Source organism: Sorangium sp. So ce1504 (assembly GCF_051521635.1).
GTDB lineage: Bacteria > Myxococcota_A > Polyangia > Polyangiales > Polyangiaceae > Sorangium > Sorangium cellulosum_B.
This window is the reverse complement of record NZ_CP150365.1, coordinates 10,680,001-10,737,671: the sequence shown is the minus strand read 5'-3', so window position 1 is coordinate 10,737,671 and position 57,671 is coordinate 10,680,001. Positions and strand designations below refer to the sequence as shown.

39 protein-coding genes (2 of these 39 only partly in view) are annotated in these 57,671 nt (G+C 69.9%); 21 read left to right on the top strand and 18 right to left on the bottom strand.

Translation table 11 applies throughout. The annotated features are described in order from the left end of the window. The 4 genes from WMF39_RS40410 to WMF39_RS40395 form a co-directional block, all read left to right on the top strand. Positions 1–5,303 carry the 3' portion of a neuraminidase-like domain-containing protein gene (locus tag WMF39_RS40410; RefSeq protein ID WP_437741771.1) on the top strand. It extends 3,676 nt beyond the left edge of the window, so the window shows 5,303 of its 8,979 coding nt (coding positions 3,677–8,979); its start codon lies off the left edge, out of view; its stop codon occupies positions 5,301–5,303. Between the two features lie 39 nt (positions 5,304–5,342). Continuing rightward, positions 5,343–5,891 (top strand): hypothetical protein, encoded by a 549-nt coding sequence (locus tag WMF39_RS40405; RefSeq protein ID WP_437741770.1) that lies wholly within the window; start codon positions 5,343–5,345, stop codon positions 5,889–5,891. Positions 5,892–6,083: 192 nt separating this feature from the next. Further along, positions 6,084–13,382, top strand: a complete 7,299-nt coding sequence (locus tag WMF39_RS40400; RefSeq protein WP_437741769.1) for a SpvB/TcaC N-terminal domain-containing protein — start codon at positions 6,084–6,086, stop codon at positions 13,380–13,382. Then, a complete protein-coding gene (locus WMF39_RS40395; protein WP_437741768.1) occupies positions 13,379–13,933 on the top strand; it encodes a hypothetical protein in 555 nt (184 codons plus the stop codon). Before WMF39_RS40400 ends, WMF39_RS40395 begins: the two co-directional genes overlap by 4 nt. A gap of 66 nt (positions 13,934–13,999) precedes the next feature. Here WMF39_RS40395 and WMF39_RS40390 read toward each other — a convergent pair whose 3' ends face one another. Continuing rightward, entirely contained in the window at positions 14,000–14,488 is a 489-nt protein-coding gene (locus WMF39_RS40390; RefSeq protein WP_437741767.1) for a hypothetical protein, read from the bottom strand. A gap of 17 nt (positions 14,489–14,505) precedes the next feature. Beyond that, the gene (locus WMF39_RS40385) at positions 14,506–15,093 is read right to left on the bottom strand and encodes a hypothetical protein (RefSeq protein ID WP_437741766.1); all 588 of its coding nucleotides are present in this window, start codon (positions 15,091–15,093) and stop codon (positions 14,506–14,508) included. A gap of 72 nt (positions 15,094–15,165) precedes the next feature. Between WMF39_RS40385 and WMF39_RS40380 the strand changes: the two genes are divergently transcribed. The 8 genes from WMF39_RS40380 to WMF39_RS40345 all read left to right on the top strand — a co-directional run bounded on the left by WMF39_RS40380 (position 15,166) and on the right by WMF39_RS40345 (position 27,910). Beyond that, complete coding sequence (locus tag WMF39_RS40380; protein ID WP_437741765.1) at positions 15,166–18,579, top strand: RHS repeat domain-containing protein; 3,414 nt, start codon at positions 15,166–15,168, stop codon at positions 18,577–18,579. Positions 18,580–18,582: 3 nt separating this feature from the next. Beyond that, positions 18,583–18,855 carry a hypothetical protein gene (locus WMF39_RS40375; RefSeq protein WP_437741764.1) on the top strand — a complete coding sequence of 91 codons (273 nt, stop codon included), beginning with the start codon at positions 18,583–18,585 and terminating at the stop codon, positions 18,853–18,855. Positions 18,856–18,961: 106 nt separating this feature from the next. Beyond that, on the top strand, positions 18,962–19,552 hold the full coding sequence (locus WMF39_RS40370; protein ID WP_437741763.1) for a hypothetical protein: 591 nt from the start codon (positions 18,962–18,964) through the stop codon (positions 19,550–19,552). 15 nt (positions 19,553–19,567) lie between these two features. Continuing rightward, on the top strand, positions 19,568–19,969 hold the full coding sequence (locus WMF39_RS40365) for a hypothetical protein (RefSeq protein WP_437741762.1): 402 nt from the start codon (positions 19,568–19,570) through the stop codon (positions 19,967–19,969). 653 nt (positions 19,970–20,622) lie between these two features. After that, positions 20,623–21,132, top strand: a complete 510-nt coding sequence (locus WMF39_RS40360) for a hypothetical protein (RefSeq protein WP_437741761.1) — start codon at positions 20,623–20,625, stop codon at positions 21,130–21,132. A gap of 243 nt (positions 21,133–21,375) precedes the next feature. Next, positions 21,376–22,221 (top strand): KPN_02809 family neutral zinc metallopeptidase, encoded by an 846-nt coding sequence (ypfJ, locus tag WMF39_RS40355; RefSeq protein ID WP_437741760.1) that lies wholly within the window; start codon positions 21,376–21,378, stop codon positions 22,219–22,221. Between the two features lie 376 nt (positions 22,222–22,597). Further along, positions 22,598–27,226: a capsule biosynthesis protein CapB gene (locus WMF39_RS40350; protein WP_437741759.1), complete on the top strand. Its 4,629-nt coding sequence runs from the start codon at positions 22,598–22,600 to the stop codon at positions 27,224–27,226. A gap of 78 nt (positions 27,227–27,304) precedes the next feature. Beyond that, positions 27,305–27,910, top strand: coding sequence for a Uma2 family endonuclease (locus WMF39_RS40345; protein WP_437748096.1), 606 nt, complete (start codon positions 27,305–27,307; stop codon positions 27,908–27,910). Between the two features lie 80 nt (positions 27,911–27,990). Here WMF39_RS40345 and WMF39_RS40340 read toward each other — a convergent pair whose 3' ends face one another. The 5 genes from WMF39_RS40340 to WMF39_RS40320 form a co-directional block, all read right to left on the bottom strand. Next, complete coding sequence (locus WMF39_RS40340) at positions 27,991–28,731, bottom strand: 2OG-Fe(II) oxygenase (protein ID WP_437741758.1); 741 nt, start codon at positions 28,729–28,731, stop codon at positions 27,991–27,993. Continuing rightward, positions 28,728–29,801 carry a bifunctional DNA-binding transcriptional regulator/O6-methylguanine-DNA methyltransferase Ada gene (gene ada, locus WMF39_RS40335; RefSeq protein ID WP_437748095.1) on the bottom strand — a complete coding sequence of 358 codons (1,074 nt, stop codon included), beginning with the start codon at positions 29,799–29,801 and terminating at the stop codon, positions 28,728–28,730. The genes WMF39_RS40340 and ada overlap by 4 nt, the downstream gene beginning before the upstream one ends. Positions 29,802–29,943: 142 nt before the next feature. Beyond that, positions 29,944–30,702, bottom strand: coding sequence for an NAD-dependent deacylase (locus WMF39_RS40330; RefSeq protein ID WP_437741757.1), 759 nt, complete (start codon positions 30,700–30,702; stop codon positions 29,944–29,946). 178 nt (positions 30,703–30,880) lie between these two features. Next, a complete protein-coding gene (locus WMF39_RS40325; RefSeq protein ID WP_437295241.1) occupies positions 30,881–31,243 on the bottom strand; it encodes a GFA family protein in 363 nt (120 codons plus the stop codon). Positions 31,244–31,482: 239 nt separating this feature from the next. Continuing rightward, positions 31,483–32,250, bottom strand: coding sequence for an SDR family NAD(P)-dependent oxidoreductase (locus WMF39_RS40320; protein ID WP_437741756.1), 768 nt, complete (start codon positions 32,248–32,250; stop codon positions 31,483–31,485). Positions 32,251–32,341: 91 nt separating this feature from the next. On the opposite strand from WMF39_RS40320, the gene WMF39_RS40315 reads away from it, so the two are divergent. Then, positions 32,342–33,295, top strand: a complete 954-nt coding sequence (locus WMF39_RS40315; protein WP_437741755.1) for an ABC transporter substrate-binding protein — start codon at positions 32,342–32,344, stop codon at positions 33,293–33,295. Between the two features lie 38 nt (positions 33,296–33,333). Here WMF39_RS40315 and WMF39_RS40310 read toward each other — a convergent pair whose 3' ends face one another. Then, positions 33,334–34,152, bottom strand: coding sequence for a hypothetical protein (locus WMF39_RS40310; RefSeq protein ID WP_437741754.1), 819 nt, complete (start codon positions 34,150–34,152; stop codon positions 33,334–33,336). A 176-nt stretch (positions 34,153–34,328) separates the two neighbouring features. Between WMF39_RS40310 and WMF39_RS40305 the strand changes: the two genes are divergently transcribed. Next, positions 34,329–34,706, top strand: coding sequence for a hypothetical protein (locus tag WMF39_RS40305; RefSeq protein WP_437741753.1), 378 nt, complete (start codon positions 34,329–34,331; stop codon positions 34,704–34,706). A gap of 67 nt (positions 34,707–34,773) precedes the next feature. Here the strand turns inward: WMF39_RS40305 and WMF39_RS40300 are convergent, their stop codons facing one another. The 3 genes from WMF39_RS40300 to WMF39_RS40290 form a co-directional block, all read right to left on the bottom strand. Beyond that, complete coding sequence (locus WMF39_RS40300) at positions 34,774–35,958, bottom strand: aldo/keto reductase (protein ID WP_437741752.1); 1,185 nt, start codon at positions 35,956–35,958, stop codon at positions 34,774–34,776. 30 nt (positions 35,959–35,988) lie between these two features. Next, positions 35,989–37,293 (bottom strand): putative metal-binding motif-containing protein, encoded by a 1,305-nt coding sequence (locus tag WMF39_RS40295; RefSeq protein WP_437741751.1) that lies wholly within the window; start codon positions 37,291–37,293, stop codon positions 35,989–35,991. Between the two features lie 232 nt (positions 37,294–37,525). Beyond that, complete coding sequence (locus WMF39_RS40290; protein WP_437741750.1) at positions 37,526–37,987, bottom strand: PIN domain-containing protein; 462 nt, start codon at positions 37,985–37,987, stop codon at positions 37,526–37,528. A 238-nt stretch (positions 37,988–38,225) separates the two neighbouring features. Between WMF39_RS40290 and WMF39_RS40285 the strand changes: the two genes are divergently transcribed. The 3 genes from WMF39_RS40285 to WMF39_RS40275 all read left to right on the top strand — a co-directional run bounded on the left by WMF39_RS40285 (position 38,226) and on the right by WMF39_RS40275 (position 40,771). Then, a complete protein-coding gene (locus tag WMF39_RS40285) occupies positions 38,226–39,620 on the top strand; it encodes a hypothetical protein (protein ID WP_437741749.1) in 1,395 nt (464 codons plus the stop codon). A gap of 162 nt (positions 39,621–39,782) precedes the next feature. Then, positions 39,783–40,340, top strand: coding sequence for a hypothetical protein (locus WMF39_RS40280; RefSeq protein WP_437741748.1), 558 nt, complete (start codon positions 39,783–39,785; stop codon positions 40,338–40,340). 122 nt (positions 40,341–40,462) lie between these two features. Further along, positions 40,463–40,771: a hypothetical protein gene (locus WMF39_RS40275; RefSeq protein WP_437741747.1), complete on the top strand. Its 309-nt coding sequence runs from the start codon at positions 40,463–40,465 to the stop codon at positions 40,769–40,771. Between the two features lie 54 nt (positions 40,772–40,825). Here the strand turns inward: WMF39_RS40275 and WMF39_RS40270 are convergent, their stop codons facing one another. Then, positions 40,826–42,223: a cytochrome-c peroxidase gene (locus WMF39_RS40270; protein WP_437741746.1), complete on the bottom strand. Its 1,398-nt coding sequence runs from the start codon at positions 42,221–42,223 to the stop codon at positions 40,826–40,828. A gap of 450 nt (positions 42,224–42,673) precedes the next feature. On the opposite strand from WMF39_RS40270, the gene WMF39_RS40265 reads away from it, so the two are divergent. Both WMF39_RS40265 and WMF39_RS40260 read left to right on the top strand, forming a co-directional pair. Continuing rightward, on the top strand, positions 42,674–45,499 hold the full coding sequence (locus WMF39_RS40265; RefSeq protein WP_437741745.1) for a protein kinase domain-containing protein: 2,826 nt from the start codon (positions 42,674–42,676) through the stop codon (positions 45,497–45,499). Between the two features lie 5 nt (positions 45,500–45,504). After that, the gene (locus tag WMF39_RS40260) at positions 45,505–47,343 is read left to right on the top strand and encodes a PEGA domain-containing protein (protein ID WP_437741744.1); all 1,839 of its coding nucleotides are present in this window, start codon (positions 45,505–45,507) and stop codon (positions 47,341–47,343) included. 19 nt (positions 47,344–47,362) lie between these two features. On the opposite strand, the gene WMF39_RS40255 is transcribed toward WMF39_RS40260, so the two are convergent. After that, complete coding sequence (locus WMF39_RS40255; protein ID WP_437741743.1) at positions 47,363–47,893, bottom strand: FHA domain-containing protein; 531 nt, start codon at positions 47,891–47,893, stop codon at positions 47,363–47,365. Positions 47,894–48,201: 308 nt separating this feature from the next. Here WMF39_RS40255 and WMF39_RS40250 point away from each other — a divergent pair, with 308 nt between their 5' ends. Further along, positions 48,202–50,148 (top strand): ribonuclease R family protein, encoded by a 1,947-nt coding sequence (locus WMF39_RS40250; RefSeq protein WP_437741742.1) that lies wholly within the window; start codon positions 48,202–48,204, stop codon positions 50,146–50,148. A 19-nt stretch (positions 50,149–50,167) separates the two neighbouring features. On the opposite strand, the gene WMF39_RS40245 is transcribed toward WMF39_RS40250, so the two are convergent. From WMF39_RS40245 to WMF39_RS40230, 4 genes are all read right to left on the bottom strand, one after another. After that, a complete protein-coding gene (locus WMF39_RS40245) occupies positions 50,168–52,051 on the bottom strand; it encodes a hypothetical protein (RefSeq protein ID WP_437741741.1) in 1,884 nt (627 codons plus the stop codon). A 16-nt stretch (positions 52,052–52,067) separates the two neighbouring features. Continuing rightward, positions 52,068–54,173, bottom strand: a complete 2,106-nt coding sequence (locus WMF39_RS40240) for a protein kinase domain-containing protein (protein ID WP_437741740.1) — start codon at positions 54,171–54,173, stop codon at positions 52,068–52,070. A gap of 108 nt (positions 54,174–54,281) precedes the next feature. Next, positions 54,282–55,673: an ABC1 kinase family protein gene (locus WMF39_RS40235; RefSeq protein ID WP_437741739.1), complete on the bottom strand. Its 1,392-nt coding sequence runs from the start codon at positions 55,671–55,673 to the stop codon at positions 54,282–54,284. A gap of 40 nt (positions 55,674–55,713) precedes the next feature. Then, positions 55,714–56,052 carry a DUF3634 family protein gene (locus WMF39_RS40230; RefSeq protein WP_044966758.1) on the bottom strand — a complete coding sequence of 113 codons (339 nt, stop codon included), beginning with the start codon at positions 56,050–56,052 and terminating at the stop codon, positions 55,714–55,716. 221 nt (positions 56,053–56,273) lie between these two features. Here WMF39_RS40230 and nadA point away from each other — a divergent pair, with 221 nt between their 5' ends. Next, positions 56,274–57,233 carry a quinolinate synthase NadA gene (gene nadA / locus WMF39_RS40225; RefSeq protein WP_012240033.1) on the top strand — a complete coding sequence of 320 codons (960 nt, stop codon included), beginning with the start codon at positions 56,274–56,276 and terminating at the stop codon, positions 57,231–57,233. Positions 57,234–57,254: 21 nt separating this feature from the next. Here the strand turns inward: nadA and WMF39_RS40220 are convergent, their stop codons facing one another. Next, positions 57,255–57,671 carry the 3' end of a hypothetical protein gene (locus WMF39_RS40220; protein WP_437741738.1) on the bottom strand. The gene runs 417 nt beyond the window's last position, so the window shows 417 of its 834 coding nt (coding positions 418–834); its start codon lies beyond the right edge, outside the window; the stop codon is at positions 57,255–57,257.

The following is a 57,671-nucleotide window of genomic DNA, read 5'->3' as shown; positions in this document are numbered from 1 at the left end:
TCACGACGGGCGAGCCCGGCGTGTCGCTCGGCAGCGCGTTCTCGCTGAGCACCTCGCCGCCGCCGTCGCTCGACACCGTCAGCCGCGCCGCGCAGCTCGCCGCCTACCGGCACCTGGCCAAGGCCGCGGCCGTCGTGCAGCAGCTCGGGTTGAGCGCCGACGAGATCGAGCGGATGTTCGTCTTGGACGAGGTCGACGGCGCCACGGTGGCCCTCGATCTCGACGCCTTGCCGCGCGTCGAGATCGACGTCACCGACACCGGTTCGCCGCTGCTCGAGGCGTGGGAGAAGCTCGTGGATTTCGTCGAGCTCCGTTCCCAGCTCGTCGGACCGAACCCGTCGCTGGTGAGCCTGTTCGTGGGCGGCACCCCCTTCGAGCTGGCCATCGCGGCGCTGGCCGCCGCCACGGGCTGGCCCGCGGCGGACGTCGAGCATCTGCTCCTCGCCCGCGGCTATGCGTCGAGCAACCCGCTCAACCCGAGCAACGCCGCGGAGCAGGTCTCGGTCCTCGGGCTCGTGCGCCGCGCGATCGTGGTGCTGAAGCGGCTCGGCATTTCGGCCGAGCAGGCGTTCGCGTGGGAGAACGCGATACAGTCGGACGGCGCCGGGCCCGCCGAGAGCATCATCCGGGCCGCAAAGGCGAAGTACTCCGATGCCGAGTGGGCGCGGGTGGCGCCGCCGCTGCGCGACGTGCTGCGCGAGCGGCTCCGGTCGACGCTGGTGGCGTACCTCGTGGCGAAGCGGGGATACGAGGACAGCGACGAACTGTTCGCCAAACTGCTCGTGGACGTCGAGACGAGCCCCGCGGTGATCACCTCGCGCCTGAAGCAGGCCATCGGCTCGGTGCAGACGTTCGTGCAGCGCGCGTTCTTGAACCTGGAGAAGGGCGACGACCTGACGCTCCCGGAGGAGGCGGCGCGCGAGTGGGCGTGGCGCAAGAGCTACCGTGTCTGGGAGGCGAGCCGCAAGGTCCTGCTCCAGCCGGAAATGTACCTCGACCCGTCGCTGCGCGACGACAAGTCGCCGTTCTTCAAGGATCTGGAGGCCGAGCTCCGGCAGAAGGACATCACCGACGACGCCGCGGAGCACGCGTTCGAGCGGTACCTGGACAGGCTCGATGAGGTCGCGAACCTCGAGATCGCGAGCGTGTTCCACCAGAAGGAGGAAGGCGACGACACGCACCTTCCGATCGACGTGCTCCACGTCGTCGGCCGCACCGCGGTCCAGCCGTACAAGTACTTCTACCGCACGCGGGTGGACGGGCTGTCCTGGACTCCCTGGGAGCCCATCGATCTCGACATCGAGGGGGACAGGGTCCTGCTCGCCGTGGTGGATCGTCGGCCACACCTGTACTGGCCGATCATCGAGGAGCGCGCCGAGCCAGAGCAGCCGATTCCGGACGACACGCGCGAGGTGGGCGAAACGGCGGTGACGAGCCATTACATCCGCCTCGCATGGAGCCAGCGCCGCAACGGCGCGTGGAGTGCGCGCCATATGAGCGGCGGCTCGGAGCTGACGCTGGCGTCGGGATCGAATACCGATCGTCTCTCGCTGCTCGTGCAGCGCGAGGAGGAGCAGGATCCGCCCGCGATCGCGGCGATGCTTATCGACAGCTCCGGCGGCGATCGCCTCGGGCACTTCGCGCAGAACGCGTGCGGTGCGCTGGAGGGCACCCCATTCGTCTCCAACTATCCGTACTACATGGATTTCGGTCAGGCAATGCCCCGCAGGACCCGCTGGCGGGGGCAGCACTTGGTGTCGAACAACGCGACCGAGCTGGTCGTTCCGATCAAGATCAACGGCTTCCGGAAGTGGATCCCGCTGCTCGGCAGCGTCACCCCGTTCCGCGTGCTCGTTCCGCGCGAGATCGACAGTGGGCAATTCAAAGACACCGCCTCGGCCGGCGTGTCGTTCTTCTTCAAGGACGCGAAGTCGACGTTCTTCGCCGAGCTCGTCCTGACCGAGTACACCGTGTGGCATGATGTGCCGCAGCCCGGGATGACGGCGTACGGCGACATCGGCAGGACCCTCGGCGTGTTCGCCATGCGCGCGGGGTCGACGGCGGCCGATTGGGCGCAGAGGGCGCCCGAGGTGACGAGCATCGCGAACGTCTACGAAGACGCGAAGCGATACCGCTTCATCTCCTTCTACCACCCCTACGCCTGCCTGTTCCGGAAGGAGCTGCAGCGCTCGGGCGTGGACGGGCTGCTCAAGTGGTCGCTCCACCCGACCGAGCCGATCCAGCGCAGCTCCAGCGACGACTTCGAGGAGACGTACGACCCCGATCCCGCCAACGTGCTCACGCCGTATCCGAAGGAGGAGGTCGACTTCTCGTTCCAGGGCGCTTACTCGAGCTACAACTGGGAGCTGTTCTTCCACGCGCCGTTCCTGATCGCCCTCCGGCTGATGCAGAGCGGCCGGCACGCCGAGGCGCAGCGCTGGTTCCACTTCATCTTCGACCCGACAACGGGTGATCCGGCCCCGTCGCCCGAGCGCTTCTGGAACGTACGGCCGTTCCGCGAAAACAAGGATCTCGCCTCGATCGAGGACGAGGTCCGGGATCAGTCGCCCTCGCAGCAGACCCCGATAGCCAGGCTGCTGGCCTCGCTCCTGACGAACCAAGAGGACGAGCGGGAGAAGCTCGATTTCGCGGCGCAGATCGAGGCATGGCGGAAGGACCCGTTCAATCCGCACATCGTCGCGCGGATGCGGCCGATTGCCTATCAGAAGGCAGTGGTGATGAAATACGTCGAGAACCTGATCGCGTGGGGCGATCAGCTGTTCCGGCGCGAGACCATCGAGTCGATCAACGAGGCGACGCAGCTGTACGTCCTCGCCGGCAACCTCCTCGGCCGGCGCCCGGTGCGCATCGAGCGGCAGGACGCGGTGACGCCGCGGAACTACTGGCAGCTCGAGGCGCTCGGGCTGGGCGATCTCTCCGACCCGGTGATCGCGTCGCGGTCACGCGTCGAGGCCGAGAGCCTCGTGGGCGACCCGCTGAGGGAAATGCTGCTCCGCACGTTCTCCGCGCCGGCGATTGACCTCGGAGAGCTCTACTTCTGCGTGCCCCGTGACGAGGCGCTCTCGGGGCTGTGGGACATGGTCGCCGATCGGCTCTTCAAGATCCGACACTCGATGAGCATCGAGGGGGCGGTCCGGACGCTGCCCCTGTTCGAGCCGCCCATCGATCCGATGCTGCTCGTGCAGGCCAGGGCGCTCGGCGTGGATCTCGCGACGGTGCTCAACGAGGCGAGCTCCCCGCAGCTCCCCTACCGCTTCCAGGTGCTGCACGCGAAGGCGATGGAGCTCTCCGGCGCGGTGGCCGGGCTCGGCGCCGCGCTGCTCGCAGCGATGGAGAAGAAGGACGGCGAGGCGATCGCGCGGCTCCGCTCGGGCCACGAGGTCGAGCTGCTCGCGGCGGTGCGCGAGATCAAGGCGCAGCAGGTCAAGGAGGCGCAGGCGACCGTCGCCTCGCTGGAGCGGTCGCACGAGGCGACGCGGCTCCGCCGCGACCACTACGCGAGCCTGCCGCGGATCAGCGCGGCGGAGCAAGGCGCGCTGGCCATGGGCGTCGCGGGCATGGAGCTCGGGCTCGTGGCGCAGGGGATCGCCCTCGTCGCCTCCAGCGTCGAGGCCGTCCCGCCGACGACGTTCGGCGCCGCGGGCAGCTTCGGGAGCCCGGTGGCCATGACCTCGGTCGGTGGGCACGCGTCGGGCGCGCCGATCGAGGCGGCCTCGCAGGCGCTCTCGATGGCCGCCGGGGCGCTGCGCGAGGGCGCGTCGATCGCGTCGACGCTCGCGGGATACGAGCGGCGCGCCGAGGAGTGGGCGCTGCAAGAGCGGCTCGCGGCCAAGGAGATGCAGGGGCTGGAGAAGCAGATCGTCGCCGCGAAGATCCGCGCCGCGGTGGTCGAGGTGGAGCTCAGGAACCACGATCGGCAGACCGAGCAGGCGCGCGAGGTGCTCGAGTTCCTCCAGGGCAGGAAGCGCACGACCGAGGAGCTGTACGACTGGATGGTGGCGGAGCTGTCGACCGTCCACTACCAGACGTACACGCTGGCCTTCGACATGGCCAGGCGCGCGGAGCGGGCGCTCCGGTTCGAGCTCGGCACGGGTGACGGCACGCACGCCATTGTGCGCTTCGGCGCCTGGGACAGCCTGAAGCAGGGCCTGCTCGCCGGAGAGCGGCTCCAGCACGATCTCCGCCGCCTGGAGGTCGCGTTCCTGGAGCAGACGCCGAGAGAGGCGGAGCTCGTCAAGCACGTCTCGCTCGCCGAGGTCGCGCCCGAGCAGCTCATGCAGCTCCGGGAGACCGGTACCTGCGACGTGGAGTTGAAGGAGGAGCTGTTCGATCTCGATTACCCGGGTCACTACTTCCGTCGCATCAAGTCGGTCGCCATCACGATCCCGACCGTGACCGGCCCGTACGCGGGCGTCAGCTGCACGCTCACGCTGAGCAACACGAAGGTGCGCAGTAACGCGCAGGTGAGCGGCTCCTATGCGGACCCGACGAACTTCCGGACGGATCTCGTGCCGGTCACCAAGGTGATCGCGACGAGCGGAGGGGCCAACGACGCAGGCCTGTTCGAGCCGAACCTGCGCGACGAGCGGTATCTCCCGTTCGAGGGCGCGGGCGTGCTCGGCACCTACAAGATCGAGCTCCCTGCGGCGAACAACCGCTTCGACATCGGGGCGTTGAGCGACGTGATCCTGCACATCCGGTACACGGCGCGCTCGAGCAGCACCCTCGCGGGCGTGGCGAGGATCCATTACGGCGCCAGCGCCAACGTGCCGGTGAGGCGCCGGCTCTTCAGCCTGCGGTCCGAGCTGCCGGCCGAGTGGGCCCGCTTCATGGCGCCTTCGGACTCGAGCGCGGAGCAGGAGCTCTCGATCCCGCTCACGCGGGAGATGTTTCCCTACGCGCCGGCGGACCGGAAGATCGCGCTGACGAAGGTCACGTTCTACGCGCGGTGGAACGGCGAGGTGGCCTATACGAGCGCCCTTGCGCTCGACATCGGGGTGGCGCCGCCAGGCGCCGCGGCGACCCTGGTCGGGCTCCCGGGTTATCCCGACAACAGCGCGCGAAACACGGGCAAGAGCGAAAGCATGAGCCCGTCCGGCGACCCGTGGGATCTCGGCACCTGGACGCTCACCGCGAGCAGCAACGAAGTCGACGACATCGCGAGCGCGCTCAGGACGACGACGACCCCGACGCCGCCGACGACGATCCACCGGCTCAACCACACGCTCCAGGATATCTACCTGCTCTGCGAGTACAGCCTGTTGTCGGCACAGCCATCGTAGAGGACGGACTGAACATCGTTCACCAAGGAGTCAGCACTTATGTCGGACAACATTACGCTTCCTGAGGGCGCGGGCACGATCCTCGCCACCGACGAGATCCTCGGCGTGCACGTCCTGCGCGCCAAGCTGCAGACAGGCGCGGACGGCACCGCCGTCGACGTCTCACAGACCGACCCGCTTCCGGTGAGCCTGGTCGGGTCGCTCCCGGCCGGCACCAACACGATCGGCGCGGTGAACGTGAAGCCGGCCACCTCCGGCGGGCTCTCCATCTACCGCAACACCGGACTGAGCACCACGGGGCAGAACGTGAAGGGCTCCGCCGGCCAGGTGTTCGGCTGGCACCTGGCCAACTGGAGCTCGACCGACGCGTTCGTGAAGCTCTATAACACGGCCGGGGCCCCGACGGTCGGCACGACCACGCCTGCCTTGACGCTCATGGTGCCGGCCGGGCAGGTGGTCTCGGCCGAGCACACGAACGGCATCGCGTTCACGACCGGCATCGGTATCGGCGCGACCGCCACCCCGGCAGACAACAACACCTCTCAGCCCGGGCCGAACACGATCGTCGTGAACGTGTTGTACAAGTAGCGCTGCCCGCAGAGGGGACGAGCCCTCGTCCCGGGGGGACCGGGCGACGAGGACAGGGTCGTGGAGAGTTCGAACCGTCCGTGAGCGGCGCTGGCCCGGCGCCGCTCACGGACTCGGCGGCCGACGCCGTCGCGCCGGAGCGAGTCGCTCCGGGCGCGCGGGCCGCCCATTGCCTTGGAAAGAGGGAGACGGATGAACGCTCGTGAGCCCAAGAAGGAAACCACCGCTGCGCAGGCAGCATCACCGGCCGCGCCGGACGGCGGAGCCCGCGGCAAGAGCCGAGATCCAGCGTCCCTCGCCCGAGAGGGGTCTGGTAAAAACACCGAGGCTCCGAAGGGCCTCCCCGGCGCGCCCAAGGCGCCGGAGCTGCCCGCGCCCGCGCTGCCGAAGGGCGGCGGCGCGATCCGCGGGGTGGATGAGAAATTCTCCGCGAACCCGGTGACGGGCACAGGCTCGTTCTCGATCCCGCTGCCGTTGAGCCCCGGCCGCGCGGGGTTCGGGCCAGCACTGGCGGTGACGTACGACTCCGGGGCTGGCAATGGCCCGTTCGGCGCCGGCTGGCAGCTGTCGATCCCGCGCATCACGCGAAAGACCGACAAGGGCCTTCCCCGTTACGACGACGCGCACGAGAGCGATGTGTTCGTCCTGTCCGGCGCGGAGGATCTGGTGCCGGCCAGGTCGCTCGACGGCGCGGAGCTCGACCGGTACGAGACGGAGAGCGAGCGCGTCATCCGCTATCGTCCCCGCGTCGAGGGCGCGTTCGCGCGGATCGAGCGCCGCGAGGTCAAGGCGAGCGGGAACGTGTACTGGACGGCGACGACGCCCGACAACATAACGAGCGTCTACGGGCGGAGCGAGCCCGCGCGGATCGCCGACCCGGCGAGGCCTGCGCGCATCTTCTCATGGCTGCTGGAGGAGACGCGGGACGACAAGGGTAATGTCGTCGTCTACGACTACAAGGCGGAGGACCTGACCGGCGTGGCGCGCGACGAGGCGGCGGAGAGCCACCGCCACGCGGGCCGCGCGGCCGTCGCGAACCGCTATCTCAAGCGCGTCCGTTACGGGAACACCGTGCCGGGCGACGCGGAGAGCAGCTTGTTCGAGGTCGTCTTCGATTACGGCGAGCACGATGCCGCGGAACCCACGCCTGTGGGGAGCGCCCCGTGGCCAGTCCGCCAGGACCCGTTCTCGGCATACCGCGCCGGCTTCGAGATCCGCACGTACCGGCTCTGCCGTCGCGTGCTGATGTTTCACCATATATCCGAGCTCGGCGAGACGCCGTGTCTCGTGCGGTCGCTCGACCTCACGTATGCGGAGAACGCTTACCTGACGCGGCTCGCCACCGCGACGCAGGCGGGATATGTCCGCGATCCGCAGACCCAGGCGTACAGCCGCGAGGCGCTCCCGTCCATCGCGCTGACGTACAACGAGCCGGTGATTCACCGCGAGGTGAAGTCGCTCGACCCCGAGAGTCTGCGCGACCTGCCCGGCGGCACGATGGGGTCTGGGCGGCGGTGGGTCGATCTCGACGGCGAGGGGCTGCCCGGTCTGCTGATCGAGGAGGGCGAGGCGCTGTATTACAAGCAGAACCTCGGCGGGGGCCTCTTGTCCCCGGCGCGGCCGCTGCCGTCGCGGCCGGCGGTCCTGAACGGCGGGCAGCTGCTCGACGTCGACGGGGACGGGCGCAAGGAGATGGTGGTGTTCGAGTGGCCGGCGGCGGGCTACTTCGACCGCACCGACGCGGGCTGGGCGCCGTTCCGCCCGTTCGCGTCGCAGCCGAACGTCGACTGGAGCGACCCGAACCTCCGCCTCATCGACCTCAACGGCGACGGGCACGAGGACATCCTGATCACGGGGCCCGACACGTTCACGTGGTATCCGTCGCTCGCCAAGGGCGGCTTCGACCGGCCGATCACGATCGCGCGTCCGAGCGACGAGGAGCGCGGGCCGTCGCTCGTCTTCGCCGACGCCGCACAGAGCATCTTCCTGGCCGACATGAGCGGCGACGGGCTGGTGGACCTCGTGCGGATCCGGAACGGCAACGTGTGTTACTGGCCCAACCTCGGCCATTGCCGCTTCGGCGCCAAGGTGCAGATGGGCGGCAGCATGCGGTTCGATCACGAGGGCCGCTTCGATCCGAAGCGCATCCGCCTCGCCGATGTGGACGGCTCGGGGACGACCGACATCCTTTACCTGCACCCGGACGGCGTGCGCTTCTATGCGAACAATGCCGGCAACACGCTGGCTGCGCCGGTGATCCTGCCGCCGCTGCCCGACGTGAGCGAGCTCGCGGCGGTCGACGTGATCGATTTGCTCGGCTCCGGGACGGGGTGCCTCGTGTGGGCCTCGTCGCTGCCCGGGGCGCGCCCCGCGGTGCGCTACATCGATCTGCTCGGGAGCAAGAAACCGCATCTGTTGACGTCGGTCGCCAACAACCTCGGCAGAACCACGACGGTGACGTATGCCCCGTCGACGAAGTTCTACCTCGCCGACCGGGCGGCGGGCCGCCCGTGGGTGACGAAGCTCCCGTTCGTGGTGCACGTCATCGAGCACGTGGAGGTGTTCGATGCCGTCTCGCGGCATCGCTTCGTGACGACGTATGCTTACCACCACGGCGACTACGACGGGGTGGAGCGGGAGATGCGCGGCTTCGGCATGGTGGAGCAGCGGGACACCGAGTCGTTCTCGGCGTTCAGCGGCACCGGCTTCGCGCCGCCCGCGGCCAACGCCGATCCCGAGCTGCACCTGCCGCCGGTGCTCACGAAGACGTGGTTCCATACCGGCGCCTGGATCGAGGGGGCGAGGATCTCGGCGCAGTACGAGAGCGAGTATTACGCCGGCGACGCGGGCGCGGTCCGTCTGGCGGATACGGTGCTTTCCGAGGAGCTGCGCGCCGTCGAGATGCGCGAGGCGTGCCGGGCGCTCAAGGGGCGACCCCTCCGCCAGGAGGTCTATGCGCTCGACGGGTCGGCGGAGGAGCCGCGTCCGTACGTCGTCAAGGAGCACAGCTACGCGATGCGGCGTCTCCAGCCCGCGGTGGGCGGTGCGCACGCCGTGTTCTTCGCCCATGCGCGCGAGGCGCTGGAGTACCATTACGAGCGCAGCGAGAGCGATCCGAGGGTCGCGCACGCGCTCACGCTGGAGGTCGACGATTACGGCGCGGTCAAGCGGACGGCGCAGATCGGGTATCGCCGACGGGCGGCGGGGACGGCGTTCCCCGAGCAGGGGCAGGGGAAGGCGACGCTGACGGAGAATGATGTGGAGCACCTGATCCCGGACGAGGAGGGTGCTTATCGGATCGGGGTCCCGACCGCGACCCGGACCTACGAGCTGCACGGCCTGCCGCTCGGCTCGGAGGGGGTGCTCGGGTTCCAAGCGGTCCTCGACGCGGCGGATGGCGCGACGCACCTCGATTACGACGGCACGCCGAGCGGGTCGTTCCAGAAGCGCCTGTTGCAGCACGCGCGCACGAGGTACTGGAGCGACGATGTCACGGCGCCGCTGCCGTTCGGCGAGGTCGGCAGCAGGGCGCTGCCATATGAGACCTTTGCCAAGATCCTCACCCCTTCGCTGATCACGTCCGTGTTCGGCTCTCGCGTCACGAGCGGCATGCTCGAAGAGGGAGGCTATCTCCAGCTCTCGGGTGATGCGGACTACTGGGTGCCCTCGGGGCGGGCGGTGCCTTCGGCGGCTCACTTCTACTTGCCGACGACGTTCGTCGATCCGTTCGGCAATGCGTCGCAGGTCGTTTATGACGCGTATCGCCTGCTCGTGACCCAGGTGACGGATCCGCTGAGCAATGTCGTGGAAGCCGTCCCCGACTACCGCGTCCTCGCCCCGCGGCAGCTCACGGACGCAAACGGCAACGTGAGCGAGGTGCGCTTCGACGCGCTGGGGAGGGTCACGCTGCTGGCGGTGATGGGCAAGCCGGGGGCTGGCCAGGGCGACACGCCCGCCGACCCGACTGCCACGTTCGCGTATGACCTGGAGCGATTCCAGCTCACCGGCAAACCGAACATGGTGCACGCCCGCGCCCGTGAGCAGCACGGACCGGGCAACCCGCGCTGGCTGGACACGTACATCTACTCGGACGGCTCGGGCAACGAGGTGCTGCGCAAGGTGAAGGCGGAGCCGGGGCTCGCGCCCGAGCGCGACGCGAACGGCGCGCTGGTGCATGACGCGCAGGGCGACCTGGTCTTTTCGCACGCGACGCCGCGCTGGGTCGGCACCGGGCGAACGGTGCTCGACAACAAGGGAAATCCGGTCAAGCAGTACGAGCCGTTCTTCAGCGCGACGAACGAGTACGAGGACGAAGCGGAGCTCGTGGAGTGGGGGGTCACGCCGATCCTGCGGTACGATCCGCTCGGCCGGCTCATCCGGACCGACCTGCCCAATGGCACGTTCTCCAGGGTGGTGTTCGATGCGTGGAAGCAGACGTCGTACGATCCGAACGACACGGTGCTGGAGAGCTCATGGTACGCGGCGCGGCAGGCGCTGCCGACGGGCGATCCGGAGCGCCGCGCGGCGGATCTGGCCGCGGCGCACGCGGGCACGCCGGCGGTGAGCCAGCTGGACGCGCTGGGGCGGGTGTTCCGCGCGGTGGCGAACAACGGGGCCGAGGGGGAGTACATCACCCAGACGACGCTCGATATCGAGGGGCAGCCGCTCGCGATCACCGACGCGCGCGACAACGAGGCGATGCAGCATCGCTTCGGGCTGGGCGGGCAGCTGCTCTATCAGAAGAGCAACGACAGCGGCGAGCGGTGGATGCTGGCGGGCGCGACAGGACAGCGGCTGCGGGCCTGGAACGGGCGTGGGTTCGTCTACCGCTCGTCGTATGATGGGCTGCGCCGGCCGACGCACGAGCACGTGCAGCTGGGCTCGGGCAGCGAGCGGCTGGCGCGCCGTTACGTCTACGGCGAAGCGCATCCGCAGGCGATTGCGCTAAACCTGCGCGGGCGGGCGTACCAGGTGTATGATGGCGCGGGCGTGGTGACGAGCCAGGCGTACGACTTCAAGGGCAACCTGCTGCAGGCTTCGCGCCGGCTGCGCAGCGATGTGCACGCGGACGCCGACTGGTCGGTGCTGTCGGCGCTGACGGATGTGGCTGCCATCGCGACGGCGGCTGACCCGCTGCTGGAGACCGAGAGCTTCGGCACGCAGACGGCGTACGATGCGCTGAACCGCCCAACCAGCCTGACCGCCCCGGATGGCCTGACCGCCTCGGATGCGAGCGAGGTCAAGCCGACGTACAACGAGGCGGGGCTGCTGGAGCGGGTGGAGGCGCGGATTCGAGGCGCGGTGGCGTGGACGACGTTCGTTGAGAACATCGACTACGACGCGAAGGGCCAGCGAGAGCGGATCGACTACGGCAACGGCACGTTCACGGTGTACACGTACGATCCGCTGACCTTCCGGCTCGCGCGCCTGAAGACGACGCGGAGCTCGGACAGCGCGGTGCTGCAGAACCTCACGTATGTGTACGACCCGGTCGGGAACATCGTGGAGATCGGGGACAGCGCGCAGCAGACGGTGTTCTTCAACAACGCGGTTGTATCGCCGAGCGCGCAGTACGTGTACGACGCGGTCTACCGGCTGATCGAGGCGACGGGGCGGGAGCATGCGGGCGGGCTGTCGGACGCACCGCGCGACCAGAACGACCTTCCGATCCAGTCGCTACCGCACGCGAACGACGCGCAGGCGCTGAGGAACTATACGGAGCAATACGTCTACGATGCGGTGGGCAACCTGCGGAGGATGGTGCACCAGGCGGGCACGGGAAGCTGGACGCGGTGGTATGCGTACGAGGAGACGGCGAACAACCGGCTGACGAGCACGACCGGGGACCCGGCGAACGGGCCGTTCCGCAACTATGCGTATGACGCGCACGGCAACATGACGTCGATGCCGCACATCATGGCGCTGACCTGGGACGAGAACGACCAGGTGCGGAGCGCGGACCTCGACGGCGGCGGCGATGTCTATTACGACTACGATGCTGCGGGGCAGCGCGTGCGCAAGGTGTGGGAGCACAACGGGCTCGTGGACGAGCGCATTTACCTCGGCGGCTACGAGGTGTACCGCAGGCGCAACAGCTCCGGGCTGGTGCTGGAGCGGCAGACGCTGCACGTGATGGATGGCGCGCGGCGGGTGGCGATGGTGGAGACCAAGACGGTCGACACCTCGGGGCCGTTCACGGTGACGCCGCGGATGCGCTATCAGCTGGACAACCACCTCGGGTCGGCGTCGCTGGAGGTCGACGGGGCGGGACTCGTGATCGGCTACGAGGAGTATCACCCGTATGGGACGACGGCGTACTGGTCGACCAGCAGCGCGGTGGAGGTGAGCCGGAAGCGGTATCGCTACACGGGCAAGGAGAAGGACGAGGAGACGGGGCTCTATTACCACGGGGCGCGGTACTACGCGCCGTGGCTCGGGAGGTGGACGAGCGCGGATCCGGCGGGGGTGGTGGATGGCCCGAATCTATACGCGTACGTGATAGGGAATCCCGTTCGGTTGCATGATCCCGGTGGCCAGGAGAGCGCGACCGACAGGCAGATCGGTCAGATGACTGACGTACAGTTGCATCGGCATCTTAAAGCTCTCACCGAAGAAGGGCGCGCGGAGTTTCGTGCGTCGGCCACAGGAAAGTTCAATGAACGAGTCGTGGCTTCGTTGTCGCGGGGCAAGCTCGAAGCCATCCGCACTGGCGTCACTACAGTGGAGCATGTGCGGCCCGAACCTAAGGAGGCGACGCCATCGACGTACTCGGCGCCCGGTCGCATACATTCTCCGGACGCGACCTTTGAGGCGCATGGGACGAGTAGCGGCAACGGGGCCGATCGAATGCCCGACCCGGTGACAAAGGCCGTCTACGAGTACCTAACGGAGGAGAATCCGACCGCAGGAGCGGTCGTGGAGGGAATTCAGTCGGTTGGTGGCCTCGCACTGCTCACCATGGACGTTCGCGCACTCCTGAGCGGTAGATCTCCTGGTCAGCGACTCAGCTTAAGAGGTGCTGGAGAAGGCGCAGCGAATGGAGGAGGAACTGCCGCTGGAGCGCTGTCAACGTCAGGTCCTCGCTTGCTACCTCCGCCGCGACCGCTCGCCATGGGGGAAGGTGATGTCATAAGTCACTTCACCGATGCCAAGGGCGTTGAAGGAGTCACGGGTATAGTAGGCAATCGTCTCAGTGTGGGACAGCAGGTAATTGTCAGAGAATTGCGGTTTGGAGTAGGATCGAACGAGTTTCTGGCGGGAGAAAAAGGAAGGATCTTCGTCACCAAGCTCGGGGACGAAGCGACCGTGGGGGAGCTCAACCAGATCGGTGTTTTTGGTGAGAAGCAGTCCTTCGTGGTACAGTTTTCTGGTGAGGCCGCATTCACGCAGGGGGCTCGGGTCACTCCTGAGCTTGCCGCAAGAAACATTTACAGTATTCCCGGTAATTCTACTCTGAAAGAGTATGATTTTATCATCAAGAGGTTGCGATGAACTGCGGTATAGATCTGAATACTCCTCTGAGTAAGGTTGTTAGCGAGCGCATCGATGAGCAGATAGATGCGCTCGGTGCGTTGGCTGTGGGCTTGGATGACGCCGGTAGGCTCATTGTCGAAGGATTCGTGCGCAGTTCCAACCGTTTCTTGATTGCAGAGAGGTTGGTGCGCTTTGGTCATATTGTTGTTGGGCCGCTGCAGGAGGTCGTGGAATCTGCCACGTGCAAGGAGGTGCGCGTGCTGGGATCCGTTGTGCTGCTTAATCTGAAGGTGTACTCGGTGGTGCCGTATTTGCTTGATGTGATTCGTGATGATGATGATTATCTGAGTCTTGTTGCCAGCAATCTTGCTGCCGCCGGCGTCGTGCAGGCTGGTGATCTTATGGTGGAGCGACTTCGGACGCTGACGGAGGCCAGGAAATACGAGATCGTTGGCCTGTTGACGGCACTTGAGAAGCTGGGAGTTCCCTTGCCCGATGACGTTCGTGAGCGTTTTAGCGCACCTGATACGCCTTTTGAAATACGTCTGTCGTTGCCAGCAAAGCGATGAGCTTGCGACCCGTCGATGTTGGTAGCTGGTAAGCAATTTTATGCCCCTTGATGCATGGGCGATCGGTTAAGAATCCGCGGCAATTCCCGCGCGTTTTGCCTTGCGGGAGCGCTCTCGGCGCTGCCGGCGGGACTTGCCCAGTACTTTGGCGAGCAGCAGCATCCGTCGCTCCATCTCGGCCAGATCGACGTTCTGGCCGCGCATGCGCAGTGCGAGGATCATGGGAACGGCGCGGTTGAGCGTCAGGTAATAGCGGTCCTCGCCGCCGTCGGTGGGCGCGATCCCGACGACGCGAAAGGTTCCCTCGACGCGCTTCCCGTCGACGCGCGCGGCGAGGACGACATCCACGTCCAGACGCCCCTTCTCGAAGTCGAGCGCCCCCGTCGCGAGCGCCTCATCGAGTTTCATTCCGCGGCAGAAACGCTTGTCGCCTCGACCGACACGAACACGCGCGATGCGCGGGTCCTGACTGGCCTTGAGCCGCATGAGGATGTGCACGCAACGTGCCTTGAGGCGCAGAAGCCGCTCGTGATCGACGTAGCCGAGGTCCGCCAAGAACAGGGCGCCCGGCGTCAGGACCGACTCGTCCAGGTGCGGATTGTCGTGCTCGCGCTGGGGTGAGATGTGGTGCTCGATCGGAGGTGGTCCTTGAGCGAGATGACCGCATGAATCTTGAACGAAGCCGGGCGCTTGGGGCTTGTCGAAGGCGACCAACACGCCGCGAGCTTGCGGAGCACCTGACAGCTCGAGTCGGCCACCTGGACGTCGGAGAAGTGCTCGAGCAGACGCTTCATCTCCGCCACATCGCGCAACGAGGGGTCGACCGCCCGCACCGCGGCCATCGCGCGGCGAGTCACGTCCGCCATCAGGTTCGCGAACGGCACCGTGAAGCGGTCGAAGGCCGAGGGCGCCAAGTCCTGGCCGGTCAGATGGATGTAGTTGGCGAAGATCGTCGTCTGCGTGCCGGGTAGACCCGACATCGCCAAGACGAATGCCTCCACCAAGGCGCTCACATCGACCTTTCGGTCGCGCGTGACCGCCCCCATCTGCCGCGCCGCCGCCCACAGGGCCTCCGCGTCGAACAGCTCGTGGTACTTCGCGAGAAAGGGGACCGGCACCGCGGGCGGCGCCGATGTGGGCTTATCGGAGGGCTTCGCCATGGCCGCACGATCGCCGACTGTGATCGAAATGTCGATCGTCCTCGGGCCGCTGCGGTCAACCGATCGATTTTATTGGCAGAATCGTCCGCTCTGCTAACCGGACGCCCATGCCTGCGCTGGCTGGACACGTACATCTACTCGGACGGCTCGGGCAACGAGGTGCTGCGCAAGGTGAAGGCGGAGCCGGGGCTCGCGCCCGAGCGCGACGCGAACGGCGCGCTGGTGCATGACGCGCAGGGCGACCTGGTCTTTTCGCACGCGACGCCGCGCTGGGTCGGCACCGGGCGAACGGTGCTCGACAACAAGGGAAATCCGGTCAAGCAGTACGAGCCGTTCTTCAGCGCGACGAACGAGTACGAGGATGAAACGGAGCTCGTGGAGTGGGGGGTCACGCCGATCCTGCGGTACGATCCGCTCGGCCGGCTCATCCGGACCGACCTGCCCAATGGCACGTTCTCCAGGGTGGTGTTCGATGCGTGGAAGCAGACGTCGTACGATCCGAACGACACGGTGCTGGAGAGCTCATGGTACGCGGCGCGGCAGGCGCTGCCCCAGGGCGACCCGGAGCGCCGTGCGGCGGATCTGGCCGCGGCGCACGCGGGTACGCCGGCGGTGAGCCACCTGGACGCGCTGGGGCGGGTGTTCCGCACGGTGGCGGACAACGCGACCGAGGGGGAGTACATCACCCAGACGACGCTCGATATCGAGGGGCAGCCGCTCCAGATCACGGACGCGCGTGACAACCAGGCGATGCAGCATCGCTTCGGGCTGGGCGGGCAGTTGCTGTATCAGAAGAGCAACGACAGCGGCGAGCGGTGGATGCTGGCGGGCGCGACAGGACAGCGGCTGCGGGCCTGGAACGGGCGAGGGTTCGTCTACCGCTCGTCGTACGATGCGCTGCGCCGGCCGACGCACGAGCACGTGCGGCTGGGCTCGGGCAGCGAGCGGCTGGCGCGCCGTTACGTCTACGGCGAAGCTCATCCGCAGGCGACGGCGCTGAACCTGCGCGGCAGGCCGTACCAGGTGTATGATGGCGCGGGCGTGGTGACGAGCCTGGAGTACGACTTCAAGGGAAATTTGCTGCAGGCGTCGCGCCGGCTGCGCAGCGACGTGCACGCGGACGTCGACTGGTCGGTGCTGGCCGCGCTGACGGATGTGGCCGCCATCGCGACGGCGGCCGGGCCGCTGCTGGAGACCGAGAGCTTCGGCACGGAGACGGCGTACGACGCGCTGAACCGGCCGACGAGCGTGACGGCGCCGGATGGTCTGACGGCCTTGGATGCGAGCGAGATCAAGCCCACGTACAACGACGCGGGCCTGCTCGAGCGCATCGAGGCGCGGATTCGAGGCGCGGCGACGTGGACGACGTTCGTCGACAACATCGATTACGACGCGAAGGGGCAGCGCGAGCGGATCGCGTACGGCAACGGCACATTCACGGTGTACACGTATGACCCGCTGACGTTCCGGCTCTCGCGCCTGAAGACGACGCGGAGCTCGGACAGCGCGGTGCTGCAGAACCTCACGTATGTGTACGACCCGGTCGGGAACATCGTGGAGATCGGGGACAGCGCGCAGCAGACGGTGTTCTTCAACAACGCGGTGGTATCGCCGAGCGCGCAGTACGTGTACGACGCGGTCTACCGGCTGATCGAGGCGACGGGGCGGGAGCATGCGGGCGGGATTGCCGACGTGCAGCGGGACCAGAACGACCTTCCGATCCAGTCGCTACCGCACGCGAACGACGCGCAGGCGCTGAGGAACTATACGGAGCAATACGTCTACGATGCGGTGGGCAACCTGGTGAGGATGGTGCACCAGGCGGGCGCGGGAAGCTGGACGCGGTGGTATGCGTACGACGAGGAGACGGCGAACAACCGGCTGACGAGCACGACCGGGGATCCGGCGAACGGGCCGTTCCGCACCTATGCGCATGACGCGCACGGCAACATGACGTCGATGCCGCACATCACGGCGCTGACCTGGGACGAGAACGACCAGGTGCGGAGCACGGATCTCGACGGCGGCGGCGATGTCTATTACGACTACGACGCTGCGGGCCAGCGCGTGCGCAAGGTCTGGGAGCACAACGGGCTCGTGGACGAGCGCATCTACCTCGGCGGTTACGAGGTGTACCGGAGGCGCAACAGCTCGGGGCTGGTGCTGGAGCGGCAGACGCTGCACGTGATGGATGGCGCGCGGCGGGTGGCCATGGTGGAGACGAAGACGGTCGACACGTCGGGGCCGTTCACGGTGACGCCGCGGGTGCGGTATCAGCTCGATAACCACCTCGGGTCGGCGTCGCTGGAGGTCGACGGGGCGGGGCTTGTGATCGGCTACGAGGAGTACCACCCGTATGGGACGACGGCGTACTGGTCGGCGGCATCGGGAATCGAGGTCTCGCAGCGGAGATATAGGTACACGGGCAGGGAGAAGGACGAGGAGACGGGACTGTACTACCACGGGGCGAGGTACTTCGCGCCGTGGTTGGGGAGGTGGACGAGCGCAGATCCGGCGGGGATGGTGGATGGGCCAAACCTCTACGAGTACGTGCGGGGGAACCCGATACAGTTGGTGGACCCCAACGGGACCGATTCGAAGGAGGCCGATGACTTCAAGGCCAGCCTGAGGCTTCAGCTGAAGACCGTATCCGCTGACGATGACACGGTGAAGCCTGTCCAGCATAGGACGAGAAGCATCTTCGGGGACAGGAAGGGCATCAAGCAGATCGGTGAGCTACAGGTTGCGCCGCCTCCCGAGACGAGCACATCGTCTCCGGGAGCGACTCACTCGACCCCGCCCGGACGAGGAGCAGGCCCGGCCGGAGCTACCTATGTGTCGCCTGGCAGGAGCAGCGGTGGCCCGGCGGACAGGATGTCCCCGGAGACCGCCGCCGTCTATCGTTATCTGACGGAGGAGAACCCTCTCCTCGGGGCGGTTGTGGGGACCATCCAGACACTCGGAGCGGTTCTCCTGCTACGCGCCGAAGCGCGGTCTGCCTGGACGGCGGCAAAGATGAGTCTCCCATTGACCCAGGGAGGTGCTGCTCCAGGAAAAGATGTCCCCGCGACCGGCGCTGCCACGGGCAAATTGACCGCGAAAGGCTCGGGAGATGTCCCATTCGACAAAGAGAAGCTTGCGAGAATCGAAGCGAACCTCTCAAAGGAAGGGGTCTACTTTCTCTACAGCGAGGAATTGCTCGCGGACAACAACGCACGTGGGATGTACATTCCCGGGCCTGGCGGGAAGCCCGGGACCGTCGTCTTGCTGCCAAACCCTGCGCGTACGACTGTCATAGAGGAGCTGACGCACCTGGGGCAGCATCGCAAGACCGGATGGTCGCCGGATTTCTTGCCAACTTATGAGTCAATCCGACAAAATGAGATGGAGACGCAGGTTAGATTGCTGAGGATTCGATCGGTTCGATGGACACTTGCCGAGGTGAACCACTACCTGGACGCGTGGAATCATTGGAGGACGCATTAGGTTATGAAGGAGATTAAATGGACCGTGGCGTCTCGAAGCAATGTTAGCAATTTGATAATATTGCTCGTAAATGTCGATGCTGGTTTGCCGAGTCGAGGTGATCTGGTGGTCTGTGTTGAAACAGGACGGCGATACAAAGTTATTAGCCTGGCCGTTGGATTGGGCCACGAGGCCGCAAAGGAAGGAATTCACGGCCTCTCTGTCGAGGCGATTGATGGTCGGCCAGAGGACGACCTGACAACGGGGATGCACTTCGTGCAGGCAAGTGAAGACTGACAGGGGATCTCCAAAGGCCCCGCTGCGGCGCCGATACACGACAGCGCCTGGCGGGACAACATCTCACCAGCGGCCACGGAACTGAAGAAGCTATCACGCCGGCACAGTGACCGGGATCCGCCGGTATGCCTACGAGGCGGCGAGCAACCGACTGACAAGCATCAGCAAGCCGGGGGATCTGCCGGACGGGCCGTTCAGCGCGACGTATGCGCATGATGCGCACGGCAACATGACGGCCATGCGGCACATCGCCGCGCTGACCTGGGACGAGAACGACCAGGTGCGGAGCACCAATCTCGGCGGCCGCGGCGTGGTTTATTACGACTACGACGCGGCCGGTCAGCGCGTGCGCAAGATCTGGGAGCACTGCGGGCTTGTGGACGAGCGCATCTACGCCGGCGGCTGCGAGGTGTACCAGAGGCGCATGATCTCGGGGCTGGTGCTGGAGCGGCAGATGCTGCACGTGATGGATGGCGCGCGGCGGGTGGCGATGGTGGAGACGAAGACGGTGGACACCTCGGGGCCGTTCACGGTGACGCCGCGGGTGCGCTACCAGCTCGACAACCACCTCGGGTCGGCGTCGCTGGAGGTCGACGGGGCTGGGCTCGTGATCGGCTACGAGGAGCATCACCCCTACGGGACGACGGCATACTGGTCGGCCAGCAGCGCGGCGCCGTATACCGAGGTCCTGAAGTAAGCTGCGGAGGTTTGGATGGGTCGATCGGCATCCATTGTTGCTGTTGTTTCGAAGCTCAGATTGAATGTTTATGGTGTCGTGAGCTCGTTGCTTGCTGCTGGGTGGTCCTATGATGATCATGGGCATATAAACTATTTGCCAGTGGGAGATCGTGGTGAGTTTGATTGGCAGTGGGCGGAGCTTGATCGGTGGCCAGAGGTGGTCGCCGTAATCAAGAGCAAGGAGGGTGAGGGGGAGCTGGTTGGCGTTTCCTTGGTGTATGAGGATACGGGGTCCGGTGGGGAATTTCTTTTGAATCCAAGTGATGATAGTTTGTTGGTCAGTCTTACTATCAATACGCGCGATGTGCAGGGGGTTTCTGGTGTCGTTGATTTTACATGGTATCTCGAGCGTCTTATCCCTGCTATTTGCGTGTAGGGCTCTCTATTGAGTATTTGGAGTGCAGTCAGCTCTGATATAGAGGTATACGTGTGCCGCCGGAGGTTCCTACCGAAGGCGGTGCGCGGTCAACTCCTGGGCCGCGCGGCGAGCCCGGCGGCCGCGCACGACCGTCCGGGGGGGGCTACGAGCCGCGCTTCTTAAGACGCGAGCTGAGGGGTGGGAGAGCAAGGATGAGTGAAAGCTCTACGGCGGCCTGGCTGCTCTTCTCGGTTGCCGACGAACGAGCTCATTGACGGTATTGCGCTCAAGCTCGTTGATGGTCCCGACGGCGATCTTTCTATGCGAGCTCTTGGAGCTCCGGGACTCCGGTCAGGCGGAGCTCCAAAACCGAATCGGACCCATGTTACTGTTCTCCCCCTCCCTGTATTACTGCTCTCTCTCCCTGCCAGAAGGTGAGGGAGCCCGTCGCGGTGGTCGTGCAGCCCGGCGCGCGCGTCGCTGGTCCACGTCGAGTGGATAATCCTCACCATGTCCATGCGCCACATAAAGATGCCGAGGCCGGTGAGGTGGGTGAGCCGATCGTGCCGTTCATGCGCCATCGACACCGCGCAAGCTCCTGTCCGCGCAGGCTGAATCCCTCGCAGAGTTTCACGCGCGTGCGAAGCGATTCTTGACGTCAAGGTAATCAAATGAGAAAGAACCAATCGGGCGCGCAGGACGGGCGGCTAATTTACGATGAGCGCGCAGCTGCAACGGATCGAGCCTCTGCTGTTTCGAGAATTGGCTCAGAGCGTCTGTACCAACACGAAAAGGCCATCGCTATGCTATTGCAGCATGGGGAGCCAGCGCTCCGCGAGAGGGCGGCGGCCGTCCTGGTCGCGCTCTGGGGAAGGCGAAGTTACGTGGATGCTGTGATCCACATGCTGCATCAAGATGCCGATCTATACTGTCGCCTGAAGGCGTCGAGTATTCTCTGGAATTTTGCAACATTCTCCGCGTCGAGTCGCGAAGACCGGGACATTGTGCTACGCGCGTTGGCTCAGTCCGTCGCGCGGGATGAGGATCCGATGGTGCAGGCAGCGAGCTACAAACATTTCCTGGAGCTGGTTTCGCCGGAGCGCGCGGCCGGAGTCCCTGACGAGCTTGAACGCGGTAGCGATGTTGATTGGGAGCTCATGATGCCATATTTGGCACATTGATGTCTGATGATGCTGGGGTGGATGATGGTAACCGCCCAGCCATCGCCATGGGAATGGCCCCTTACGGGTCTCACCTGGGTCGACGATGCTCGACGCGGGCCGGCTTCGGTGCTCGGCCCGTAGCGGGCACGGGCGGGCCTGGGTGACCACGCCGGCGCCACGACCAGGTGAGCGATGCCCCACGTCCTGACCGAAAGCTAAGGTTTCACCCGATGCGCGGTCCACGCTATACATGCGCTGGCCATGCGCTGGACACCTGGGAAACGCAGTGCGAACCTCCGAGACCTCCGCGGCGCATCCGGCGGCGCATCCGGCGGAGCGAAGCTCGGTATCGGCGGGACGGTGATCCTGCTCGTGCTCTCGCTCGTCTTCGGGAAGGATCTCCTGTCGGGGCTCGGTCAGGGGTCCGCGACCCCCGGCGCGCAGAGCGGGCGCTCGAGCTCGCCCGAGGAGGAGCGGCTCGTCGACTTCGTCTCCTTCGTCCTCGATGACACCGAGGCCGTGTGGACGCAGGTGTTCAGCCGGACGGGGCAGCGCTATCCGGCGCCCGTGCTGACGGTCTTCACCGACTCCGTGAGGTCGGGCTGCGGTATCGGCGAGTCGGCGATGGGCCCGTTCTACTGCCCGGCGGACCGGACGGCGTATATCGACCTCGGCTTCTACCGCGAGCTCAAGGCGCGGTTCGGCGCGCCGGGCGACTTCGCCCAGGCGTACGTGCTCGCCCACGAGATCGGCCACCACGTGCAGAACGTGCTCGGGACCGAGCGCCGCCTGCGCCAGCTGCAGGCCGCGCGCCCGGGCGAGAAGAACGCGCTCTCCGTGAAGATGGAGCTCCAGGCGGACTGCTTCGCCGGCGTGTGGGCCCACTCCACGGCGAAGCGCGACCTGCTCGAGGCGGGCGACGTCGAGGAGGCCCTCAAGGCCGCGTCCGCGATCGGCGACGACCGGCTGCAGAAGGCCGCGACCGGCAGGGTCAACCCGGAGACGTGGACACACGGCTCGTCGGCGCAGCGGGTCGCCTGGTTCAAGCGCGGCATGCAGGGCGGCCGCGTCGAGGACTGCGATACGTTCGCCGAGGGCTCGCCCTAGAGCGACGGTCACCCGCTTCGGAGACGGGCCCAGATCGGCGTTTTCGGTGCTCAGCGCACCGGAGTGCGCTTGCGCGCCGAAAACGCCGATCTGGGCCCGTCTCCTGTGCGGGAGACCGCCGCTCTGCTCTGCACGTGGCAGAGGTGGGCGGAAAACGCTCTCGTTCCGAACCCCGGCAGGCTGAGCCGTCCGCCCGCGCGCGGGAAGGCGAGGGGCGCGCAGATCGCACGAGCGGCGGCTCACGACAGCTCCGCGCGACGGTGTACGCTGCTCGCCCGCCGATGGTCTCGCCGCACGGTGCCCCTCGCTCCCCCACGCAAGGCCGCCTCCGCCCTCGTGCGCGTCCCCTTCGCCCTCGCGCGCTCGCGGAGGCGCCGTGAGCTCGCGCGAGTCGCCTGACTCCTGGACCGCCGCGCCGCGGTCGATCCTGGAGGTCATCGAGGACAGCCTCCCCCAGATCGAGGTGCGCCTGCGCCCGCGCGCCATCGCCACGGTCGTCGCGCGCGTCACGGCCGATCTGGGCGACGAGGAGCACCCGAGGCCCGCGCTGCTCGCCGCGCTCGCCCGGTGCGCCGACGGCGCGGCCGCCGAGGTCGACCGGCTGCGCAGCGCCGAGTCCGCGCTCGTGCTGGCCTACCAGTCGGCCGCCACCCCCGCCGAGCGGCGCGAGCTCCTCGCCCGGCAGCTCCGCGTCTGGGCGCGAGAGCGCGAGCAACGCGAGAGGGGCGGCGCCGCCTCCCTGCTCGGCTGGGTCGCCGCGCGCGTCGAGCGAGCCGGCGACCTCTCGGCGCTCGGCCGCAACCTCGACCTCGAGGCGGCCCAGGAGCGCTTCGCCACCGCCATCGCCGACCGCCTCGACGAGATCGAGGTCGCCTACCACGCCCTCACCCACCTCGCGAAGCACCTCGACGACCCGTCCGACGCGGTGCACGTCGCCCGCGACGGCGGCGTCCTCCGGCTCGCCATGGCGCACGCCGAGCCGAGCCGCCCCGCGCCCGTCCGCCGGGCCGCGCTGCTCGCCGCCGTCGCCCTCCTGCACCGCCTCCCGGCGCGCGAGCGCCTCGGCCACCTCGGGCTCGACGCGGCCCGCTCCGTGCTGGCGTGGTCGCGCGGGGTCAACGCGTCCCGCTGGGTGCAGATCGCCGCCCTCGAGATCGGCGTCCTCCTGTTCCCCGACGAGGCGTTCTCCCTGCTGGCCGAGCGCCTCCGCGCGCGCGACGCCGCCGACAAGGACGGCCCCATCCTCCGCCGCAACGCCCTGCGCCTCCTCGGCGCGGCGGCGCGCCCGTCCGCCCCGGTGATCCCGCTCGACCGCGCGGCGCGCCTCGCCGGCGCCCCGCGGGATCCGCGCCGCTGGAACGGCGCGCAGGCCAGCCGCGCCAGCCGGTCGAGCATCGCGCCCGAGGCCGCCGCCGCCTCCGGAGGCGCCCGCGAGGGCGAAGGGCCGCCCGACACGCCCGCGCCCGACTCGGCGCCCCGGCTCAGCGCCGATCCCGCCGCCGGCGCGCCGCCCGCCCGCGTGGCGCCCGCGGGCGCGGACCCGCTCGCCATCGCGCTGCTCGCCCGCGACGACCCGAGCGAGCACGTCCGCCAGGAGCTCGTGCGCCAGCTCGTCGAGCTCGGCGGCGCGGAGGCCCTCACGGCGCTCGTCGAGATCGCCGAGGGCGACGGGTCGCCTCGCGTCCGCGGGTACGCGCTGCGGGAGCTCTCGCGGCGCGCGACCGACCACGCGGACGCCGCCCCGTTCGCCGAGCGCGCCGTCCGGTTCGCCCTCGCGAAGCCAGGCCCGCCGCTCGCGTCCCGCGCGGCCCTCGAGGCGGTGCGCACGCTCTGCGCCGGGCCCTACGCCCCGCTGCCTCCGGGGACCTTCGTCGAGCTGCTCGCCGAGTTCGCGAGCCGCCCGGCGATCTCGCCGGACCTGTCGGACGAGGCCGCCGCCGCGCTGCGGCTGCTCGAGGTCGAGAGCCGCCCGGTCGCCGAGCACATCCGCCAGACGCTCCTCGCCGCCGCGTCGGAGCTCCTGGAGGGCGAGAGCGCGCCGGTCGAGCTCCCGGACGACGCCGAGCCCAGGGACGTCGAGCGCGCGCTCGTTGTCGCGTCGCGCGGCGACATGACGTACACGCTGCGGCGCCGCGGCCGGGGACGGTACGTGCTCACGCGCGGCGAGCCGCGCGGCTTCCGCCTCTGGCGGCTCATCCACGAGATGCGCACGCCGATGCCGGACAAGCGCAAGGGGTGGATCCACACGAACGGCCGCCTGTTCGCGGGCGAGCTCGTCGCGCCGCCGGTCGGCATGGCGGAGGTCACGCCGACGCGCGTGCCGGGCGAGCGCCACGTCTACCCGCCCGTCGGCGGCTGGGGGCCGTTCGTCCCCCGCATCGACGACCTGCTCGCCGCCGCCAGCCTGAGCCAGCGCGAGATCCGCCTCATCACGGCGCGCGGCACGGTCACGGTGCGCGGCCCGGCCAAGCTCGCGCACCGGCTGCGCGCCCGCGCCCTGCTCACGCTGCGCTACGACCGCTACGCCCAGGCCCGCATGCGCGCGCTCGTGGCGCAGGAGCCGGCCGAGCAGAAGAAGTTCACGCTGATGACGGGCGAGCTCGGCTTCACGGTCGCGCTCGGCGACACCGAGGGCGAGGTCGAGGGCCGCGCGTACGCGATCGAGCCGCACCTGCCGGGCAAGTACCTCGCGGTCGCGCTGCCGCCTTTGCTCCAGAGCGGCCGCGACTGGCTCGCCGGCCCGTCGGTGCCGGTCTGGATCGACGGCTTCTTCTCGTACCTCGTCTCGCCGGCGGGCAACGTCCCGACGCAGCTCGCGTGGATCGTGTTCCTCGTCCTCGCGTACATGGTGCTGCGGGCCGCGTGGATCGCGGCGCAGATCGAGCGCGCCCGCCGGGGCATCCCGCTCACGATCGGCGGCTGGGGCACGCGCGGCAAGAGCGGCTCGGAGCGGCTCAAGGCCGCGCTGTTCCACGCGCTCCGCTACGACGTCGTCGTGAAGACGACCGGCTGCGAGGCGATGTTCATCCACGCCATGCGCGACCTGCCGGCGCAGGAGATCTTCATCTACCGCCCGTACGACAAGGCGACGATCTGGGAGCAGCGGAACATCCTCACGGCCGGGCGGAACCTCCGCGCCCAGGTGTTCCTGTGGGAGTGCATGGCGCTCCAGCCGCTCTTCGTGGACACGCTCTGCTCCGAGTGGATGCGCGACGAGATCACGACGCTGACGAACGCCTACCCGGATCACGAGGACATCCAGGGCCCCGGGGGCGAGGACGTCGCCCGGGTGATCGCGCGCTTCATGCCCACGGACGGGCTGTCGTTCACGACGGAGGAGCAGATGCTCCCGCTGCTCAAGGACCAGGCGCAGCGGAAGGGGACGAACCTCGTCGCGATCCCGCCGATCGACGCGGACCTCCTGCCGGTCGACCTCCTGGATCGGCTCCCGTACCAGGAGCACCCGCGCAACGTGGCGCTGGTGCTGGCGCTCGCGGACCATTTCGGCGTCGATCGCGAGTTCGCGCTGGTCGAGATCGCGGATCACGTGATCCTCGACCTCGGCGTCCTGAAGACGTACCCGACGGTGCAGTACCGGGGGCGGAAGCTGACGTTCTCGAACGGGATGAGCGCGAACGAGCGCGCCGGGTTCATGTCGAACTGGACGCGGCTCGCGTTCGACAAGCACGACATGGACGCGACGCCCGGCAAGGCGACGGTGATGGTGGTGAACAACCGCGCGGACCGGGTCGCGCGGTCGCGCGTGTTCGCGCAGATCATCGTGGAGGACATCGGGGTCGATCACGTGGTGCTGATCAACTCGAACCTCGGCGGGATGATGCAGTTCATCACGGAGGGGCTCGACGCGCGGCTCCGGGACATGGTGATCACGGGCGACGGGGGCAAGGAGCGCGCGCTCGAGCGCTTCGACGAGCAGATGAAGAAGCTGGGCGTCCCGGCGCGGGCGGGCGCCTTCGAGGAGGATCTCACCCGGATGCTGCGCGCGCTGCCGGCGATCGACGAGGCGGCGGCGGCGGCGATCGTGGGCGGCCCCGGGGTTCTGGGGAAGAAGGGGGAGCCCGAGGCGATCGAGGCGGCGGTGAAGCAGGCGCTGGAGGCGCACGCGCCGCCGGCGGGGGAGGACGACATCCGCCCGGACATCGTCCACCACGCGGCGCGGCTGGCGCGCCGTCTCGCCCGCCGCGACAAGGCGCGCGCGGAGGTGGAGGCGGCGCTGTCGCGGGGCGCGGACGCCGAGGCCAACCAGGCGTTCCGCGCGGCGTTCCGCGAGCTGTGCCTCGAGCGCATCGCGGTCCTGTGGAACGCCGACGCGAAGGGGGACAAGGTGATCGACTTCATCACGCGCGAGATCCCGCCGGGGTTCGACGCGCGGCTGATGGGGTCGCAGAACATCAAGGGGACCGGGCTCGACTTCGTCTACCGGTGGCTCTCGATGGATCGCGTGAGGACCGCGATCGAGCGGATGCAGAGCAACGCGTCGGCGCGGCGCGAGGTGCTGACGTTCTTCCTGTCGTACTCGGATTTCGGCCTGATCGATCTGCGCGAGGCGCTCGCCGCGACGCGCGCGGCGAAGGAGCAGGGCGGCGCCGGGTGGGCGGAGCACGCGAACCTGATCGACGGGGCGATCCGCAGGCTCGAGGCGCTCGACAAGGAGAAGACGGCGGCGCTCGTGGTGACGGGCAAGACGGGGGTCGGGACGAAGGTGCTGCTCCGGGTAGAGCAGTTCGTCGATCACATGGACTCGGTGCGCCGGACGCGGTGGGCGAAGATCGTGATGGACGACCTGTTCGCGATGCGCATCGGCCACGGCCAGGCCGCGCTGCTGCTGCGGGAGATCGTGGGGCGGCAGAAGGGCGGCTGGCTTGCGAAGGATCTCGCCAAGTGGGTGGAGAAGCGCAGGGCGTGGCTGGAGAGCCGCCGGAAGAAGCAGCCGAAGAAGGCCGAACCGGCCGCGCCGCCGGGGGCGGCGGCGGAGCCGGGGTGACGGGATGGAAGCGGGCAGCCGGGGAGGGGAGCGCTGCCGCCGCCGGGGGGCGCAAGCGTGCTATCCTCACAAGCCGTGATGGCTGGCGCCGCCGTTGCTCTGGACAGCTCGGACCGCCTCAGCGATGAGGCCTGGCTGGAGCTCGCCGAGGACGAGCCGGGCGAGCTCGTCAGCGGCGTGCTCGTGGAGGAAGAGGTGCCGGACTGGATCCACGAGACCGCCGTCATGTGGCTCATCCGGGTGCTCGGCGCGTGGGCTGCGGCCCGCGGGGGCTTCGTGGCCGGCTCGGAGCTCAAGTACCTCCTCCGCGAGGGCAGCGGGCGCAAGCCGGACGTCTCCATGGTGCTACCCGGGCATAGGCCCCCGCCACGGCGCGGGCCCATGCGGCGCCCGCCGGACGTGATGATCGAGGTGGTCTCGCCGCGGCCGCGCGACGTCCACCGCGACCGCATCGAGAAGCTGCGCGAGTACGCGGCGTTCGGCGTGCGCTGGTACTGGCTGCTCGATCCGGCGACGAGGATGCTGGAGATCTACGAGCTCGGGCCGGACGGGCGCTACGTGTGGGCGCAGGCAGCCGCGGGCGGGCGCGTCGAGGCGGTGCCAGGGTGTGATGGGCTGGTGGTCGACCTGGACGAGCTCTGGGGCGAGCTCGACCGGCTGGGGGAAGAGGAGCCGGCCGAGTAACAAGCCGGACGAGGCGACCGGCAAGCAATAGCAACGAGGTTGCCGCACGACGGACTCGCCTGCGGACCCCTCGCGTGCCATCAAGCGGCGTCGTGGAAGATGATGCCCACCGTGTGGCGATGCCCCGAGCGCACGCGGCTGACGCCGTGCCGGACGTTGACCCGGTACACTCCCCGCGTGCCCTGCACGGGTCGATGACGGACCGCGAACACCGCCGCATCACCCTGGCGCAGCGGCACCACCATCGGTCGAGACTGCATGCGCGGGCGCTGCTCCGTCATCACGAGCTCGCCGCCCGCGAAGTCGCGCTCGGGCTCGGAGAGAAGCACCGCGACCTGGAGCGGAAATACGTGCTCGCCATAGAGGTCCTGGTGCAAGCAGTTGTAGTCACCCTCGCCATACTGCAGCAGGAGCGGTGTCGGCTGGACCTGGCCCGCGGCGTGGCAGCGCTCCACGAAGCGCGCGTGCTCTTCCGGATACTGGACCTCGAGGCCCATCGCGGCGCTCCAGCGGTTGGCGACGGGCACGAGGCGCGGGTAGATGCTGGTCCGCAACGAGGCGATCAGCGCGGGCAGCGGGTGCGCGAAGTATTTGTACTCCCCGCGCCCGAACCCGTGCCGCTCCATCACCACCCGGCTGCGAAAGAGCTCATTGCACGCGTACAATGCAGCCAGATCGTCGCACTCGGTCCGGGCGAGCAAGCCCTCGATCACGGCGCAGCCCTGCGCGTCGAGATCCCGCGACACGCGCGCCCAGTCCCCCGCCGCCACCCGCTCGTCCACGCGGCTCGCGATCGGGACGTCGTCGCGGCGCGCGCTCAAGCGCCCGCCTCCCGGTCGAGCAGCGCGCGCTTGCGCTCGACACCCCAGCGATAGCCCGACAGGCCGCCATCGTTCCGCACCACACGATGGCACGGGATCGCCACGGCCAGCGCGTTGGCCGCGCACGCCTGCGCCACGGCCCTGACCGCCCTCGGAGCGCCGATGGAGCAGGCGATCTGCGCATAACTCGCGGTCGTACCGCCAGGGATGTCCCGCAACGCCTGCCAGACGCGCTGCTGGAACGCCGTGCCGCGGATGTCGAGCGGCAGCTCGACCGAGGCGCGGGGGCGCTCCACGAGGCCCACCACCTTTGCGACGAGCTGCTCGAACCCGGCATCGGCGCCGAGCAGGTGGGCCCGAGGGAACCGGCGCTCGAGATCGTGCGCCAGCTCCGCCGGGTCGTCGCCGAGCAGGATGGCGCAGACGCCTCGCGCCGTGGCGGCGACCAGGATGGAGCCGAGCGAGCACTCCCCGATCGCAAACCGGATCTCCATCTGCGCGCCTCCGGCGCGGTACCTCGTGGGCGTCATGCCCAGCACCTGGTTCGACTGCTCGTAGAAGCGCCCGCCCGAGCTGTACCCGGCTGCGTAGATCGCCTGGGTCACGGTGCCGTTCTTGCCGAGCTCGGCCCTCATCCGCCTGGCGCGGTGCGCTGCTGCATAGGCTTTCGGCGTCACCCCCGTCACGGCCTTGAAGACACGATGCGTGTGGAAGACGCTCAGCCCGGCATGGCACGCCAGCTCCTCGAGGCTCGGCACCTGCTCGCTGCTCTCGATGAACCGGCACAGCTCGGCGATCTGGGCCGCCTGGCGCTCGGCCAGAGGGGGCCGGTCGGGTTTGCAGCGCAGACACGGCCGGAAGCCCGCCCGCTCGGCGGCGGCCGCGGTCGGATGAAAGCCGACGTTCTCGGGTCTTGCTGGGCGGGCGCCGCAGGAAGGGCGGCAGTACACGCCTGTCGTCTTGACCGAGTAGAAGAACTTGCCATCGGCGCTCGCGTCGCGGGCGATCACGGCTGCCCAGCGAGGGTCGCTCTTTACCCCGACGGCGAGCGCATGGGCCTTTCCCGACATGTCGTCTGCCTCCTTCCGGCGCTTCTTGCGGGTCACGAGGCGAGCTTAACGCGCGCGAAGATCGCCGCACTCCGGGTCTTGCTCTCGAATCCGTCGGTGCCGGCGAGGGGTCGGAGCTCGGCCGAGCGGACCCGGCGAGCGGTCAGCTGCCGGGCTCGATGCGGGAGAGGATCCCCTCCAGCGCCTCGACAGCGCGCATCGGGAGCCGCACCGAAACGGCGGTGGAGATCGCGGTGAGCGCCGGGTTGATCTCGATGGTCGGGACCCCGGAGTGCGCGGCCTCCAGGACCGGCCTCGTGATGTAGGGGAACAGGCTCGACGTCCCGATCGAGACGACCACGTCGAACCCCCGCGCGAGCTCCCGCCGGAGGATCTCGACCTTCTCCAGGGGGAGCATCTCCCCGAAGAGGACGACATCGGGCCTGAGCACGGCGGCGCACGCCGGGCAGCGCGGGCACGGGGCGAGCTCCGCGTAATCGTCGACGTGCGCCTCGTAAGGGCAGCGCGTGCAGAGGATGCGGTGGAGATCTCCGTGGATGTCGATGACGTTCGTGGAGCCTGCGCCGCGGTGAAACCCGTCGACGTTCTGGGTGAGCACCCAGCAGCGCGCGAGGCGGCGCTCGATCCGGGCGATCGCCGCGTGCGCTGCGTTGAGCCGCGCGCCGCGGCACGCGCGCTCGATCTGGTGGACGTACTTCCACGTGACCTCCGGGCGCCGCTGGAACATCTCGCCCGAGAGCGCCTCCTCGATGGCGAGCCCCTCGTCGGTCGCCTTCTCGCTGTAGAGCCCTCCGATCCCGCGGTAGGTGGGGATGCCAGAGGCCGCGGAGACCCCCGCGCCGGTGATGAAGAGGGCTGAGCGGGCCGAGGCCAGGAGCGCGCTTGCTCGTTCGATCGACATCGGGCGCCAGTCTACCTGTGTCGCCCGGGCTCGCGCCTGCGGATTGGCCAGGGGCGCGAGCGGGAGGTGCGCTGGCGCAGGGCCGGCGATGGTCGGCCGCGGCCGCGCCGTCCGGGCCCGTGGCCCGGTGCGCTGGCCGCGGCCGCGTTCGGCGCGGACCCGGCCAGCCCGGGCGCGACTACAGGCTCTTCCCGTCGAATTTCATCGTCTTGAGCGTGTCGATATCGACGTCGTCCAGACAGCGGACGTTGATGGCGCACATCTCCTGTCCGTTGGGACCGACTCCCCGCGCGAACGACTCGACGCCGCAGACCGAGCAGAACACATGGTGAATGACCTTCTTGTTGAACTGGTAGTCGGTGAGAACGTCGCCACCCTCCTTGAGCGTGAGCTGGTCCACCGGCGCGAAGGCCAGCATCGCGCCCAGCTTCGAACAGCGCGAGCAGTTGCACATGACCACGGGACTGCTCAGGTCCACCTTGACCTCGTAGCGAACCTTCCCGCAGTGACAGCCGCCTGTATAGGTCTTGATCTCCGTCATGCGCGCATGGTGCCACAACGAGCTGGCTGCGTGACGCAAAAATGCGATGTGTCGTGGCGGGCTACGCGGGTTACGCGGGTTACGCGGGTTACGCTTGCGCAAAAGATGTTCCGCGCCCAGGCATCGCAGCGGCAGGTCGCCGGCGCCGGTCTCGGCCGCGCTGCATTGCATTCTGTCGGAAACTTTTCTCGGCTCAGGCTGTCGAACGACGCCGCTTCTCGGCGAGGGGCCGTGCCCGCCTATTGCTCCTCGTAGTTCCAGGTCAGCCCGCCATCGACGAAGTAGGTCGAGCCGGTCACGTAATCGGCGTCCGCCGAGGCGAGGAACACGGCGAGCCCGGCCACGTCCTCTGGCTTTCCCAGGCGGCCCAGCGGGATCTGGTCGAGCAACGCGCTCAGCTTGTCGCGATCCTTGAGCAGCGTGGCATTGATCTCCGTCTCGATCGCGCCCGGCGCGATGGCGTTCACGGTGATCCCGGTGCCGCGCAGCTCCACGGCGAGCGTGCGCGTGAGCATGCGGACGCCCCCCTTGCTGGCGCAGTACGACGCGAAGTGGGGAAACGGGAGATCCTCGTGAACCGAGCTGATGTTGATGATCTTGCCGGGCCGCCCCGCCTCGTGCAGGTGACGGACCATTGCCTGGCTCCCGAAGAACACCGCTTTGAGGTTGGTGTTCATCACCTGATCGTAGTCCTCCTCGGTCACCTCCCAGAACGGCGCCCGCTTCTCCAACCCGGCATTGTTGACCAGCACGTCCAGCCGGCCGAAGCGCGCGACGGCCTCCTGGAAGAGCCCCCGCACGCTCTGGACGGAGGCGACGTCGACGGCGAACAGATGACCTCGCCTTCCTGCGGCCTCGACCTCTGCCAGGGCTTCCTCGGCGCCCTCTTTGCTCTTGTGGTACGTGAGCGCCACGTCGGCGCCTTCCCGGGCGAACCGGACAGCGATGCTGCGGCCGATGCCCCGGCTGCTCCCTGTGACCAGCGCGATCTTGCCTTGCAGTCTCATGGGGACCTCCTGTCTTCACGAGCATTGTGCCCACCACGAGCATCGTGCGCACCGCCCCCCGCGGGGATCGCCAGGAGATAGAATACCGCGCATGCGCATCGCCTCCCTGCTGCCGTCCGCGACCGAGATCGTCTGCGCGCTGGGCGCCCAGAGCGAGCTCGTCGGTGTCTCGCACGAGTGCGACTTCCCCGAGGGGCTGACCGGCCTCCCGGTGCTCACGCGCCCGCGGCTCAGGCCGGCGCGCTCCAGCCGGGAGATCGACGCCGCGGTCCGCGACGTCCTCCGGGACGCGCTCGCGGTCTACGACATCGAGCTGGACGCCCTCCGGGAGGCGCGGCCGGACGTGATCGTGACGCAGGACCTCTGCGACGTCTGCGCGGTGTCGTTCGATGACGTCCGCGCGGCCGTCGCCCGCCTTGCGCGGCAGGACGTGCGCATCATCAACCTGCACCCGACGCGGCTCGACGACATCTGGGCCGACATTCGCCGCGTCGCCGAGGGGATCGGCCGCCCGGCAGGCGGCGAGGCGCTCGTCGAGCGGCTGCGCGCGCGCGTCGCCGCCGTCGCCGCGCGCGCGGCCGCGGCGCCGGGCAGGCCGCGCGTGCTCGCGGTCGAGTGGATCGACCCTGTCATGATCGGCGGCACGTGGATGCCGGAGCTCATCACCCTCGCGGGCGGGGAACCCCTCGTGACGCGACCCGGCGAGCACGCGCCCACGCTCTCGCCGGCCGCGCTCGCCGCGCTCGATCCCGACGTGGTGATGATCAAGCCGTGCGGCTTCACCCTCGAGCGCACGCTCGATGAGCTCGATCTCCTCCCCCGTGTGCTGCCCTGGGCGACGTATCGGGCCGTGGCGCAAGGCCGCGTGTACATTGCTGACGGCAACGCCTTCTTCAATCGCCCCGGTCCCCGCATCGTGGAGTCGCTCGAGATCCTCGCGGCCTGCGCTCACCCGGCCCTGTTTGCCGATGCGCGCCGCGCGCATGCCCGGTCGGTGGTGCGGATCGACGCGGAGCTCCGGCGGCACGCCTTCGAAGACGAGTGACGCCGGCGCTCGACGCTTGCGGCTGTTCTATCGTGTTTCTATCGTGTGGCTCGACCGGCCGCTCTGGGCGCCGGTGGGCGCGCCGCCTGCCGCGCCGAGTCGAGCTCCTTGCGGAGCGCCGCGAGCTCACGCTCGAGGGCCGCGATCTGCTTCTGCTGCATCTGGATCGCTGCCACGGCCATGCTCGTGTACCCGTACAGGTCGACGTGGTCGCCGTCGCTCGCGACCGCCGGGCTCGCCGGATTGTCGTCGATGATGAACCCGAGACGCTCGCGGCCGTGCCCGCCCTCGTGGTTATAACGCCAGGTCGCGAGCGGCGTGGCGACGAGCTCGTCGCGCACGCGCGCGAGCTCGGTCTCCTGCAGGTACCGGATATCGTGCTTGTACCGGGCGCGGGATCTGGGGCAACCCTCCGGCCGCTGCCTCGGATCGTCGCTCGTGCAGAGCAGCTGCGCGTTGCAGTCGTTCGCGGGATCGCATGTCGCGTCCGGTGCGGCGCACGGCTCCCCCTCCTTCTCGTCGGTGCATGGCTTCACCCCGTCGCGGGGCCGGTGCCCGCTGCATACCGGATCGCCGCACGTGAGATACCATCTCAGCTCCTCCGCCCCGCCGCCGGTGCCAGCGCCTGCGCCGCCGCCGCCGTCCCCCGTGCCGCCGGCGCCGGCGCCCGCTCCGCCGCTGCCATCCCCCGCGCCGCCGGTGCCGGAGCTCGCTCCGCCGCTGCCAGCGCCCGCGCCGCCGCTGCCCGCGTTCGCTCCGCCGCTTCCGCTATCCCCTCCGCCCGAATTGCAGCCTGCCGCTGCGGCGAACGCGAGCGCGCAGAGGAGCGCCATCGTCCCTGTACCGTGAATGCGCATGAGAGACCTCCTTGGAACGACTGTCCCTGACCCACGAGGGCAGGATGTCGAACAAGGGCAGGAGGCGGCAAGAACCGTGCGCTGTCGGCCGTCTCCGCTTTTGCAACGCGGATGCTCGCTCCTCGGGTATCCTGGGCGGCATGTCTCCACGTCCCGCGCTGGCGTCTTTCGCCCTCGTGACGGGCATCGTGCTGCTCCTGGGCGGCACTGCGCACGCGGCCTGCGTCCTTGCTGGCGTCGCGAAGAAGGGCGTTATTCCGCACGCGGATCGGGCTGCTCATCTCGCCTTCATCAGCCTCGCCCAGTGGACCGCGGGCGCGCTCGATGTGCTCGCCGCCCGTGGGCTGCAGCGAGGCGAGCCGTGGACGCGCGGGCCGCTGACGATCTCGGGGCTCCTCGTGATCGGCTGGGCAGGCGTCGGGCTTCCGCTGCTCCTCGACGCCTCGCTGACATTGCGGGCGATGCTCGCCCTCTACGCGGCCGCGCACCTCGGCATGCTGGTGGCCCTGTGGGGCTGGCGAGGAGCTCGCCTGGAAGTCGGCGCGCCTCCGTGACCGACAGCGGCGCGCGCCCGGCTCACCCGCCGAGGCGCCGCTCGCCGGGCCGGCGCGAGGCCCAGACTCAGTGTTTGCCGAGGCGCCTCACCTCTTGCCCTGCGAGCAGCGCGTGCGCTTCCGCCAGCACCTCGGGGATGCGGTGCCGCTGCGGCGCGCCCGCGAGGGCCTGCGCGAGGTCGAGCTCCCGCACGCGATCGGCGCGGTTCCCCGGGAACCAGTGGTCGCCGCTGCCGAGGAGGTTGTACCGCATCTTGCCGTAGGCCGTCATGTCGAGCGCGCGGGCGAAGTTGTACAGCCGCAGGATCTCGCGGATGTTGACGTGCCCGGGGACGGCTTCCCAGTCGGGGAGGCCGACGTGCCATGTGTCGCACCACGCGCGGCCGAGCACCCGCTCGAGCTCTTCGTCGAGCCTGCGCAGGATCGGCGCCAGCGCGGCCTGCGGGGCGCCCTCGCCGTCGAGCAGCGGCAAGGCCTTCATGTGCTCGTCGAAGTCGGACGGGCGCGCCGCCCCGACGCTGATCGTGTGGACCTCGGGGCGAGCGAGGCAGAAGAGGTCGTTGAACACGATCGGCGAGAGCGGGTCGCAGAGCCGCACGAGCTTGTCGCTCGGCTCGTACAGCTTGCCCCCCTTGTCGGTGGGGCTGATGATGAAGACCCCCATGTCCTGCTCGGCCGCAGCCTGGATGGCCGGCCAGGCGAGCTGATTCACGTAGTACCAGTGCAGGTTGACGTAATCGCAGCGGCCGTCCTGCACCATGGCGGTGATCACGCGCGGCGCCGCGTGCGTCGAGAACCCCACCGCGCGCACGCGGCCTTGCCGCTTCAGCTCGAGCGCAGCGTCCAGGCAGCCACCTTTGCGCAGCGACCACGAGAGGCGCGTCTCGTCGTTGACGCCGTGGAGGGCGAACAGGTCGACGTGATCGAGGCGGAGGAGCTTCATCGACCGCTCGAACGTCGCAAGGAACTTCGCTGGATCCGCCTCGGGGCTGACCTTCGTCTGGACGATGAGCCGCTCGCGCGGCAGCGTCGGCAGGATCTTCCCGAGCTGCTCCTCGCTCGTGCCGTACCCTCGCGCGGTCTCGATATGATAGATGCCAAGCTCGAGCGCCCGCTCGATGCACGCCTCGAGGTTGCGCTGGCTCGCGGGCGAGATGGGGTCCTTGTCGTTCCAGGATTGCTGGTACCGCATCCCTCCGCACGAAAGGACAGGCATCTTGATCTCGGTGCGACCGAAGCGGCGGTAGAGCATGCGTGTTGACCTCAGGCTCGGAAGGAAGGCTTACCGTAGGGTGCCACTCTTCCGCAGCCGCCGCAACGCGAGGAGGGCGAACGGCGAGGCGAGCGTCAGCAGCCGCCACGGAGACCCGCCGCGGGGGTCGCCGGCGTCGATGGCGCAACCGCCGCTGTCCGCTCCTCCCTCGTCCGGCGCGCCGCCGCCCGCGGAGCCCGCGGAGGCAACGCCGCCGCCGGCGCTTCCCGCGCTTCCCGCGCTGCCGGCGCTGCCAGCGCTCACGGCCGTGCCGGCGCCGGTCCCGCTGCTGCACGTGCCGCTCGGGCAGCCCTCGCCGGGCGCGCAGAGGCCTGGGTCCTCGTCGACCTCGCCGTCGCAGTCGTCGTCGAGCGCGTTGCACACCTCGGCGCTCGGTTCGCCGGGCGTGCATGACCCGGGGGCGCACGCGGTCGCTTCCCGCGCGCACATCCCGACGCCGCACACCTCGCGCACGCCCTCGTCGATGCGGCCATCGCAGTCGTCGTCGGCGAGATTGCATGTCTCGGTCGCGTCCGGGTGGACGTCAGGGGACCTGTCGTTGCAGTCGTTGGAGCTCGGCGCGTACCCCTCGGGGGGGCACTTCGCCGTGACCGTCGCGCCGAAGAACGAGCCATAGCCGTCGCCGTCGGCGTCTTCATACTGCGTGGTGACCTCGAGCTCCTCGTCGACCTCTCCATCGCAGTCGTCGTCGATCTCGTTGCAGGCTTCTTCCTGATCGGGATGGATGTTGACGCTGTAGTCGTCGCAATCGCCGCCGCGCTCGGCGTGATCGGCCGGCCGGGTGCAATCGACCCTGGGCACGCTGGAGTCGCCGTAGCCGTCGGCGTCGCGATCGAGGTAATACGTCGTCCCGGTGCATCCGTAGGCAAACGCGGTGTCGGCGGACGAAGCGCCGTCTCCGCGCGGGCCGTTGTCGCCGTTGGCCGCGAGGGCCCACACCTGGACGACGACCCCGCCCGGCGCGCCCGGCGCGATCCACTGCGCGTCGAAGCGGACGGCCCCGCCGCTCGCCCGCTTCGGCGCGTCGTGGACGAGCTGGTGCTCGTCGATGAGCTTGGTGCCTTGGCCGTTGATGGGGGAGAGCCGACCTGTCTCGGTGAGGAGATAGATGCCCCCGGCGTTGATGTTGGCAGACCGGATCTGCACCTGCAGAGTCACCGTCTCGCCGGCCGCCGGGTTCTTGGGGCTATAGTCGATGGTGATATCTGGCTCCGCGCCGCCGGTGTGGCAGCCGTTGCACCCCTCCACCGCAAGCCCGGCGCGGCGGGCGTGGGCCTGCGGCGCAGCCAGGGTGGTCAAAAGGGCCAAGCTCACCGGGAGGACCGGTGAAATAAGCGATGTACTTCGCATGCGCCTCGCCGCGCAGCCCAGGCTCGCGAGCTCCGCGCGCTCCGCTGCGACGCTCAGGGATAGCTGCCCTCGCCGGGTGCGACAAGTGCATTTGCACGGAGTGTAAACTTGCGCCGTGACCATCCAGAGATGCTGTTTTTCGACGTTCCTCGGACGGCGGTTGTCGCGACGTGCATTCGCCGCTCGCTGCGACGCGTTATCCGGATTCGAGCCGAACGTGCTGCGGCCTTGTCACATCGCAGACGACACCGTGGTACTTGAGGAGCCCTTCGTCGAGCGTCACCACGGTGGCATTCGCGCGGCGGGCGGCCCACAGATACACGAGGTCAGTCGCGTTGGCGAAGGGCCTGCGGCCGCGCATGCGCCTCGTCAGCTGGTCGAGGAACTCCGTGATGGCGCCTGCGTCCACGGGCGCGACCAGCTCGATCGCGAGGCCTCCCAGCGGGCTCGTTGCCGCGGGCGCGGCCCGCCGCGACACCGCGAGCCGTTGCTCGGCGACGTACACCTCCAGCCATAGCTCGGGCGGCGCGAGCACGCGCGCCGCGCCCGCGGCCACGGCGGCGCGGGCGCGCTCGAGAAAGGCGAGCGCGTCCGCGTGCCCGGGCTCTCTGGGCTTCATCGAGGCGATGGCGACGGAGCTATCGAGAACGATCCGCATGAGGCCTCCTCGGGACGGACGCACCCTCGCGCCGCTCCAGATCTGCCCGGCGGTCCGGGTGGGTTGGTGACATCGAGACCCGGTATCCAGGGCCGCGGCCGGATGGAAGGTCCACCGGCAGCAGGGGCCGAGGCTGCGTGGAGGGGACAGGGCGATGGCACATGCTGGCACGGCGGTGCTCTCCCGGCGCCCAGAGACACGTGTGTTCGCCCGGTACATGCCTTGCTTGTCGCCGTCCATGCGAAACTTCCTGCTTCGAATCCTGGTCGCATCCCAGTGGGGCGCGAGCCTTGCGCTGGTGTCGGGCTGCGGCACGCACATCGAGTCCGGCTCCAGCTCGAGCTCGCCTGGAGGCGCGACGTCGGGGGTGAGCTCCGGCTCGAGCTCGCCTGAAGGCGCGACATCCAGCTCCAGCTCGAGCTCGACGGCTGGCGCGACATCGGGGGCCGGCGGAGGCGGCGAGGTCGATCCCCCTGACGCCTCGGCGCCGCTCGATCCCTATCCGGATCCGACCTGCATCGGGCCGTTTCATGACGGTGGCTATTACGGCCAGTGTTGCTACGAGGTGCACTGCACGGCGCCGGTCGGCGGCGCCTGCCCTGCGGCCGCCGAGGCTGCGCCGCACCTCGACGACCTGCCGCCCGGCTCGGGGACGTGTACGTGCAGCGCCGAGGGCGAGGGCGCGGCCGGGTGGATCCAGGGCCCCTACGCGAACCGAACGGCGTCGGATCCGGCGAGCTGCTGCTACCTCGTCGGTTCCATCTCCTGTGAAGGGCGCCCTCTCCTGGTCCGGGGCGAGCCCCGCGTCGCGCCGCTCGCGCACGCCCCGAGCGCGTGGTCGCAGACCGACTTGCGGCGCTTCGAGCGCGCGCTCGCCGACACCGACCTGAGCGCGCTCGCGCCCGCGGCGCGCCGTGAGCTCGCCCGGCGCTGGGCCGAGCGTGGCCAGAACGAGCACGCCTCGGTCGCCTCCTTCGGCCGCTTCGCGCTCGCGCTGATGGCCCAGGGCGCGCCTCCCCAGCTGCTCGAAGCGGCGCACCGCGCGGCGCTCGACGAGGTGCGGCACGCGCGCGTCGCGCTCGCGATCGCCTCGGCGTACGCGGGGGAGCCGGTGGGCGTCGGCCCGCTGCCCCTGCAGGGCGCGCTCGACGACCTCGGCTCGCTCGAGGCCATCACCCTGGCGACCGTCGTGGAGGGCTGCGTCGGAGAGACCCTCTCGGCCATCGAGGCGGAGGTCGCGGCGCAGGCGGCGGAGCCGCCGGCGGTGCGCATGGCGCTCCAGGCGATCGCGCGCGACGAGGCCCGCCACGCGGAGCTCGCCTGGGCGTTCGTCCGATGGGCCGTCACGACGGGCGGCGCGCGCCTGCGAGAGCGCGTCGCCGCGGCCTTCGCGCGCGCGCTCGACCAGGTGGGCACCGGAGCGCCGGGCATGGCAGACGGCGATCTCCCGCCCTCCCACGGGTTCCTCGCCGAAGGCGAGCTCTACCGGCTGCGGCGGCAGGCCGTGGCCGACGTGCTCCGCCCCGCCGCCGCCGCGCTCGTCGACGAGCGTGGTTCATCCGCCGGACGAGAGTTCAGCGGCGCTCGCGGGAATGCCGTGCTGCGCGGCGGCGCGACGTACCTGTCGACGTGACCTGGCGCCGGGCAAGCGCCGTTCTCGTCGGGGCCGCGCCGGGCCCGATCTCGCGGACGCCGGCGCGCTGCCGAGACGGCGCGCCTGCGACGGCCAGGATCCTGGCGCGCAGTCAAGCCCTGGGCACGATCTTGCTTGTGCGTCGCGGCGAGGTGGAACGACATGGCTACACTCTCGACGTCCGCATGGGTGCTGCATGAGCTCGGTCTGGCCGCGGGATTCGGTGGTCCCCTCTTCGGCCGGCTGGCGTTGCGCCAGGCGGTCAAGGACATCCATTCCGAGGCCGAGCGGGGCAAGGTGCTCTCTGACGCATGGCAGCGGTACAACCTCGTCAGTGCGATCTCGCTCGGCACCGCCGCGGCCACCTGGTTCATCGGGCGGACGGTGATCTCGGGGCGATCGATCGACCGTGAGACCCGCGATCTGGTGCGCTTGAAGGACATCCTCCTGGGCGCGACGCTCGCCACGAGCGTCGCCAGCATGCTGGGCGGACAGCAGATGCGCGAAGAGGCGCCCGACGGCGGGGTGCCCCTCCTCAAGGAGGGTGAAGCGCCGGCGCCGCGCCCGCCCGCGAAGGCCGCGGCGCTGCAGCGGCTCCTCGGCGTCATGGGGCCGCTCAACATCGCCCTCACGGCGGGGGTGATCGGCGTGACCACGGTCCTCGCCATGAAGTCCGGTCGTTCGGCGAAGTGGAGCCTCCTCTCCCGGCTGCTGCCTTGAGCTGCGCCCTCCCGGGAGCGGTCGCCGGAGAGAGCCGGCGCGCCGCCCTGGCTGCTGCTGCGCACTGGCGCCGACCTGGGCCGCGCCAGCGCGCGGCGTCGCGCTCGTGATACGGTGGGCCGATGAAGGTAATGACCATGTTGGTGCTCGCCCTCGTCGCCGTGGGCTGCAGCGACGAGCACGGCGAGGAGGGTTGCCCCGAGCTCTGTGAGCAAGCCGTGGAGTGCCCGGGGGACGCCATGACGGAGCAGAGCTGCCTCGCGATGTGCAGCGCCGATACGGAGGCCGCCGAGGAGGCAGGCTGTCACGACGCCTGGGAGTCGTATCTCGAGTGTCGGAACCACGCCGAGGACCACTGCGATTCTGCGAAGTACGACGAGGAGTGCAGCATCCAGAAGGAATCGCTGAGCAGCTGCCTGGACCGCAGCTGAGCCGGGGCGCCGGCGGGCGCTCGATCGCGTGAGCGCCGCCCGCCCGGCCCGCGGCTACTCGAAGCGATGGACCTCGCGCCCGCTCGGGAGCTCCTCCGGGATGAGCGCCTCGAGCCGCTTCGGCGTCGCGCGCGGGTCGAGCAGCGCCTCTCCCACGAAGGCGCAGAGCCAGCTGATCTCCTCCTCCGTGAGGTCGATCGGCTCCTGCAGCAGCGGGTCGACGGCGGCGAGGACCGGCGCGAGCGGGCCCATCTCACCCCGCAGATCGCGATCGAGGTGCTTGTTCGTGTACTCCGTGGCCGACGTGTAGACGTCGAGGTGGTGGCGGATGGCGCCTTCCAGCGACGTGAACGAGCCGTTGTGGAAGAACGTGGGCTGGAGGGCGACGTTGCGCAGCGGCGAGGTCCTGAACTTGTACCGATCGGCCGGATCCCCCGTGACCTGCTCCAGGCCGAAGTCCTCATCGGCGTTCGGGCCGTCGAAGACCACGTTCGAGTGCGCCGGATCGTCGGTCGGCGCGATCTGCGGCACGCCGATCGCGTGCTGCTGGAAGTCGCTGAACATCTCGTTCGACTCCCCCGACACCGCGTGGCACCTGACGCACCCCGCCTCGCCGAAGAAGAGCAGCGCGCCGCGCTTCTGCTCCAGCGTCATCGCGTGCCGGCGGCCGCGGGCGAACCTGTCGATGGGCGCGTCGGCGAACGTGAGCGACATCTCGAACTCGGCGATGGCGGCCGCGATCATCTGGTAGGTGATGTCGTCCCCTCGCTTCACCGCCCGGAAGCTCTTGGCGAACCGCTTCCGGTACGCCTTCACGTCGTTCACGCGCGCCGTGACCTCCTCGCGCACGACATCGTGCGATTGCGGCGCCTCGTACCCGGTCATCTCGGTAACCTCGGTCGGCGGGATGAACGCCTGGGCGTTGAGCAGGTGCGGCAGGGAAGAGAGCGACATCCCCTCCGGCGCGGTGAACGAGAACCCCTGGCTGTTGTCGAAGGGGTCGCCGGACACGGCGAAGAACCGCGAGTTCCACATCAGCGTGGGGTAGAAGGCCGTGTTGATGATGGTGGGCGAGCGGCGCTGGTTGCGCGGCCCTGTGCGGTGCGGCCCGACGACGCCGTTGTTGTCGATGCCGATGGCGATCGACTGCGTGTCGGCGAAGCCCGCGGTCGGCGCGTGGCAGCCTGAGCACGAGTTGTCGTCGTTCAGGCCGAGGACGCTGTCGAAGAAGAGGTCACGCCCGAGCTTCGCGAGCTTCTTGTCGAGCTTCCGCCCGAGCCGCGACTCCAGCGTCGACTCGATCTCTCCGGTGAACCCGTGTCGGGCGAGCACCTTGGCGAGCCGCTCATCGACGGAAGAGCCCTTGGCGCGCGCCGGCCGCGCCAGGACGAGCGTGAGGACGAGAAAGGCCGTCAGGGCGGCGAGCGCGCGCCCGAGGGATCGCAGGGTCATGGTGCCTCCAGGTCCCCCGGCGGGGGAGGCGCACATCGGGGTGCGCGCTTGAGATCAACCAGTCCTGCCCAGATCCTGACCGAGCGGCGGTGAATGGGATGTTGGGAATCTAAACTCGTGAGCTGTCTATCGGCAAGACAAATTAGACAAATATTCCATGATTCAAAGGGCTTACTGCGTGTCCTTGAGTGTCCATGCGTATCCCTCCGTACTCTTGCGTGTCCCCGCGTATCCCCTCGTGTTCTTGCGTATACGACGGTCTGTTCACCGCGTTATCTGCGGTTGTCGCGCCTACATTTGGCGGGGGCGCCGCGGTGCGGCGGGCGTGGCGTCGTTGTAGGTGCGTGGCCGGCGCTCCGCGTCGGTGCGGCGCCCGCGCGCAGCGCGCCTCCGAGGTCGCGTGACACTCATGCTTTGTGGGGCGCGATGGGCCGTCGTATGCTTGAGGACATGGGCCGGACAGCACCTCTGGCGGATCCGACGGCGCTCGTGGGGGGCGCGCTCACCGGCGGATATCGGATCGTCCGCGTCCTCTCCGCGCAGGGCTTCGGTGTCGTGTTCGAGGCCCGGGGCCCCTCGGGTCGCCGCGTCGCGCTCAAGGTCTTGCGGCCCGAGGTCGTCACCGAGGACACGCTGTCACGGCTCACCCGCGAGGCGAGCGTCACCGCGAAGCTCGACAACGCGCATGTCGTCCCGATCGTCGATGCCGGCCACGACCTCGAGCGCGATCTCGCCTACCTCGTGATGCCGCTGCTCGACGGGACCGACGTCGCCGCCCTGCTCGCCGAGACGGGGCCGCTCGGGCCCGAGGTCGCCGTGCGGATCGCGCTCCAGGCCGCTGCGGGGCTCTCGGCGGTGCACGCCGCGGGCCTCGTCTACCGCGACGTGCGGCCGCCGCGCATCTTCCTGGAGCACCTCCCGAGCGGAGAGATCCTCGTCCGCGTCTTTGGCTTCGGGCTCTCGAAGGGCTGCGACACGGCCACCTCCGCCCCTGGCAAGGCGGCGAGGAGCACCGGTCCTCTGCGCGACGAGTCGGGGCCGCGGGACCGCACCGCGGACGTGCGGGGTGACGTGTTCGGCCTGGCGGCGACGCTCTACGAGATGCTCTGCGGCGTCTCGCCGTGGGCCGAGCTCGACGTCACGGCGGACACGGCCGAGCTCGGCCCCGCGGACACGGCGGCGGAAGCGCCGGCGTCGTCCCTTTCGCGGTTCCCGTCGATCCAGGATCGCGCCCCGTGGATCGAGGCGCGCCTCGCGACCGCGCTCTCGCTCGCGCTGCACAGCGACGTGGACCGGCGCTATCCGTCGATCGAGGCGTTCGCCGAGGCGCTGCGCGCCGCGTCGCACAGCGAGGAGCGCGTCACCATCGACATGCTGAGGCCGCTCGATCCCGAGCTGCGCGAGGCCATCGCCGAGCGCGCCGGCGCCGAGACCGATCCGCTGGTCGGCCGCGAGCTCGGCGGCCGGTACGCGGTGCGCCGGCTGATCGGGCGCGGCGGGATGGGCGCCGTCTACGAGGCGGAGTCGCCCGAAGGGCGGCGGGTGGCGGCCAAGGTCATCTTCAAGAGCGCCGTCGGGCAGGACGACCACGCCGTGCGCCGCTTCATCCGCGAGGCGCGCGCGGTGACCGCGATCCAGAGCCCGCACGTGGTCAAGACGTTCGAGCTAGGCACGGATCTCACGCTCGCGACGCCGTTCATCATCATGGAGCTCCTGCACGGCGTCGACCTCGCCAAGCTCCTCAGGATGCGCGGGCCGCTGGAGCCGGAGCCCGTCGTGCGCGTGTTCATCCAGGCGGCGCGCGGGCTCGCGGCGGCGCACGCCGAGGGGATCGTGCACCGCGACATCAAGCCGGCGAACCTCTTCCTGCACGCGCCGTTCGAGGGCACGGCCCAGAGGCCGTCGACCTCGATGGCGCCGCCGTCCACCCGGCGCGGCCCGCTCGCTTCGGCGCCGCCGTCCACCCGGCGCGGCCCGCTCGCTTCGGCGCCGCCGTCCACCCAGCGCGGCCCGCTCGCTTCGGCGCCGCCGTCCACCCAGCGCGGCTCGCTCGCGGCGGGGCCGCCGTCGGTTCGGCGCTCGTCCGGCTCGGTCCGCCCGCCGCCTTCAGGGCGGCGCCCGTCCGGCTCCATCCGCCCGCCGTCGTCGAGCGATCGCAGGATCGTGGTCAAGGTGTGCGATTTCGGCATCGCCAAGCGCACGGGGGATGGCGTCTCGCACGAGCTCACGCGCGCCGGCGGCGTGCTCGGGTCGCCCATCTACATGTCTCCCGAGCAGGCGAAGATGGCGAAGGACGTCGACCACCGCTCCGACATCTGGAGCCTCTCGGTCTCGCTCTACCAGGCGCTCTGCGGGAGCTGCCCCTGGGATCCCAACGCCTCGCTCGCCGAGCTCCTGCTCGCGATCTGCACCGAGCGCGTGCCGCCGCTCTCCGGGGCCGCGCCGTGGGTCTCCCCGGCGCTCGCGGCCGTCGTGCACCGCGGCCTCCTGCGGGATCCTGCGGAGCGCTGGCAGAGCATGGAGGAGCTCATCGCCGCGCTCGAGCCGCACGCGGAGGGCACCGGCGTCGTCACGCTGGATCAGCTGCGGGGCATCGACCCCGAGCGGCGCGCCGGCGCCACCCCGATCTCCGCGCTGCGCGAGTCCAGGCTCTCGCGATCGGCCGAGGGGGAGGAGCGATCCATCGGCGGCAGCTCCTTCACCGCGGTGAAGGAGCCTTCCGGCGCGGCACGGCGGCGCTTCGTCGGGGCGGCGGTCACGGTGGTCGCCCTGGCCGCGATCGGCGGCGGTCTCGCGCTGCGCGCCTCGACGGGCAACGAGCCGCTCGCGTCGCCCGCCGCGCCGAGCGAGCCCGCGCTGCCCGTCGCGCCCGCGCCTGCACCTGCGCCTGCGTCCTTCACCGCCGTCGTGACGCTCCCGAAGGAGGCGACGGCGCGGGTCAACGGCGCGGCGCGTCCGGTGAGCGACGGCCGGCTCGACCTGACGGGCAAGGCCGGCGACACGTTCGAGATCGAGGTGACCCGCGGCGGCGCGACCACGAAGGAGACGGTGTTCATGCTGAGCGACGGTACGATCCGCCCTGATCGCATCGATCTCCAGCCGCCCGCGCCGGCCTCTGCGTCGGTCGCGGCCTCCGAGCCTGCCCCGCGCCGTGACAGGAAGAGCCGCGCCCCGCGCGGCGCTCTTCCCGTGGCCGAGCCTGCCACGCCCTCCGCCGCGGGGGCGCCTGCGGCTCCGTCGGCTCCGACCGCGGTGGTGCCGGTCGACCGGTGGTGAGACCGATGCCGCGCGCCCGTCGCGCCCTGCGGCGCTGCTTTGCGGCCTGCGCGCTCGCCGTGGCGAGCGCGGCGCCTGCGCCTCCGGCCCGCGCGCAGCCCCCGCCGGCGGCGGCTGTCCCGGGCGTGCCACCCGAGCCGCCTGCCGCGTCGCCCGCGTCGACGGACGAGGCGCTCGCCCGGGCCAAGGCGCTCTTTCAGGAAGGAAACGAGCTGCGCAAGATCGGCGACTTCCAGCGCGCGCTCGAGCTCTACCTGAGGTCGCGTCAGGTCGTCGCGTCGGTGCCCAACACCCTCAACGCCGCGTTCTGCCTCGATCAGCTCGGGCGTTACGACGAGGCGCTCGAGCTCTACGAGGCGCTGCTCACGGAGCTCCGCGCGGAACTCGGCGAGCCGGAGCGCCGGAGCGTCGCGTCCGCGATCGCCACGCTGCGAGCGCGGATCGGCAGCGTCGTCGTCTCGTCGAACGTCGATGGCCTGGTGCTCATCGACGGGAAACAGCGCGGCCGGCTCCCCCTCGCCGGCCCGATCCGGCTGCTCCCCGGGGATCACACGCTCCGTGTGGTCAAGGACGGCTGGCACACGTTCGAGCGGATCGTGACCGTCGGGGTCGCCGAGACCAGGTCGGTGGACGCGAAGCTCGATCCGCTCGCCAGCACGGGCCGGCTGAAGGTCGAGGACGAGCGGCTCGTCGGCGCCGATCTCATCATCGACGGCGCGCTGATCGGCCAGCTGCCGTGGGAGGGCGCGCTCGCGCCTGGTCCGCATTTCTACTCGGTGCGCAAGGGCAATTTCGGCTCTGCGCCCCGCGAGGCGAACGTCATTGCGGGGCAGCTCGCCGTCGCCACGGTCGAGGCGGGGCCGCTCGGCGAGGAGGTCCGCGTCGTCGCCCAGCCGCTGAGCGCGGATCTGACCATCAACAGCGTCCCGGTCGGCAAGGGGCAGTGGCGCGGGGCGCTGCCGCTCGGGCGCCACACCTTCGAGGCGCACGAGCCGGGCTATTTCTCGCGCACGCTGCGCGCGACCGTCGACAAGACGACGAGGGGCGACATCGTCCTGCCGCTCGCCGTCGACGACGCGCACCCGCGCTGGGGTCGGAGGGTCGGCGTCTTCCGGCTGGAGGCGACCGGCGGCTATGCCTTCGCCTCGTCGCTCGAGAGCGACGCCGAGCGGAGCTGCGGCAGCTACAGCTGCTCGGGCATCTCGCGCCCGTCCGGCGTTCTGGCCGGCGTGCGCGGCAGCTACGAGTTCCCGATCGGCGCCGCCATCGAGCTCACGGCCGGGTACCTGAGCCTCCACACGACGCTCGATCGCTCGCTCGACGCGACGTACGCCGCGCCGCGCGGGGGCGACGAGAGGCTCCCCATCCGCTACAGCTTTCACGACGACATCGGCATGGCCGGCGTGACGGTGATCGTCGGCGGCAGCTATCATTACGGGCTGTCGTCATGGCTCGACGTCGGCGGCGCGCTCGGGCTCGGCGTGGTGCTGGCCGAGATGAGCGACGAGGTGACCGGCACGGCGTCCGACGCGGAGAGGACCATCAGCGTGGCCGTGCAGAACGCGGGCAGGGCCGTCCGCGCCGCCGCCCCGTTCGCGATGCCCGAGCTGAGGCTACGGCTGAAGCTCGGGCGCCTCAGCGCCAGCGCGGGCCTCGGCGTCGGCTTCTTCCTCGTCGACGGCCCGCCGCTCGAGACGGGCAACACCTACGTGGTCGGGGCCGAGTGCGACGAGGCGCACCCCACGGTCGACTGCGCGCCGGGCAAGAAGGTCGTGTTCGAGGAGCTCGCCCACGGCACGTTCACGATGTTCTTTCCGAACGTCTCCGCGGGATACCGGTTCTGAGCGCCGCCGCGCGCGGCGCTCACCGGTTCGCCTGGTCCCTCGCGACGCGCGCCTGCTCGCGCACGAGGTCGAAGAGGGCCGCTGCATCGAGCAGCGACGTCGTGAGCCGGCCGAACTGGATCACGTCGCCCACCGAGATCTCCTGCGGCTCGCTCTCGGAGAGCAGCTTGCCGTTCACGCGGGTCCCGTTCTGCGAGCCGTTGTCGATGAGCACGAGCTGCCCCTGCTCATTCCGCCGGAAGTGCGCGTGCAGCTTGGACACCGAGGGGTGGCGCAGCACCACGTCGCAATTGCGCGTGCGGCCCACCGAGATCTGGTCGAGATAGGGATTGCCCTTCGCCTTGACGAGCTGGAACACCTCGCTCGCTGGGCCGGGCGGAGGCGGCGGTTTCCGGTGCGCCGCCGGCGATGCGGCGACCGTCCGGAATGCGATCTGCTGGTTGTCCGGACCAGCCTCGGACACCACGAGGAGCAGGTTCGTCACCTGGCGGACGAAGCGGTCCCGAGGCATCACACGCGCTAGTTCGATGATGTCCCCTGAGTCTTCCACGATGTGTCGAGTATAAGCGATCCGGCGCCGCGAACCGTCCAGGGAGGCACTTTTGCCGTGGCGTCCCGCCCACGCACGGGGTCCCGCGCACGTGGAACCGCGATGCCGCCCGCACGTCATCGCAGCGCAGCGCGAGGCACCCGGGCCCCCCGAGCGCATCTCGGCATGCAGCGCGCGATGCCGCGACGTCACGCGCTGCTCTGTTTACCGTGTTGCTTACCGTGTTGCAGTAATTATCTGGCGTTGATGCGAGCTCAACGGGCAGCTTGTGCTCGAACGTGCCGGGATCTGGCGTACCTTCCGCGCCTATGCACGCACCCGTTCGTGGACGCATCTCGGTCAACCCCCGTGGCTTCGGGTTCCTGAACATCGAGGCCTCTCCGGAGAAGGCGGGGGGGCCGGGCAGGCCGGGCTGGGCTGCCCTCGGCTCGGCGACCGCCTTCATCGCGCCGCCCGATCTGAACCCGTTCCTTGACGGCGACGTCGTCGATGCGGTGGTCGTCGAGGCGGAGCCGGGCCGCTTCAGCGCGTCGCAGCTCGCCCTCGTCCAGCGCGATCGCTCCGAGCTCTTCGGGACGGTCGTATCGCACGCGAAGCGGCCGCACCTCCGGGTCGATCGCCTCGTCTCCAACACGGACTGGCCGTTCAAGCCGGGCAGCGCCGACGACCTCCCCGAGGGCGCCGCGGTGGTCGCCACCATCGAGGGCGCGGCGGTCGTCCCGGCGCGCGTCGTCGCGTCGGGCGCCGACCTCGGCATCGAGCGGTGCCTCGCCCGCAACGGCGTGCGCGCCGTGTTCTCGGGCGAGGTCCTCGAGGCGTCGCGCGCGGCGGTCGCCGCGGTGTCGGTCGAGCGCGAGCTCGCGCGCGGCCGCCGCGACCTGCGCGACGTCATCACCGTCACGATCGACGCGCCCGTCACCACGGACATCGACGACGCCGTCGCCGTGCTGCCCGCCGGGCCCGACGGGGCGCTCCGCGTCCTCGTCTCGATCGCCGACGTGGACGCGTTCGTCCCCGAGGGCTCGCCGCTCGATCTCGAGGCCCGCGCCCGAGGCACGAGCGTCTACCTGGCTGGCCGCGTCATCCCGATGCTCCCCGACGCCATCTCCAGCGAGGCGGCGAGCCTGCTCCCGGGGGTCGATCGGCTCGCGGTCACGGTCGAGCTGCGCATCGACCCCGAGGGGGGCATCACGTCGATCGACCTGCACGAGAGCGTGATCCGCTCGCACGCCCGCCTCTCGTACGACGCCGTCGAGGAGTTCCTGACGACAGGCCGCGCCGCCGGCATCCCCGAGGCGGCCCGGCCGGTCGTGCGCTGGCTCCGCACCGCGGCCGCGCGGCTGTCGACGGTCCGCGCGGCGCGCGGCGGCGTCGAGCTCGATCGCGAGGAGGCGTACGTGACGCTGGACGCCGAGACGCGCGAGCCGACCGCAGTCTCGCCGCGCTCCGACACGGGCGCGCACCGCCTCATCGAGCGGCTGATGGTGGCGGCGAACGAGGCGGTGGCCAGCTGGCTCGTGGCGCGCGGGCTCCCCTGCGTCTTTCGTGTCCATGACGAGCCGACCGAGGAGCGCGTCCGGGCGCTCGAGCAGTTCGCGCACAACTTCGGCGTCGAGGCCGGCTTTGGCGCGCGCCTGAGCCCCCTCGGCCTCGCGGCGTTCGAGGCGCAGTACAGGGGCTCCGAGCTCGCGCCGGCCATCCGCACCGTGCTCGGCAAGGCGCTCGGCCCTGCCCGGTACACGGGCGCCGGAGGCCTGCATTTCGGCCTGGGCGCCCCGCTGTACCTGCACTTCACGTCCCCGATCCGCCGCTACGCCGACCTCGCGGTGCACCGCGTGGTCAAGCGCTATCTCCAGGGCCGCCGCGACCAGCGCGTCGAGTGCGAGGCGCTCGCGTCGCTCGCCCACCACCTGAACGCGCGCGCGCGCAGCGCCGCCAAGGCCGAGACGGAGCGGCACCGCATGCTCGTGGCGCGCCTCTTCGCCTCCCGCGTCGGCGAGGAGATCGAGGGCTACATCGTATCCATCAAGCCGTTCGGCCTCGTCGTCCAGATGGTCGAGTCCGGCGCGACGGGCACGATCGCGCTGGAGGCGCTGCCGGGCGGCCCGTATCGGATCGACGCCGCCGCCCAGGCGCTGGTCGGCGCGAGCCGTCGCTACGGCGTCGGCGAGCCGATCCGCGCCGCCATCGCGGCGACCAACGAGGAGCTCGGCCGCGTCGACCTCGTCCCTGCGGGCGCTCGCGGCGCCCCGTGACCGGGGCCGCGGCTCCGGTCTACGGCGACAGGAGCACGACGAACGCGTCGGTCCCGTTCGCCCCGTGCTCGCCGAGGCCGAAGTCGATCTTCCCCTCGGCGGTGCCGCAGAGCGCGATGACCCCCGTGCTCGGCGCGATGGCCGCCGCGTTCGACTTCTGGTTGCCGGCGGCGCCGAGCACCTTCCCCCAGAGGTGGTTGCCATCGGCGTCGAGCTTCGCCACGAAGGCGTCGAAGCCGCCGCCGCCGGGCAGCGGCCCGCCGCCGAGGTCGACCACGCCCTGGACCGAGCCGGTCACCACCACGCCGTTCTCCGCGTCCGCGACGATCGACGTGCTCTCCTGGGCGCCGTCTCCGGCGAACCACCGCGCCCACACGGGCACGCCGTCGGGGGCGAGCGACGCTACGAACGCCGTCTGCACATCGTTGGCGGGGAGCGTACCGGCCGCTCCGAAGTTGAGCGCGCCCATGTACGTCCCGGTCACGAGCACCGCGCCCGAGGGAGCGACGGCGATCCCGGTGCCCGCCTGCGACGCCGTGTCTCCATAGTCCGAGAGCCAGACGCCGTTCCCGCTGCTGTCGAGCTTCAGGACGAACAGGTTCGGCCCGAGCCCGGTGTTCTTCACCTGCCGGGGGCCGACGGTCAGGGTGCCGTTGTACCGGCCCGTGACGAGCACGCTGCCGTCGTTGCCGACGGCGGCGCCGGTGGCGAACTGGTTCTTGTCGTCTCCGTAGATCCTCGTCCACAGGACGGCGCCGAGCGGATCGTACTTCCGCACGAAGATGTCGGTGCCGCCTGCGCTCTCGGCGCAGGCTGGGACGGGCGACGACGAGCAGAGCAGCTTTCCGCTGAAGTAGCCGGCGATCGCGATGTTTCCGGCGGGGTCCACCGCGATCGAGCGCAGCGTCTGATCGGCCGCGTCGCCGAGCTGGCGTGCCCAGCCTTGCTCGCCCTTCTCTCCGGTCATCGTGACCACGAAGGTGTCGAGCGCGTTGACGCTGCTCAGCGTCGTGCCGCCGAACGTGAACGAGCCGTAGAACGTCCCGCCGAGCACGAGGTTGCCTTCAGGCGTCACCGCGAGCCCGTTGAGCGTCTCGGCGCCGCTGCCGCCGAACCTCACGCTCCAGCGGTGCTGTCCGGAGGGGTCGAAGCTCGCGACGTACACGTCGGAGGTGCCGATGCTGACGAGGGCGCCCGCCTCCTTGCCGGTCAGGTTGATGGTCCCCGAGAAGGTGCCGCCGATATAGATGTTTCCCAGCGTGTCGACGCCGACGCTGGTCGCGCTCTGGGTGTTCTGATCACCGTAGAGGGCGGCCCAGAGCGGCGTGCTGCAGGCGAAGCCGTCGCAGTCCTCGTCGGTGTCGTCCGTGCACGTCTCTCGTTGCGGGGTGACCTGGCCGCCGCACGGCCGCCACGACGTGCCCGAGAGATCGCACATCTGCAGCCCCACCGCGCAGAGCCCCACGCCGCTCGTCCCCTCGGGGCCGCTGTAGCAAGTCTTGATCTGGCCCGGGGTACACACGCACCCCGCGTCGGGCTCGTTCGTTGCGCCGTCGCAGTCGTCGTCCACGGTGGTGCCGCAGTCCTCGGGCCTCGGGACCACGGCGCCTTCGCACGCGCCGAAGCTCTGGCCGTCTGGCTGGCACCTCCGCACGCCCGCCGCGCACACGCCGACACCCTCGGTGTCTGCCGGGCCGGGATAGCAGGGTTGCACGTCGCCGGAGCTGCAGAGCGGCGGCGCGCCTCCGCTGCCGCCTCCACCGTCGCCGCCGGCGTCGGGACGTGGGCCGATCGGCACCGGGTCCGAGCACGCTCCCGAGAGCGTGAGCGCCAGCGCAGACCCGACGAGCATCGATCGAGCGCGCGGGGTTGTCCTCGTCACCATGAGGGGGCGGAGCTCCATGTTCGGCGATCTGGCTTCAGTCCTGGCGTGATTTTCTCGTCCGCTGCTTCTTCTTGGTCAAGTCGATGATGAACGTGCTCGCGGGCGGCGCGCTCGCCGGAGCGTTCGGCGCTTCCGGGCGCATCGTCTCTGGCTCGTTCACGTTGCTCCGCGATCCTGGCTCGTTCACGTTGCTCCGCGATCCTGGCTCGTTCACGTTGCTCCGCGATTCGTCGGTGCTCTCCGAGGACGGGGAGAGCTGGGTCGGCCCGGCGCTCGCGCTCTGGGCTGGCAGCAGATCGTGCTGGACCGCGTCGCTCTGGGGTTCGTCGCGGAGCGCCATCCAGACCGCGAGCACGCTCACGATCATGAGCGCCACGCCGCCGAGCGCGAGCGGGATCACGAGCTTCGGCGGCAGCCTCGGCTGAGCGTGGCGCGGCGCCCACGCGGCGGCCGGCTGCTCGCCGTAGGGCGCGCTGGCGCTGTGCTGCGGCGCGGGCGCGCCGTAGGCCGAGCCGGTGGTGTGCAGCGACGAGCCGGTGTTGTGGAGCGAGGCGGGCGCGCCGTGCGGTACGCCGGCGCTGTGCCGCGGGGCAGGCGCGCCGTAGGCCGGGCCGGCGTTGTGCAGGCCGGAGCCTGTGTTGTGGAGCGAGACGGGCGGGCCGTGGGGCGCGCTGGCGCCGTGCGCCGGGACGAGCGCGCCGTAGGCCGGGCCGGCGTTGTGCAGGCCGGAGCCTGTGTTGTGGAGCGAGACGGGGGCGCTGTGGGGCGCGCTGGCGCCGTGCGCCGGGGCAGGCGGGCCGTAGGCCGGACCGGTGTTGTGCAGGCCCGAGCCTGTGTTGTGGAGCGAGACGGGGGCGCTGTGGGGCGCGCTGGCGCCCTGCCAAGATGGGGGCGCGCCGTGCGCTCCGGCGTGGCCGGCGCCGGTGTTGTGCAGGGACGACGGCGGTCCATTCGGAGCGCCGGGGACGGCCTGCGCCATGCCGGGGTGGCCTCCGTGCGCCTGGGCAGCATCCATGGCGCTCCCGCGCGGAGCTCCGTGCGCCGCCATCGTGGCGGCCTCCCACGACGACGCCCCGCTGTTGCCTGGGCCGAGCTCCGACCCGATCGCGGGCGCCGAGCCCATCTCGTTCCACCTCGCGCCCGACGGGGCCGCGGGCCGCGGCGGAGGCTCGGCCTGCGCGTCCGCCGAGGCGGCGGCCGACAGGAGCATCGGGGAGAGCGGCGGCGCGCCCGCCGACGGCACGTCGCCCGCCGCGAGGCGCGCCGACGCGTGCGGCGGCGCCGCTCCATGCAGGAGCGCGCGCACGTCGGCCTGCATCGTGCGGGCGTCCGGGTAGCGCCGGTCGCGATCGAACGCGAGCGCTCTGTCCACGACGAGGCACAGCCCGTGCGGCGTGTCCGGCGCGACGCTCGCGAGCGGCGGCGCCGCCATGGTCGCCATCTTCACGAGCAGCTCGGACTCCGTGCGCGCCTCGTGGATCCGCCGCTTCGCGATCACCCGGAACATGGTCGCGCCGACGGCGAAGAGGTCCGCCCTGTGGTCGACCGAGATGCCGCGCACCTGCTCCGGGGCCATGTACGACACCGTCCCGAGCGTCGCGCCCGTGCGGGTCCGCATCGCCGTCTTCACGCCGTCGCGCATGCGCGCGATGCCGAAGTCGAGCACCTTGAGGCGCCCGGTCTTCTCGACGAAGAGGTTGTCGAGCTTGATGTCGCGGTGGATGATCCCCTGCCCGTGCGCGGCGCCGAGCACGTCGAGCAGCTCGTCCATGAGCCGCAGCATCTCGCCCGGTTCGATGCTGCCGAGCCGCTGGAGCCGGTCGGCGAGCGACTCGCCGTCGAGGAGCTCCATCACGAGGAACGGCGCGCCGTCCTCGGTCACATCGATGTCGCGGATCTCGACCACGCCGGGGTGCTGGAACCGATTGACGGCCTGCGCCTCGCGCTCGAACCGGGCGCGCAGGTCCTTCGAGCGCGCCACCTCGGGGTGGAGGATCTTGATCGCATCGCGCCGCCCGATCTTGTGGGTCACGGCATAGACGGCGGCCATCCCGCCGATCCCGACGAGGCGATCGATCGTCCATTTGCCCCGCAGGGTCGTTCCTACGCGCCTTTCGCAGGCCGCCCTCTCGTCGTCCATGCCCCGATCGAATGTCACAGCGTGCGGGATCGAGGTCAAGGTGAGAGCCGCGGCGGAAGCGACCTCGGCGCGCCTCTCCGCGCCGACGAGCCTACCAGCGATCCGCGCTCAATCGGGGACGGGGTGCACCCCGTCGCGCACCCAGGGATCGATGGTCCGCCGGAACGCCGCCTCGGTCCGGAGCCCCGCCAGCACGGACGCGAGCCCCCACTGCAGGCGATTCACGAACGTGAAGTCCTGCGGCATCTTCGGCACGTGGGGGATGGTGGGCATCTTCTCTCCCTCCTTGAGGGCGAGCCCCCGGATACCGCGGGTCAGGTACGCCACCGTCTCGCGCGCCTTCTCCGGGGAGCACTTCCAGGTCCCGTGCGTGCACAGCGGGACCATGAGCTCCATCGTGTAGCTCCGGTAGAGATCCCAGCTCTCGTCGGCCGGGTCGTAGCCGAGCACCTCCACGCACGCCCGGTCGAACTCCTTCCAGTCCGCGTCCATGGCGGCGCGCATGTAGCGCTTCATGCCCGCCACGAGGTCGGGCGGGAGCTGCTTCACGCAGCCGAAATCGAGGATCGTGACGCGGCCATCCTCGTGGAAGCGGTAGTTGCCCGGGTGCGGGTCGGCGTAGAGCCAGCCGTACCGGAGCATCGAGCGGAAGGTGAAGCGCCAGATGGAGAGGCCCGCGCGGTTCTTCGCCTCCTGGCTGCCGCGCTCGCAGAACTCGGCGTAGCTCATGCCGTCGACGAGCTCGAGCGTGAGGACGCGCCTCGTGGTGAGGCTGTGGTGGATGCGCGGGATAGAGACGTCCTCGTCCCCCGCGTTCATGCGGCGGAACAGGTCCGCCATCTCGGCCTCGCGCGCATAGTCGAGCTCGGACAGGAAGACCTTGCGGAGCTCGTCGACGGTCTGCCGGGCGTTCAGCTTCTTGGCGAGGGGCGCCATCATCGCCTCGAGCATCGAGACGCTCTTCAGGTCGTTCTCGATGGCCCTGTCCATGCCGGGGTACTGCACCTTCACCGCGACCCGCTCCCCCGACCTCGTCGTGGCCCGGTGCACCTGTCCGATGCTCGCCGCCGCGAACGGCTCGCGCTCCCAGGTCGCGAACACGTGCTCGGGCGGGGTGCCGAGCTCCTCGCGGATCATCTGCTCCGCGGCCTCCGGCGACAGGGGCGGCGCCTTGTCGAGCAGCTTCTTCAGCGTGGCCTGGAACTTCTCCTCGTATCCCGGCGGCGCGAGCCCGTCGATGTAGCTCGCCATCTGGCCGAACTTGAGCGGCAGGCCCTTCATCTCGCCGAGCGTCTTCAGCATCGCCTCGGCGGTCTTCTTGACCTCCTGGGCCATCCTCCGCCGCGCTTCGGCCTCCTCCTCCTCGGTCCGGGTCGCGCCGAGGACGCGCCTCGCGCCCTCGATGGCGAACGGGATCGTGCGGGGCGCGAGGCCGGCGAGGCGCGCGAGGCGCCCCAGCTTGGAGGTCGGCGGATTGTCTCGGGGTTTGTCGTCGGCCATGCGGGACTGACTCGCTAGGGTGGAAATGTCGGCGGCGGGGTCATGCGCCCGCGCGGCGCTTCGGGGCCGCGCGGATCTTCGGAACCGGCCACATGGAGACGGTGTTCCTCAGCTGCTGAGCCTGCTCGGGAGAGATATCCCCTTCCACGTGGACCCGAGCGCGCCGGTCCTCGACCACGACCCGCACCGCGCCCCGTCCGACCGGCGCTGCGCGGAGGACGTCCGTGATGTCGTCGAGCAGCCGCTGCGGCATCCGGCCCCGGAGCAGCCGGACGTTGCGCCCCTCGACGCGCACGCAAAATAGCTCATTTGCGCGCAGGAGCGCCACGACGAGCGGTACGACGAGGGCGAGCAGGGCGACGGGGATCAGGAAGGACATGGGTGGCCGCCCACGACGAGAGCTCCTCCCCAGGCCCACCGCGGGCCTCGATCGTGAACCGGTGCCGGCCGTTGTCAACGAGGGAGACGCGGCGGGCTGCGCGGCTGGAGCGCCGGCGAATGCCGCACCGGCTGCGTGGGCGTGGCTGGAGCGCGCCCGAGTTCGCCGCGCGGCTCGGGGGCCCTGGCCAGCGCGCCGCGCGGTGCCTACCTTAGCTAGCCATGACGAGCGCCGCGCCCCAGCCTGCCGCCATCGATCCGCGCCTGGATCTGCACGACGAGATCAGCCGCCTGAAGCGGGAGAGGAACGCCGTCCTCCTGGCCCACTACTACCAGGACGGCGACATCCAGGATCTCGCAGACTTCCTCGGCGACTCGCTGCAGCTCGCCCAGCAGGCGAAGAAGACGACCGCGGACGTCATCCTGTTCGCCGGCGTGCATTTCATGGCGGAGACGGCGAAGATCCTGAACCCCGAGCGCATCGTCGTGGTCCCCGACCTCGCGGCGGGCTGCTCGCTCGCCGACGGCTGCCCCGTCGACCGCTTCCGCGCCTGGCGCGCCCGGTACCCCGGCGCGGCCGCGATCTCGTACATCAACTGCTCCGCCGAGGTGAAGGCCGAGAGCGACTACATCTGCACGTCATCGAACGCGGAGAAGATCGTCCGCGCGATCCCGGAGGGGCAGGAGATCCTCTTCGCGCCCGACAAGAACCTCGGGCGCTGGCTCGTCGAGCGGACGGGCCGCCCGATGCGCCTGTGGCAGGGCAGCTGCGTCGTTCACGAGACCTTCAGCCTGCGCAAGATCGTCGCGCTGCGCGAGCGCCACCCGGACGCGAAGCTCATCGCGCACCCGGAGTGCGAGGAGCCGATCCTGCGGATGTCCGACTACATCGGCTCGACGACCGCGCTGCTCAAGTACACGACCGCGGACGACGCCCTGAAGTACATCGTCGCGACGGAGAGCGGCATCGTGCACCAGATGCGCAAGGCGTCGCCGCACAAGGAGTTCATCGAGGGGCCGCCGGAGGGCAACTGCGCTTGCAACGAGTGCCCCTTCATGCGGCTCAACACGCTCGAGAAGGTCTATCTCGCGCTGCGCGATCTCGCCCCGCGCCTCGAGATGGCTCCCGAGCTGCGCGAGCGCGCGCGCGTCCCGATCGATCGCATGCTGGCCCTCAGCTGAGCTCGCCGCACGACACGGCGATCACAGCACGAGGGAGAGGCCGAGCGTCTGGACGAACGAGCCTCGGGTCTGCGGCAGCGCGCCGACGTTGCGCCGCCGCCCCTGGGCGTCGATGGCCTGGCCTTCCCGGGTGGCGTCGCCGCCCCGGCCGAGCAGGAAGGCGCCCGAGGTCTCCAGCTCGATCGTGAGCCAGCGGCGGATGATGTCGAACGACACCCCGAGCCCCAGCGGGATCTCGACGTACGACGCGCCGCGCTCGCGGACCGTGAACGCACCCCCGGGGTCGGAGACCCGCATGCGGTCGAAGTCGAACCTGTCGTAGCCGACGCCGACCGACAGCCACGAGCGGGCGCGCTCGCCGAGCGGAAGCGTGGGCGCGAGGCGCGCGCCGAGCGCGAGGGTGCGCACCGCGGGCGCGCCGTCCTCGCGTGGCTCTGC

Coding starts and splice junctions, on each gene's coding strand:
- WMF39_RS40405 (WP_437741770.1), top strand. CDS start 5,343: ATGTCGGACAACATTACGCTTCCTGAGGGCGCGGGCACGATCCTCGCC.
- WMF39_RS40400 (WP_437741769.1), top strand. CDS start 6,084: ATGAACGCTCGTGAGCCCAAGAAGGAAACCACCGCTGCGCAGGCAGCA.
- WMF39_RS40395 (WP_437741768.1), top strand. CDS start 13,379: ATGAACTGCGGTATAGATCTGAATACTCCTCTGAGTAAGGTTGTTAGC.
- WMF39_RS40385 (WP_437741766.1), bottom strand. CDS start 15,093: ATGGCGAAGCCCTCCGATAAGCCCACATCGGCGCCGCCCGCGGTGCCG.
- WMF39_RS40375 (WP_437741764.1), top strand. CDS start 18,583: ATGAAGGAGATTAAATGGACCGTGGCGTCTCGAAGCAATGTTAGCAAT.
- WMF39_RS40365 (WP_437741762.1), top strand. CDS start 19,568: ATGGGTCGATCGGCATCCATTGTTGCTGTTGTTTCGAAGCTCAGATTG.
- WMF39_RS40360 (WP_437741761.1), top strand. CDS start 20,623: ATGAGAAAGAACCAATCGGGCGCGCAGGACGGGCGGCTAATTTACGAT.
- ypfJ (WP_437741760.1), top strand. CDS start 21,376: ATGCGCTGGACACCTGGGAAACGCAGTGCGAACCTCCGAGACCTCCGC.
- WMF39_RS40345 (WP_437748096.1), top strand. CDS start 27,305: ATGGCTGGCGCCGCCGTTGCTCTGGACAGCTCGGACCGCCTCAGCGAT.
- ada (WP_437748095.1), bottom strand. CDS start 29,801: ATGTCGGGAAAGGCCCATGCGCTCGCCGTCGGGGTAAAGAGCGACCCT.
- WMF39_RS40330 (WP_437741757.1), bottom strand. CDS start 30,702: ATGTCGATCGAACGAGCAAGCGCGCTCCTGGCCTCGGCCCGCTCAGCC.
- WMF39_RS40325 (WP_437295241.1), bottom strand. CDS start 31,243: ATGACGGAGATCAAGACCTATACAGGCGGCTGTCACTGCGGGAAGGTT.
- WMF39_RS40320 (WP_437741756.1), bottom strand. CDS start 32,250: ATGAGACTGCAAGGCAAGATCGCGCTGGTCACAGGGAGCAGCCGGGGC.
- WMF39_RS40315 (WP_437741755.1), top strand. CDS start 32,342: ATGCGCATCGCCTCCCTGCTGCCGTCCGCGACCGAGATCGTCTGCGCG.
- WMF39_RS40310 (WP_437741754.1), bottom strand. CDS start 34,152: ATGCGCATTCACGGTACAGGGACGATGGCGCTCCTCTGCGCGCTCGCG.
- WMF39_RS40300 (WP_437741752.1), bottom strand. CDS start 35,958: ATGCTCTACCGCCGCTTCGGTCGCACCGAGATCAAGATGCCTGTCCTT.
- WMF39_RS40290 (WP_437741750.1), bottom strand. CDS start 37,987: ATGCGGATCGTTCTCGATAGCTCCGTCGCCATCGCCTCGATGAAGCCC.
- WMF39_RS40285 (WP_437741749.1), top strand. CDS start 38,226: ATGCGAAACTTCCTGCTTCGAATCCTGGTCGCATCCCAGTGGGGCGCG.
- WMF39_RS40280 (WP_437741748.1), top strand. CDS start 39,783: ATGGCTACACTCTCGACGTCCGCATGGGTGCTGCATGAGCTCGGTCTG.
- WMF39_RS40275 (WP_437741747.1), top strand. CDS start 40,463: ATGAAGGTAATGACCATGTTGGTGCTCGCCCTCGTCGCCGTGGGCTGC.
- WMF39_RS40270 (WP_437741746.1), bottom strand. CDS start 42,223: ATGACCCTGCGATCCCTCGGGCGCGCGCTCGCCGCCCTGACGGCCTTT.
- WMF39_RS40265 (WP_437741745.1), top strand. CDS start 42,674: ATGGGCCGGACAGCACCTCTGGCGGATCCGACGGCGCTCGTGGGGGGC.
- WMF39_RS40260 (WP_437741744.1), top strand. CDS start 45,505: ATGCCGCGCGCCCGTCGCGCCCTGCGGCGCTGCTTTGCGGCCTGCGCG.
- WMF39_RS40250 (WP_437741742.1), top strand. CDS start 48,202: ATGCACGCACCCGTTCGTGGACGCATCTCGGTCAACCCCCGTGGCTTC.
- WMF39_RS40245 (WP_437741741.1), bottom strand. CDS start 52,051: ATGGAGCTCCGCCCCCTCATGGTGACGAGGACAACCCCGCGCGCTCGA.
- WMF39_RS40240 (WP_437741740.1), bottom strand. CDS start 54,173: ATGGACGACGAGAGGGCGGCCTGCGAAAGGCGCGTAGGAACGACCCTG.
- WMF39_RS40235 (WP_437741739.1), bottom strand. CDS start 55,673: ATGGCCGACGACAAACCCCGAGACAATCCGCCGACCTCCAAGCTGGGG.
- WMF39_RS40230 (WP_044966758.1), bottom strand. CDS start 56,052: ATGTCCTTCCTGATCCCCGTCGCCCTGCTCGCCCTCGTCGTACCGCTC.
- nadA (WP_012240033.1), top strand. CDS start 56,274: ATGACGAGCGCCGCGCCCCAGCCTGCCGCCATCGATCCGCGCCTGGAT.